We start from the raw sequence: 56,823 nt of genomic DNA, 5'->3' as shown, positions 1-56,823 counted from the left end.
TCGCCGGTCGCGGTCACCTCGGCCGTGTACGTCCGCTTCGGTTGCAGCGTGGTGCTCGGCACCCAGGCGGAGCCATCCTCGCGGGGCTCGGCCTTGATCTCCTTACCCTTGTCGTCGGTGATCCGGACCCCGGTCACCCGGCCGCCCGCCACCTGGGTGCCGACCTCGGCGCTGATCGGCACGTCCTTCGCCCGGTCGCCGGGCGTCACGGTGAGCTCCGGCGCCGCGGCGCGTTTGCCGCCCTGCCGGTCGTCGTTCTTCGAATCCGCGGTGCAGCCGACCAGGATCAGTGGAGCGGCCGCGACGGCCACCCCCAACAGCGTCAAACGCCGCCTCAGCCTCATGATGCGTCCCCCCGTTTTCCGCTTCCGTAGGCACATTCTCTCCACCCCGATACGACTACCCCCGCAATTCACGAAATAAGGTCACGACAATTACCTGTCGCATTTCGCCACGCTGCGCCGAAAGCGACGGATCGTCGGCGGCGGTCGGCATCGGGCGGGACGGGCGGGTACGGTCGCCCGGCGCGCCGACACGGCCGGGCCGTCCCGTCCGCGCCGGCCCGGCCCGATTCAACCGCCCCACCCGAGTGAGCCGGGGGTCGGCGGAGCCCGTCGACTTCAGGAATCCCGCGCCGATCACCCGTCGCGGGGCCCCGGGATGGCGGCGATCCGGCCGATCGAGAACCGAGGGACGCGAGCCTCGGGCAACTTTTGTCGGCCCCAGCGAAAGTTCGGCGCCCCAGACAGAACCTTTGCCTTCGACCGTCGGCAAGGGTACGGTGACGGGCCAGATAGATAGTTGCCCATAGGTCGATCCGCTGCCCGCCCCGCCGACAGTGGCGCGCCCCGCGTGGGCTCGTCTCCATCCGTACGCCGACCGCCACGTCCGCCGGACCCGCTCCGGCCGGTCCGGCGTGCCTGGAGACGGCGGCCGGTCGACCCACAACCGCCGGATGAGCGGCGTCCGGCAGGGAGGGACACCACCATGGAGCAGAGCAAACAGCCGGCGGAGCCGCCGGGGTCCGCCGAACCGGTCAGCCGACGCGGGCTGCTCCGCGCGGCGACCGTCTCCGCCGCCGCGGTCGGTACGGCCGGCCTCCTCGGCGCCTCCGCGGCGTCGGCCTCCGGCGGCTCGGGCCACGGCGGCGGCCGGCGCCGGGTGCCGGTCGACCGAATCAGCATCCAGCTCTACACCCTGCGCGACCAGTTGGCTGCCGACCTGCCCGGCACGCTCACCGCGCTGCGCCGGATCGGATACCGGCGGGTCGAGCACGCCGGCTTCGTCGGCCGCACGGCCGCCCAGTTCCGCGCCGCCCTCGACGAGGCCGGCCTGCGCGCGACCTCGGGCCACACCGGCATCCCGCAGCCCTTCGACGCCGACACCTGGGAACGCGCCCTGGACGAGGCGAACACGGTCGGCTGCCGGAAGATCGTGCACCCGTGGTTCGGACTGGACTCCGCGGGGCAGCCGATCCGCGACCCGCAGGTCTACCGGGCGCTCGCGCGTGACCTCAACCGCGCCGGCCGCCTGGCCGAGCGCGCCGGCCTGGAGTTCGGCTACCACAACCACCAACTCGAGTTCGTCCCGCTGACCGGCGGTGGAACCGGCTTCGCCATCCTCACCGGCGAGACCGACCCGCGGCTGGTCCACTTCGAACTGGACCTCTTCTGGGCGTGGCGCGGCGCGCAGGACCCCATCGACCTGATCCGCGCCCACCGGGGCCGGATCCGCCAGGTCCACGTCAAGGACATGGACACCGAGGCGAGCTTCGCCGACCTCGGCGACGGCCTCATCGACTTCGGCCGGATCTTCGCGCACGAGCGGGAGGCCGGTATCGAGGAGTACATCGTGGAGCGCGACGACGCCGGCACTCCGCCGCGCGCGCCCGCCGACGCGCTGGAGACCGCCCGCGTCGGCTTCGACTACCTCGCGTCTCTCCGTTACTGACCACGACCCCCGGGGGAACCACCGTGAAGAGAAGGATCGCCATCCTGTCCGCGCTGGCGCTGGTCACCGCCGGCCTGGGCGCGCCGGCCGCGTCGTCGGCCGCCGCGCCCGCACCCGCCGCGCCGCCGGACTCCAGCTTCCAGAAGGTCACGCTCAACGACTTCCCGGGCGAGCCGGTGAGTCTCGCCGTCCTGCCCGACCTGCGGGTGCTGCACACCGCGCGCACCGGCGAGGTCCGCATCCACGACCCGCGTACCGGCCTGAACACCCTCGCCGCCGACGTCCCCGTCTACGAGCACGACGAGGAGGGCCTGCAGGGCATCGCCATCGACCCGGACTTCGCCAGCAACAAGTGGGTCTACCTCTACTACTCCCCGCCCGGTGACACCCCTGCCGACGACCCGAGCACGCCGGACGTCAACGAGGGTGACGCGCCCTTCGTCGGCACCGAGGCGGACTGGCAGCGGTTCCGCGGCGCGCTGCGGCTGTCCCGGTTCAAGCTCGAGGGGATGAAGCTCAACCTCGCCACCGAGCAGAAGATCATCGACGTGCCCGTCGACCGGGGCATCTGCTGCCACGTCGGCGGCCAGATCGAGTTCGACAGCAAGGGCAACCTCTACCTCTCCACCGGTGACGACACCAACCCGTTCTTCTCCGACGGCTACACCCCGATCGACGAGCGGGCCGACCGGAACCCCGCGTTCGACGCGCAGCGCACCTCGGGCAACACGAACGACCTGCGGGGCAAGCTGCTGCGGATCAAGGTGAAGCCGGGCGGCGGCTACACGGTGCCGGCGGGCAACCTGTTCAAGCCGGGCACCGCGAAGACCCGTCCCGAGATCTACGCGATGGGGCTGCGCAACCCGTTCCGGTTCGCCGTCGACCGCCGTACCGACGACGTCTACCTGGCCGACTACTCCCCCGACGCCGGGTCGTCGAACCCGGACCGCGGGCCGGCCGGACACGGCCGCTGGATGGTCGTCGACAAGCCGGCCAACTACGGCTGGCCGTACTGCGCCACCCCGGACCTGCCGTACCGCGACTTCGACTTCGCGACCAACACCCCGGGCAGGAAGTTCGACTGCGACCGGCTCGTCAACGACTCGCCGCACAACACCGGGCAGCGCCGGCTGCCGCCGGTGGAGGCCCCGCAGGTCTGGTACCCGTCCGCCGCCTCCGGCGAGTTCCCGCAGCTCGGCACCGGCGGCATCGGCCCGATGGGCGGCCCGGCGTACGACTACGACGGGCGGAACACGTCGCGGACCCGCTGGCCCGCCTACTACGACGGCGTGCCGCTGTTCTACGAGTGGACCCGGGACTACATCAAGGAGTTCCGCCTCGACGACCGGGGCGAGGTACGCGACATCCGTCCGGTGGCCCCGTCCTTGGTCGTCGACAACCCGATGGACCTGGAGTTCGGCCCGGACGGCGCGCTCTACGTGCTGGAGTACGGCGACGGGTACTTCGCCGAGAACCCGGACGCGCAGCTCTCCCGGATCGACTTCGTCCGGGGCAACCGCACGCCGATCCCGCAGATCAGCGCCGACCCGACCGTCGGGCAGGCGCCGCTGACGGTGCGCTTCTCCAGCGCGGGCACCGTCGACCCGGACGGCGACCGGCTGCGCTACGCCTGGGACTTCAACGCCGACGGCTCGGTCGACTCCACCGACCCGAACCCGACCTGGACCTACCAGGCGAACGGCCAGTACAACCCGACGGTGAAGGTCACCGACAGCACCGGGCGTTCGGCCGCGGCCACGCTGCCGCTGCTGGTGGGGCCGCGGGCACCGATCGTCGAGTTCGTGACCCCGACCGAGGGGCAGCCCTTCGAGTTCGGCCAGACCGTCAGCTTCGAGGTGCGGGTGACCGACGACCTGCCGGTCGACTGCTCGCGGGTGCAGGTGACGTACATCCTCGGCCACGACGAGCACGGGCACCCGCTCTCGACCGCGACCGGCTGCACCGGCAGCATCACCACCTTCCTCGACCCCGGTCACGGCGGCGCCGACAACCTGCGGGCGGTCTTCGTCGCCGAGTACACCGACGCGCCCACCGACCCGGGTGTGCCGCCGCAGACGGGCAGCGCCGAGGTGGTGCTCACCCCGGGCGGTAGCGCCCGCTGATCCGCAGGTGGTGGCCCGGCACACCGGGCCACCACCGCGCAGCCCGGCGGCACGGCCACCACGACCGAAGGGCCGGCACCGCGAGGTGCCGGCCCTTCCGCGCGTACCTCAGACGGCCGCGATCAGCAGCGCGGGCTGCTCCACGCAGTCGGCGACGTGCCGCAGGAAGCCGCCCGCGACCCCGCCGTCGCAGACCCGGTGGTCGAAGGTGAGGCTGAGCTGCACGACCTTGCGGACCGCGAGCTCTCCGTCGACCACCCACGGCTTGTCCACGATCCGCCCCACCCCGAGCAGCGCCGCCTCCGGGTGGTTGATGATCGGCGTCGAGCCGTCCACACCGAACACCCCGTAGTTGTTCAAAGTGAAGGTGCCACCGGTGAGCCGCGCCGGCGCCAGCGTGCCCGCCCGTGCCGCGGCCGTCGTCTCGGCCAGCTCGACGGCGAGCTCCGCGGTGGTCAGCCGCTGGGCGTCGCGTACCACCGGGACGACGAGGCCCCGATCGGTCTGCGCGGCGATACCCAGGTGCACGCCCGCGGACTGGAGGATCCGCTGCCCCTCGGTGTCCACCCGGGCGTTCAGCTGCGGATAGCGGCGCAGACCGGAGAGGCAGATCCGGGCCAGCAGGGCGAGGACGCTGACCGGCTGCTCCGGACGGGCGGCGTTGATCGCGGCGCGCGTCTCCAGCAGGGCGGTGGCGTCCGCGTCGACCCAGATCGTCACCTCGGGGATCTCCCGCCGGCTGCGGGAGAGCTTGTCGGCGATCGCCTTGCGGATGCCCGTCAGCGGAATGACCAGGTCCTCGCCGTCGCCACCCGCCGACGGCTGCGGCACCGCGCGCGGTGCGGCCACGACCGCCGTACGGGCGGCCTCCACGTCGGCGCGGCGGACGACTCCCCCGCGGCCGCTGCCGGTCAGGGTGGCGAGGTCGATCCCGTGCTCGCGGGCCAGCCGCCGGACGATCGGCGAGATGACCAGCGGCGCGACGTCGCCCGTGGACCCGACCGCGGCCGCTGGACGCGGGGCCGCGACGGCGACCGGTTCCGGGGCCACGACGGCGGCCGGCTCCGGCGCGACCGCGAGCCGTGACCTGCGGCGGCGACGTCCCGGCCCGTGCCCGGTGCCGTAGCCGACCAGGACGTTGCCCGAGCCGGCCCGCTCCTCCTCGCGGTAGGTGGCGTGGCCGGGAGGCTCGGGGGTGCTGTCGGGCGCGGCCGCCGCGCCGTCCGACGTCGCGATCGTGATCAGCGGCTGGCCGACCGGGCGGGCCTCGCCGGGAGCACCGTGCAGCGCGACCACTCGCCCGGCGTACGGGCAGGGCACGTCGACGACGGCCTTGGCGGTCTCCACCTCGACGACGGTCTGGTCCACCGTCACCGTGTCGCCGACCGCGACCCGCCACTCGACGATCTCCGCCTCACTGAGCCCCTCGCCGAGGTCGGGCAGGAGAAAAACCCGCTCGCTCATGCCGTTGCCTCCCTCCGGTCGGCAGCGGCATGAGGCACCACCGCACTGCGCCCGACGATTCGCTCGCTCCGCTCGCTCATGCCGCCGCCTCGGGGGCGGGGAGCCAGCGCGGGTCCGGCTGGTCATCCCACTGCAGGCGGGCGACCGCGTCGAGCACCCGGTCCACGCCGGGCAGGTGGGTGTGCTCCAGCATGGGGGCCGGGTACGGGATGTCCAGGCCGGAGACGCGCAGCACCGGGGCGTGCAGGGCGTGGAAGCAGCGCTCCTGCACCCGGGCGGCGATCTCGGCGCCGACACCCGCGAAGCCCTGGGCCTCCTGGATCACCACGCACCGGCCGGTACGGCGCACCGAGGCGGTCACCGTCTCGTCGTCGAACGGGACGATGGTGCGTACGTCGACCACCTCGAGATCCCAGCCCTCCTCGCGGGCGGCCTCGGCGGCCTCCAGCGCGACCGGCACCGACGGCCCGTACGCGATCAGCGTGGCGTCCCGGCCGGGGCGGCGCACGACGGCGCGGCCGAACGGCGCGGTACGCGTCGGCAGCTCGGCCTCGCCGCTGGCGAAGTAGAGCTTCTTCGGCTCCATGAAGACGACCGGGTCGGGGTCGTCGATCGCCTCGCGGAGCAGCGAGTACGCGTCGTCGACGGTGGCCGGCGTGACCACCTTGAGCCCCGGGGTGTGCGCGTAGTAAGCCTCGCTGGAGTCGCTGTGGTGCTCGACGCCGCCGATCCCACCCGCGTACGGCACCCGGATCACGATCGGCACGCTGAGCGCGCCCCGGGTGCGGTTGCGCAGCTTCGCCACGTGCGAGGCGATCTGCTCGAAGGCCGGGTACGCGAAGGCGTCGAACTGCATCTCGACCACCGGCCGCAGCCCCGACATGGCCAGGCCGACCGCGAAGCCGACGATGCCGGCCTCTGCGAGCGGGGTGTCGAAGCAGCGCTTGTCGCCGAACCGGGCCTGGAGACCGTCGGTGATCCGGAAGACGCCGCCCAGCTGGCCGACGTCCTCACCGAAGACGAGCACCCGCTCGTCGTCGGCCAACGCGTCGGCGAGCGCGGCGTTGAGCGCCTTCGCCATGGTGGTGGCCATCAGGCGTCCCCCTCCTGCTCGGCCGCCGCCAGCTCGGCGCGGACCTGCTCGCGCTGCTCGATCAGCTGCGGCGTGGGCTGCGCGTACACGTGGTCGAAGAGGCTCAGCGGGTCGACGGTTGGCTGCGCGTTCATCCGCTCGCGCACGTCGGCCGCGTAGGCCTCGGCCTCGGCGGCCACGGCGGCGACCCCGTCGTCGTCCAGCTCGTCCCGGTCGCGCAGGTACTTCTCCAGCCGCGCGATCGGGTCCCGGTCCCGCCACGCGTCGACCTCCGCGCCGTCGCGGTAGCGGTTGGCGTCGTCGGCGTTGGTGTGCGGCTCCATCCGGTAGGTGTGCGCCTCGACCAGGAACGGCCCGTTGCCGGCGCGGGCGTGCTCCACCGCGCGGGTGAGCACGGCGAGCACGGCGACCGGGTCGTTGCCGTCGACCTGCTCGCTCGGCACGCCGTAGCCGGCCCCCTTGTACGCGAGGCTCGGCGCGGCGGTCTGCCGGGACAGCGGGACGCTGATCGCGTACTGGTTGTTCTGCACGAAGTAGACCACCGGCGCCTTGAAGACGGCGGCGAAGTTGATCCCCTCGTGGAAGTCGCCCTCGCTGGTGGCGCCGTCGCCGATGAAGGCCAGCGCCACGGTGTCGCGCCCCTGGTGCGCCTCGCCGTAGGCGAGACCGGCGGCGTGCACGCACTGGGTGGCGAGCGGGGTGCACTGCGGCGCGGTGAACCGGGCGGCCGGGTCGTAACCGCAGTGCCAGTCGCCGCGCAGCAGCGTCAGCACCTCGACGGGGTCGAGCCCGCGCGAGACGAGCGCCATCGACTCCCGGTAGGTCGGGAAGACCCAGTCGGTGTCGCGTACGGCGAGCACCGCCCCTACCTGGCAGGCCTCCTGGCCGCGGGAGGACGGGTAGACCGCGAGCCGGCCCTGCTTGGTGAGCGCGGTGGCCTGGGTGTCGAAGCGGCGACCGATGACCATCCGGCGGTAGAGCTCCCGCAGGAGGTCGCCGGGGGGCTCGGGGTAGTCGGTGCGGGCGGGCAGCGGCGCGCCGCTCGGGTCGAGCAGGCTCACCGGCTGCGCGCCGGGCAGCAGCGGACGGGCGGGATCGGCCGGGGTGGCCGGCCGACGGCGGTTGCGCGGGGATGCCCTGCGGACCGCCTGGGGTGTGGTCGTCACGGCGGGGACCTCCTGGGACGTGTGGTGGCCCTATGCTCCAGCCTTGCGGATGTTTTGCTCAAGATCCACCATGAACGTGAGACAAACGGCACGCGAGAGGAGTCTCGGTGAGCCAGACGACCGGTCCCGAAGCAACGCCGACCGCTGCCACGGGACGTTCGTCCCGTCCGCTGGACGAGGTGGACCGCCGGATCCTGGACGAACTGGTTCGTGACGGGCGCACCTCGGTGCGTACGCTCGCCGAACGGATCCACATCTCCCGCACCAACGCGTACGCCCGGGTGGAACGCCTGCTGCGCGACGGTGTGATCACCGGGTTCCGGGCGCAGGTCGCGCCGGAGGCCTCGGGGCTGGGCACCTCGGCGTACGTGGCGCTGACCATCGAGCAGAACACCTGGCGCGAGGTCTCCGCGGAGCTGGCGCAGGTGCGCTACATCGAGCACGCGGCACTGCTCGGCGGCGACCACGACGTCCTGGCGCTGGTGCGGGCGCCGGACAACGCGGCGCTGCGCGACGTGGTGCTGGGCCGGATCCAGAGCATCCCCGGGGTGCTATCCACCCGGACCTGGCTGGTCTTCGAGGAGTTCGACGGGGTCACCAGCCCCTGGGCGTAGGCCGAGCGGGGACCCGGCCGCGCCGCCGGTCAGCGCTCCGGCGGGGCCTCCAGCCCCTCCCGGTCGGCCAGCTCCAGCAGCGGCTCCAGGGAGAAGCGCCGATCGTCCAGGCCGGCGTGCGGATCGCCCCGCTCGGCGAACCGGGCCGGCACGGTGACCACGTCGAAGTCCTCCGGCCGGACGTCGTCCAGCTCCGCCCAGTGAAGCGGCGCGGAGACCAGTGCCCGGGCGGTGGGCCGGATGGAGTACGCCGAGGCCATCGTGTGGTCGCGGGACATCTGGTTGTAGTCGACGAAGATCGGACGGTCCCGCTGCTCCCGCCACCAGGTGGTGGTGACCAGGTCGGGCCGGCGACGCTGCAGCTCCCGACCGAGCGCGAGCACCGCCCGCCGGCAGTCGCCGAAGCTCCACCGCGGCTCGATCGACAGGTAGATGTGCAGCCCCCGGCCACCGGTGGTCTTCGGGTAACCGGTGAGCCCCAGCTCGGCGAGGAACGCCCGCACCTCGTGGGCCACCGGCACGACCTGGGCGAAGTCGACCCCGGGCATCGGGTCGAGGTCGATCCGGAGCTGGTCGGGACGCTCCACGTCCGCCGCGGAGACCGGCCACGGATGGAAGCGCAGGGTGCCGAGGTTGGCCGCCCAGATCACAACGGCCAGCTCGCTGGGCGCGACCTCGTCGGCGGTCCGCCCGCTCGGGAAGGTGATGTGCGCGGTGCGTACCCAGTCGGGGGCGCCGGCGGGCAGCCGCTTCTGGTAGAACGCGTCGCCGCGGTTGTCCTGCCGGGTGCCGATCTTCGCGCCTTCGAAGACGCCCCGCGGCCAGCGTTCGAGCATGGTCGGCCGGTCGCGCAACGCGCGCAGGATCCCGTCACCTACGGAGAGGAAGTAGCGGACGACGTCGAGCTTGGTCAGCCCACGCTCCGGAAAGTACGGCTTGTCCGGGCTCGAGACGCGGACCACCCGCGCACCGACCTGGATCTCCTCGGCCGTCGTCGCCACGTCCCACACGGTAGCGGTCCGCGGTCCTCGGGGTGGGTACCCGCGCCCACCCGCCGTGCCGCCGTCCACGCTCACACGGCGAAGCCGACCGGGATGGGGTCGGCGTAACTCTCCATACCGGTGGCCAGTTGTTTGAAGGACACACACGGGCATGGAGTGGGACAAATGACGCAGACAATCCGCCAGACGAAGGCGGCCGATCCTCGAGTCGGATTCCGTGGCGACGTGGAAGGGCTGCGGGCCCTTGCCGTGGTCCTGGTACTCGCCGGGCACGCCGGCCAGCAGTTGGTCCCGGGCGGCTTCGTCGGCGTCGATGTTTTCTTCGTCATCTCCGGGTTCCTCATCACCGGTCTGCTCGTAAGCGAGGTGAACAAGACCGGCCGACTCTCCCTCAGCGGCTTCTATGCCCGGCGCGCCAAGCGACTGCTGCCGGCCGCCGTGGTGGTGCTCGTCGCGACCCTCGTGCTCACGTTCGCCTTCCTGCCACGTACCCGGTGGTCCGCTACGGGCTGGGATGTGGTGTCCAGCGGGTTGTACGTGATGAATTGGCGGCTCGCCGAACAGTCCGTCGACTACCTCGCGGCCAATCGCGCGCCCAGCGTCCTCCAGCACTTCTGGTCACTCGGTGTCGAGGAGCAGTTCTACCTGGTATGGCCGCTGCTGCTGGTGGCCGCGTTGTGGCTCGGCCGACGCCGATACGCCCGCACCAGCTTCATGGTCGCCGCTCTCGCGCTGGTCGCGGTGCCCTCCTTCGCCTGGTCCGTCTGGCTGACCAGCGACAATCCCGCCCGCGCATACTTCGTCACCACGACGCGGATGTGGGAACTGGCCCTCGGTGGATTCGTGGCCCTACTCGCCGCCTACCTGCACCGTCTGCCCCGTCCGGCCGCTGCCGCGCTCGCCTGGTCCGGCCTCGTGGCGATCGTGGCGTCCGCCTTCCTGCTGAGCGAAAGCTCCGCCTTCCCGGGCTATCTGGCGCTGATCCCAACCCTCGGCACGGCGGCCGTCATCGCCGGCGGTCCCGCCGCCGGCAATGCCGGACCTGCCGTCCTGCTCGCGGTACGGCCGGTATGCGCCGTCGGTGCCATCTCGTACTCGCTCTATCTTTGGCACTGGCCGCTCCTCGTCGTCGCGGAGGCCCGGTTCGGTGAACTGACCGCGAGCGCCGGTCTCGCCGTGGTCGCCGCCTCGGTGGTTCCGGCCGCGCTCACCTACCGGTACGTCGAGAACCCCATCCGCAGGTCCGAGACGCTCGCATGGCAGCCCACTCGATCGCTCCAGCTCGGGGCGGTTTGTACCGGTGTGGCTGTGGTGGCGGGACTCAGCTTTCAACTGACGGTGTGGCCACCAGCGGCTCCGCCGGCGCCCCCATCTCTGGCTGTGCCGACAGTGGGCGTGAACGGCACCCCGGCGACCGTCAACTCGCCCACGGTCGCCGGCGCGACCGCGCTCGGCAAATCCCCGACAACCAGCGCGGCCGGAACTCCGGTAGACCGGGTAGGCGCGTTCGTACCGGACCCGCTCGTCGCCAGTCAGGACGGCCCCGACGCATGGAAGGACGGCTGCCACACCGACCAGCGCAGCAGCGAAGTGCGATCCTGCCTCTACGGCGATCCGGACGCCTCATTCACCGTCGCCCTTGCCGGCGACTCCCATGCGGCGCAGTGGCTGCCGGCCTTGCAACGGGTTTCCGTGTCGAAGCAGTGGCGCCTGAAGAGCTACACGAAGTCCTCCTGCCCGTTCATCAACGGAGTGGTCGCGCTGGACAGCCGGCCGTACCCGAGTTGCACGGAGTGGAATGAGAAGCTACGCAGGGCGCTGACAGGTGACGAACGACCTGACCTGCTGGTAGTGAGCACCTCCTTCTACGTCATGGTCCGCGACGGCGCGCCCGTCGCCAGTCAGGCACAGGCCGCGTTCGCTGACGCGCTGCGGCGCACCTGGTCGGAGATGGCCGGCGCGGGGATCCCGGTGGTCGTCCTCCGCGACACTCCCTACCACGACAAGGACATCGCCGAATGCGTCTCGGAGAATCCGCGGAAGCTCACACGCTGCGCGTCGCCCCGGGACAAGGTTCTCGCCGGCGGAGGTGGGCCGGCCCACGAGACGGCCGCGCGGCAGAACGACAAGGTGCACCTGGTAGATCTGAACGACGCCATTTGCCCACGTGAACGCTGCGCGCCGGTGATCGGCGGTGTGCTCGTCTACCGTGACAACAACCACGTCACGGCCACCTACATGGCGACGTTGGCACCACGACTGGCCACGGCTCTCGACCGCGTGCTCGCTTGAGCCGCTGCCGCGATGACGGAGCTCGCCGCACTCTGGATCGTCCGGCACGGGGAGAGCACGGGAAACGTCGCGGCCCAGCGGGCGAGGTCCTCGGGCGCCGAGGAGGTCGCCCGCACCGAGCGCGACGCCGACGTGCCGCTCTCGCCCGCTGGCGAGGAGCAGGCCCACGCCACGGGACGCTGGTTGAGGACGCTGCCGCCGGACCGGCGCCCGGAGGTGGCGGTGACGTCGCCGTACCTGCGGGCGCGGCGCACCGCCGAGCTGGCCCTGGCCGGCACCGGCGTACCGCTGAGCCGCGACGAACGGCTACGCGACCGGGATCTCGGCATCTTCGACCGGCTCACCCCGCACGGGGTACGGGTGCGCCATCCCGAGGAGCACGAGCGGCGCAACCGGCTGGGCAAGTTCTACTACCGGCCGCCGGGCGGTGAGGCGTGGACGGATGTCGCGCTGCGGCTGCGCGGGTTCCTCGCCGACCTGCGCCACGAGCACACCGACCGCCGGGTGATGCTCTTCGGCCACGACGTGCTGGTCTTCCTGCTCTCGTACCTCCTGGACGGGTTGACCGAGGAGGAGCTGATGGCGCTGGGCCGCCGGCACGTCATCGCGAACTGCTCGATCTCCAGCTGGTCCGCGGACCACTCGGACCATCTACGGATGAACGGCTTCAACGAGGTCAGCCACCTGCACCCGACCCGGAGCGGGCCGGCCGGCGGCGACCAGACGCACTACGGCATCTGACTGTTTCCGCACTTCACCGCCGGGGTACCGGACGATCAACCGACATGTCGAGGAGGTCAGCCGGTGTCCACCGATGCCATCGTCCTGCTGAAGGAAGACCACAAGGAGATGCGCCGTCTGTTCACGGCGTTCCAGGACGCCGAGGAGGGCCCGGCGAGCCGGCGGCAGAAGCTGGTCGGGCAGATCATCGAGGCGCTCACCGTGCACACCTACCTGGAGAACGAGGTGATGTACCCGGAGGTCCGCCGGCTCCTGCCGGACCTGGAGGACGACATCCTCGAGTCGTACGAGGAGCACCACGTGGCCGACGTCCTCTGCGCCGAGCTGTTCGCGATGGACGCCGAGGACGAGCACTTCACCGCCAAGACCACGGTGTTGATCGAGAACGTGCTGCACCACGTGGAGGAGGAGGAGCAGGAGTGGTTCCCCAAGGTGCGTGACCAGCTGGGGCGCAAGGAGCTCCAGGAGATCGGCGCGCGGATGATCGAGATGCGGGCGGGCGCGCCGCGCAAGCCGACGGATCCGAAGGCCGTCAAGAAGGCGGTGGACGCGGCGACGGCCTGACTCGCGGTGGCACTCCGGGCCCGGCCCTGCGCCGGGCCCGGCGCCGTTTCCCCGGCACCGGTGTGCCCCGCGCCGGCCCTGCCCGACCGCACCGGCACGCCGTCGGGCGTCGGAACGTGGCCATCCGGGCGGGACGAGGCCACCCGGGCGGGACGGGGCCGACGCCGGGACGAGGCCGCCCGGGCGGGTGACCTCCGGTTCGGTAGGATCTGGGCGGGCCGTTACTGGCGCGTGGGGATGGAGAACCATCGGGGAGCGGCCCCGTCAAGAGGACGCATGCCGAGCGCCTGGGCCTTCCGCACGTCAGTAGGAGGTCGCATGTCGTCGCCGAACGCAGAATCCACCGCTTTCCGCAGCGCGCTCGAGGTGATCCGCGCCGTCGAGCCCCGGGTCGCCGGCGCCATCGCGGCCGAGCTGACCGACCAGCGCGAATCACTCAAGTTGATCGCCAGTGAGAACTACGCCTCCCCGGCCACCCTGCTGGCGATGGGGAACTGGTTCAGCGACAAGTACGCCGAGGGGACCGTGGGTCGCCGCTTCTACGCCGGCTGCCAGAACGTCGACACGGTGGAGGCGCTCGCCGCCGAGCACGCCCGGGAGTTGTTCGGCGCCGCGCACGCGTACGTCCAGCCGCACTCCGGCATCGACGCGAACCTGGTCGCCTTCTGGGCGGTGCTGGCCGACCGGGTCGAGGCGCCCGCGCTGGAGAAGGCGCGAGCCCGCCACGTGAACGACCTCACCGAGGCGGACTGGTTCGCGCTGCGCCGGGAGCTGGGCAACCAGCGGATGCTCGGCATGTCGCTGGACGCCGGCGGTCACCTCACCCACGGGTTCCGTCCGAACATCTCCGGCAAGATGTTCGACCAGCGCAGCTACGGCACCGACCCGCGCACCGGTCTCATCGACTACGACAAGGTCGCCGAGGCGGCCCGCGAGTTCAAGCCGCTGATCCTGGTCGCCGGCTACTCGGCGTACCCCCGGCGGGTGAACTTCCGGATCATGCGGGAGATCGCCGACTCGGTCGGGGCCACCTTCATGGTCGACATGGCGCACTTCGCCGGCCTGGTCGCGGGGAAGGTGCTCACCGGCGACTTCGACCCGGTGCCCCACGCGCACATCGTCACCACCACCACCCACAAGTCGCTGCGCGGCCCCCGCGGTGGCATGGTGCTCTGCCAGCCGGAGCTGGCCGAGCAGGTCGACCGGGGCTGCCCCATGGTGCTCGGCGGCCCGCTGCCGCACGTGATGGCGGCGAAGGCGGTCGCGCTCGCCGAGGCCCGTCGCCCCGACTTCGCCGACTACGCCAACCGGATCGTGGCCAACGCCCAGGCGCTCGCCGAGGGGCTGCTGCGCCGTGGCGCGAACCTCGTCACCGGCGGCACCGACAACCACCTGGCGATCATCGACGTCACCTCGTACGGGCTGACCGGCCGGCAGGCCGAGCAGGCGCTGCTGGACTCGGGCATCGTCACGAACCGCAACTCGGTGCCGCAGGACCCGAACGGCGCCTGGTACACCTCGGGCATCCGGATCGGAACCCCGGCGCTCACCACCCGCGGCCTCGGCACCGCCGAGATGGACGTCATCGCGGAGCTGATCCACACCGTGTTGAGCCAGACGAACGCGGGCTCGAACGCGGACGGCACCGCCTCCAAGGCGAAGTACGCGCTCGACGCGGCGGTCGCCGACAAGGTCAGCCGGCAGGCCGGCGAGCTGCTGGCCGGGTTCCCCCTCTACCCCACCGTCGACCTCACCTGACCGGACCTTGTTGATCAAGAGGTTCGCGTCACGGACCGATCGATTCCTGACGCGAACCTCTTGATCAACGGCGAAGCAGGGCGCGGATCCGGCGAATGGGGGCAGCGGATCAGGCGAGTGGGCGCTTCAGGTGGTAGCGGTGCACCTCGGTGCTGCCCTGCACGTTGTTGACGTCCTCCGCGGCGGAGACCAGCTCCCAGCCCTCCCGGCCGACCCGGTTGAGGTGCGCGACCGCCGTGTCGCCGTACGCGGTGATGTCCTTACGGGACCCGTCCGGCCCGTACCAGACGAACGACACGTGGAAATTGCGGCCCTGCCCCTGATAGCGGCGGACCAGCAGAGCGTACTCCCAGGCAACCATGCGGCCCATTATGACCGTCCATCCAGGACGTCGGAACGGCAGTGGTGGCGCTTTGCCACGCGGTGAACGCGGTGTGTCAACTCGCCCGCGAACCGCCCCGACCGCCGGTGGCGCCCCTACGCTGGGGCGATGGCTACCTGGGAGGACGTCCGCCGGATCGCGGCCACCCTGCCCGAGACGAGCGAGCACGAGTCGTACGGCGGCCTGCCGGCCTGGCGGGTGCGGAACAAGGCGTTCGTGTGGGAACGTCCGCTGCGCGAGGCGGACCGGAGCGTCCTCGGCGACGACGCGCCGGACGGCCCGATCCTCGGCGCCCGGGTGCCCGACCTGGGCGCGAAGGAGGCGCTGCTCGCCGACGACCCGTCGGTCTACTTCACCATCCCCCACTTCGACGGGTATCCGGCGGTGCTCGTCCGGCTCGCCCGCATCGGGCGCTCCGAGCTGACCGAGCTGATGGTCGAGGCGTGGTACGACCGCGCTCCGAAGCGGCTCGCCGCCGCGTACCGGATGCCGGCCACGCCGTCGCCGGAGTGACCGCGGCGCAGCGGGCGGTGGCCGGGACCGGCGGCGAAGACGCTCCGCCCCGGATGTTCGCCCGGCGTTCGCCGGTGGGCCTCCCGGATGTCCGCTTCGGGCCCTAACGTGATCGCCCGGACCGGACGCCCCTGCCAGGAGGCCGCCGCGCATGAACCCGTCACCGATGGGCCGCACCACGCAAGCAACGGTCACCGCGGTACGCCGCATCGGCGACAGCGCACCGCACAACGCCTTCACCGACCTGGCCCGACACCGGGACCGGTGGTTCTGCGTGTTCCGGGAGGGCGGCTCGCACGTCTCCGGCGACGGGGCCGTCCGCGTGCTCGTCTCGGCCGACGGTCGCCACTGGACCTCCGCCGCGCTGCTGACCCGCGACGGGGCCGACCTGCGGGACCCGCGCCTCGTCACCCGCCCCGACGGCCGGCTCCAGCTGTACGCCGCCGCGGCGACGGGTGGCTCCACGAAGGCGTTCCGGACCGTCACCTGGCTCTCCGCCGACGGGCACCGCTGGGGTGACCCGATCCCGGTGGGTGAGCCGGACGTGTGGTTGTGGCGGGCGGCCTGGCACGGCGACGCCATGTGGGGCGTCGGCTACGCCACCCGGGAACCGCGCTTCGCGCGCCTCTACCGCAGCGGCGACGGGCTCGACCTGCAGCCGGTGGTGCCCACGCTCTTCGCCGACGGCTACCCCAACGAGTCGGGGCTGATCTTCGAGCCCGACGGGACCGCTCGCTGCCTGCTGCGTCGGGACCGCGACACGGCCACCGCGCAGCTCGGCAGCGCCCGCCCTCCCTACCGGGACTGGCACTGGACCGACCTGGGGGTCCAGGTGGGCGGGCCCGCTCTGCTGCGGTTGCCGGACGGCCGGCTGATCGCCGGGGTACGCCTGCTCGACGGCCGCGCCCGCACCGCGATCTGCGCGCTCGACGCCGAGCGCGGCGAGCTGACCGAGCTCGTGACGTTGCCCTCCGGCGGCGACACCAGCTACCCCGGCCTGGTCTGGCACGACGATCTGCTCTGGGTGAGCTACTACTCCTCCCACGAGGGACGCACCTGCGTCTACCTCGCCGAGGTGACGCTCGACCGCTGAGCCCGGCCGTGGAGACGGCGTGCCGCCCCGGCGGGGTCCGCACGGGACCGGCACCGCGCGGATCCGTGCTCAGACGGGTTCTGGGCGGGCACGTGGAAGCGCCGCCCGGCGCTCAGACGGGCGTCGGCGTCTGCGCGTGGACGTGGAAACGCAGCGAACGGGCGTCGGTGAAGCACTCCCGCATCGACCGGACCAGCTCCCGGTGCTCCGGGCTGCGCTCCCAGGTCTCGAAGTCGGTGAGGCTCTCCCACTCGCTGGTGATCAGCCACTGCTCCGGGTCGGCCGACGACCGGCACACCTGATCCACCAGGTGCCCGGGCACCCCGCCGGCCACCTGGTGGCGGATCGTCTCGTACGCGGCCAGGAAGGCCTCCGTGCGCTCCCCCGGCACCCGGACCAGGAAGACCACCCGCGCCCGCCGTTCACTCATCCTCGTCCTCCCTCACCGGTGCCGTCCCGCGCAGGACCAGCGCACTGTTGTAGCCGTCGAAGCCCCGCGCGCAGACCATCGCCACCCGGCTGCGCGGTCGCCGGTGCTCACGCAGGAAGTCCAGCTCACAGCCGGGAGCCACCTCGTCGGGACCGGCCGAGGCGGGCAGCGTGTCGTGCCGGAGGGCGAGCAGCGCGGTGGCCACGTCCAGCGCCGCGCCACCCTGGTGCGCCCGGCCGGTCAACGGCTTCGGCGTACTGACCGGCGGCCGTCGCGAGCCGAAGACCGCCCGCAGCGCGGTGGCCTCCGTACGGTCGTAGCGGGGCACCCCCAGCGCGTCGGGCAGCACCACGTCCACCTCCTCCGCCGAGGTTCCCGCCCGGTCGAGAGCCAGCCGCATGGCGCGGGCGTACTGGGTCGGGCTTCCGGCCGTCTCCGGGCCGGTGTGCACGGCGTCGTGGGTGGCGCCCCAGCCGGTCAGCTCGCCGTAGATCCGGGCGTCCCGGGCCAGCGCGTGCTCCAACTCCTCCACGACGAAGACCGCCCCACCCTCGGCGGGGAGGTAGCCGCTCGCCGCCGCGTCGAAGGGCCGGTAGGCCCGCTCCGGGTCGGCGACGTCGCTGAGCAGCCCGCCCGCCAGCTGACAGGCCAGGGCGTACGGGCTCAGCGGGCACTCGGTGCCGCCCGCGATCACCACCGGTGTGCCCCGGCGCACCGACCGGACCGCGTGCGCCAGGCTGTCCAGGCCACCGGCGGCCTCGCTGACCAGCACCCCGCACGGGCCCTTGAACTGGTGGTGGATGGAGAGCTGCCCGACGCTGGCCGCGTAGAACCAGGCGATCGACTGGTACGCCCCGACGGTGCGCGACGATCCGCCCCAGAGGCGCTGCAGCTCCCGCTGACCGAAGAGGTTCCCGCCGGAGGAGCTGGCGAGGGTGACCGCGTAGCCGTACGGGTCGGGCGAGCGCTCCGGCAGGCCGGCGTCGGCGAGCGCCAGCCGGGTGGCGGCGAACGCCAGGTGCGTCCACCGGTCGGTCTGTACCAGCTGCCGGCTCTCCGCGTACCCGGTCGCCTCGAAACCGGTCACCTCACCGGCGAGGCGGGTCGGGTAGCCGGCCGGGTCGAAGAGGGTGATCGGCCCGGTACGCCGGGTCCGCTCCCGCACCGTCTGCCAGTGCGCGGCCGCGCCGATGCCGCTCGGGGCGACCACCCCGATGCCGGTGACCACCGCCCGCGCGGTCACGCGGCCGCCTTCGACAGCCGCCGGAAGATCATCGCGGACTGGAAGCCGCCGAACCCGCTGCCCACCGAGAGCGCCACGTCGACCGGCAGCTCGCGGGCCTCGTTCGGCACGTAGTCCAGGTCGCACTCGGGGTCGCGGGTGGTCCAGTTCGCCGTCGGCGGCACCACGCCGAACTCGATCGCCAACGCGCAGGCCGCCATCTCGATCGAACCGATCGCGCCCAGCGAGTGCCCCACCATCGACTTGATGGAGCTGACCGGCACCCGGTACGCGGCCTCGCCGAGCGCCCGCTTGAAGGCCGCGGTCTCGTGCCGGTCGTTCTGCCGGGTGCCGGAGCCGTGCGCGCTGATGTAGGAGACCTGTTCCGGGGCGAGCCGGGCCTGGCGCAGCGCGGCCTCGATGGAGAGCGCCATCTCCACCCCGTCGGGTCGCAGCCCCGTCATGTGGTAGCCGTTGCTGTGGCTGGCGTACCCGGCGACCTCGCAGTAGACGTGCGCGCCGCGCCGCCGGGCGTGCTCGGCCTCCTCCAGCACCAGCACCGCGGCCCCCTCGGCGAGCACGAAGCCGTGCCGGTCGGCGTCGAACGGACGGGAGGCGTGCGCGGGGTCGTCGTTGTCCGGGCTGGTCGCCTTGATCGCGTCGAACGAGGCGACGGTCACCGGCGAGATCGGCGAGTCGGCGGCGCCGGTGAGCACCAGGTCCGCCTCGCCGTCGACGATCAGTTGATGGGCGTACCCGATGGCGTCGATGCCGGAGGTGCAGCCGGTGGAGATGACCTGCGCCGGGCCGTGCAGCCCGTACCGGCAGGCCACGTCGGCGGCGAGGCTGCTGGGCACCAGCGCCTGGTAGAGGAAGGGGCCGCCGCGGGCCGCGTCGACGAGCCACCGCCGGCCGCCGTCGGAGACCGTCACGTACTCCTGCTCCAGCGCCATGGTGCCGCCGACCGCCGTGCCGAGCACCACCCCGGTGCGGTCCCGCTCGGCCTCGGTGAGCTCCAGCCCGGCGTCGGCGACCGCCTCGTCGGCGCAGGCGAGCGCGAACTGCACGTACCGGTCGGCGCGGCGTCGCTCGACCTCGGTGAGCCCGGCCGCGACCGGATCGAAGTCGCACTCGGCGGCGATCCGGGACCGGAACGGCGACGGGTCGAAGAAGGTGATCCGCCGGGTCGCCGTCCGCCCCTCGGTGATCGACTTCCAGAACCGGTCCCGGGTGACCCCACCCGGGGCGATCACGCCGATCCCGGTCACCACCGTGCGGCGCCCGCTCACGACGCGCCCCGCTCTTCGGCCAGCTCGGTGTCGACGTGGCCGAGCTCCGGCCGGGGCGCCAGCGGTCCGAGGTGGAACACCACCTCGGCCGGCTCGTCGCCGGTGTTGCGCAGCCGGTGCCGTACGTTGATCGGCACGTGGAGCGCCTCGCCGGCGGCCACCGGCACCGGCCGGTCGTCGAGGTCCACGATGATCGCGCCGCGCGCGACGTAGAGGAACTCCTCGCTGTACGGGTGGTAGTGCTCGGCGATGCGCTCGCCCGGGCCCAGCCGGGCAACCCCCATGAAACCGGAGGTGCTGCCGACGGTGCGTGGCCCGAGCAGCACCCGCAGCTCACCACCGCGACGCCGGTCGGCCGCTACGTCGCGGGCCGCCACCAGGCCCACCGTCCGCTCACTCATCGCCGCCCTCTTTCACCGTGAGCTCCCCGGTCTGCACCCGGCGCTCGATCCGTTCCTTGATGACGGCGAGCTGCACCGCGCTGTTGGCGTTGATCCGGTCGGTCATCCCGGCGTTGTCCACCGGCGCGGTCGCCTTCATGGAGAAGTCCTGCGTCCAGGCCATCCGGGTGCCCGCCGGCTCCTCGGTGTAGCGCCAGTGGATCCGCATGTACTCGAACGGCCCGGTCTCCACCCGGTGCGCGTGCACCTCGCGGGTCTTCGGGTCCGCGGTACGTTCGCTGACCCAGCTCCACGAGATGCCGTTCTCGTCCGGGTGCATGGTGAGCCGGAACCGCACCGTGTCGCCGTCGCGGTGCAGGATCTCCACCACCGCGTACTCGGTGAAGAGCTCGGTCCAGTTCGCCACGTCGTTGGTGATCTCCCAGACCAGCGGCAGCGGGGCCGCGATCACGATGCTGTTCTCCGTGTGCGCGGGCCGCTCGCCGTGGTGCTGCGCGGGCACGGCGTGCGCGGTGGGCGGGCCGTCGGCGCTGCGGGCGACGAGGTCGGCCACCGCCGGGATGCTGAGCTGGGCGGCCTGTTCGGGGATCTGCACCCGGTACCGGTCGGCGACCACCGCCGACAGTTCGAGCAGGGCGAGGGAGTCCAGGCCCAGCTCCTCCAGGGAGGCGGCCGGCGCACGGGCGGCGACCTCGGGGTCCAGCCCGCAGTGGGTCACCAGGATGTCGGTGATCGCAGTGGTCAGCGGCTGGCCTTGGGTGACGGTCATCAGTCCTCCTCAGTCGGACATCGGGCGGTCGGCGGTGGTCGACGGGCGGGTCGCGGTCACCGCGGTGACCGGCGGGTCCGGGGTGTCGGCCGGCGGGGCGGTGAGCAGCCGGTCGACCAGTCCGGTGTGGTGGCGGCCCTTGCGGAACTCGGCGTCGTCGAGCACCCGCCGGGCGAACGGGATGGTGGTCCGTACGCCCGGCCCGGCGACGTCGAACTCGTCGAGCGCGCGTTCGAGCCGGTTGAGGGCGAGCTCCCGGTCGGGCGCCCAGACCGCCACCTTGGCCAGGAGCGAGTCGTAGTGCGGGCCGACCAGGTAGCCGGGGTAGCCGTGGGTGTCGACCCGGGTGAAGGGGCCGCCGGGCGGGACGAAGCGCTCCAGCCGCCCCGGGGTCGGGGCGAAGTCGCGGTCGGGGTCCTCCACGTTGACCCGGCACTCGACGGCGACTCCGTGCAGGCGGATCTCCTCCTGCCGCAGGCGCAGCGGCGTTCCCGCGGCGATGTGCAGCTGTTCGTGCACCAGGTCGATGCCGGTGATCATCTCGGTGACCGGATGCTCCACCTGGATCCGGCAGTTGATCTCCAGGAAGTGGAACCGCTCCTTGGCGTCGACCAGGAACTCCAGGGTGCCCGCGCCGGTGAAGCCGACCGCGAGCGCGCCGCGCAGCGCGGTCTCCGCGATCGTGTCGAGCGTGGCGGCGGAGAGCGCCGGCGCGGGCGCCTCCTCGATGAGCTTCTGGTGCCGCCGCTGCACGGAGCAGTCCCGGGTGCCCAGGTGCACGCCGTTGCCGTGGGCGTCGCAGAGCACCTGCACCTCGACGTGCCGGGCGTCGGTGAGGTACCGCTCGACGTAGACCCGGTCGTCGCCGAAGACCTTCTGGGCGGTGGCTCGGGTCTTCGCGTAGGCCCGGGGCAGGTCGGCCGGGGTCCAGACGACGGTCATCCCCCGTCCACCGCCCCCGGCCGCCGCCTTGACGATCACCGGGTAGCCGATCCCGGCGGCCACCTCCACCGCCGCGTCCGCTGTGGGCACCGGCTCGACACTGCCGGCCGGCAGCGGCAGACCAGCCCGGCTCATCAGGGCGCGGGCGGACGACTTGTCGCCCAGCGCGGCCATCACCTCCGGCCGCGGGCCGATGAAGGTGAGCCCGTTCTGCGCGCAGATCTCGGCGAAGTCGGCGTCCTCGGAGAGGAAGCCGTATCCGGGGTGCACCGCCTGGGCGCCCACCTGCCGGGCCGCCTCGACGATGGCGGCGGCGTTGAGGTAGCTGCGCCGGCTGGGCGCGGGCCCGATCCGGACCGCCTCGTCGGAGAGGCGTACGGCGGCGGAGTCGGCGTCCGCGGCGGAGTAGACCACCGCCGTACGCACACCGAGCTCACGGCAGGCGCGCAGCACCCGCAGCGCGATCTCGCCACGGTTGGCGATCAGGACCTTCTCGAACATCCCACACCACCTCAGGCCGGTTCCAGCGCGACCAGCGGCTGGTCGTACTCCACCGGTTGGCCGTCGTCGGCCAGCACGGCGACGACGCGGCCACCCCGCTCGGCGGCCACCTCGTTCATCAGCTTCATCGCCTCGACGATCCCGATGACCTGCCCGGGCCGTACCAGGTCACCGACGGCCACGAACGGCGCCGCCCCCGGCTCGGGCGACCGGTAGAAGGTGCCGACGATGGGCGCGCGGACCACCGCTCGGTCGGCGGGCTCGGCGGGCGCCACGGGCTCGGCCGTGGACGGCGCGGCCGGGGCCGGCCGCCGCGGCGCGACGGGCTCCACCGGGGCGGGGGTGCCGCTGCCGTGCCACTCCACCTCCAGCACCGTCTCACCGCTGCGCAGCCGCACCCGACGTACCGGCCCGGCCAGCTCGGCCACCAGTTGCCGGGCGTGCCGGCGCAGCCCCGCCAGCACGGCGTCGGTGCCGGCCCCCGCTTCGGTGCCGTCCGGGACGCTCTCGGCGGTCGCCACGGGCCGCGGCCGGGCCGCGCCGGCGGTCACCGGGCACCCGCCCGGTTGCCTGCGCGGGCCGCCCCGAAGCGGCGGAAGCGCTGGCGGCGACGGCGCACCAGGGTGGCGGGTGGCAGGTCGAGCAGCGGCGACAGGTTGGCCCGCACCGCGTCGCGCAGCGCCGTGGCGGCGGCGTCCGGATCGGCGTGCGCGGCGTCGGCGGGCTCCGGCACTATCTCGTCGACCACGCCGAGCCGGTGCAGGTCCGGCGCGGTGAGCCGCAGCGCGCGGGCGGCCTGCGGCGCCGCCGAACGGTCGGGCCAGAGGATCGCGGCACAGCCCTCCGGGCTGATCACCGAGTAGACCGCGTGCTGGAGCATCAGCACCCGGTCGGCGACCGCCAGGGCGAGCGCGCCGCCGCTGCCGCCCTCGCCGGTGATCACCGCGACGACCGGGGTGGGCAGCACGGTGAGCGCGAGGATGTTCTCCGCGATCGCCGCGGCCTGGCCCTGCTCCTCGGCGCCGACACCCGGGTCGGCGCCGGGCGTGTCCACCAGCGTGACCACGGGCAGGCCGAGTCGGGCGGCGAGGCGCATCAGCCGGAGCGCCTTGCGGTGGCCGGCCGGGCTGGCCATGCCGAAGTTGCGCGCCACCAGCTCCGCCGTGGTGTGCCCCTTCTGGTGGCCGATCACCATGAGCGGCCGGCCGTCGAGGCGGGCGAGGCCGCCGACCACCGCCGGGCAGTCGCCGCCGAGCCGGTCGCCGTGCAGCTCGACGAAGCCGTCGAAGGCGGACTCCAGGTAGTCCAGGGTGGTGGGCCGGCCGGGGTGTCGCGCCAGGCGTACGGTCGCCCAGGGGTCGGCCACCTCGGCCGGCGGGTCGACGGCGGTGGCGGTGACGGTGGCGGTGGCGTGCGGCGTCGGCTGCCGGGGCACGGGCGGGCTGGTCGCCGGCGCGGCAGCCTCGGCCGGGCGCGGACGTCCGGTGCGGCCCGCGGCGAGCAGCGCCACCAGCCGGCCCCGCAGCGCCCGGCGGGGCACCACCATGTCGACCTGGCCGTGGCGGAGCAGGAAGTCGGCGGTCTGGAAGCCGTCGGGCAACGCGCGGCCGGTGACCTGGCGGATCACCCGCGGGCCGGCGAACCCCATCCGGGCCCCGCTCTCGGCCACGACCACGTCGGTGTTGGTGGCGAACGAGGCCGCCACCCCGCCGTAGGTGGGGTCGGTGAGCACGCTGACGGTGAGCAGGCCCGCCTCGCGGAGCGCGGCGACGGCCTGGCTGACGGTGGCCATCTGCATCAGCGACAGCACGCCCTCCTGCATCCGCGCCCCGCCGGAGGCGGTGACCAGGATCAGCGGCACCCGTTCCTCCAGCGCCCGCTCGGCGGCCCGGGTGATCAACTCGCCGACGGCGCAGCCGAGGCTGCCACCGAGGAAGCGGAAGTCCATCACCGCGAGCGCGGCCGGGTGACCGCCGAGGGTCGCGGTGCCGCAGAGCACCGCCTCGGCGAGCCCGGTGCCGGTACGGGCGGCGGTGAGCCGGTGCGGGTACGGCACCACGTCGACGAAGCCGATCGGGTCGACGTCGGCGGGGTCGTCGGGCAGCGGTCGGAACGAGTCCGGGTCCACCAGTTGCCGCAGCCGGTCCGGCGCGCCGAGGCGGCTGTGCACACCGCACTCGGGACAGACGTCCAGGTTGCGCCGCAGCCGCTTGCGGTAGAGCAGGGTGGCGCAGCCGGCGCAGCGGGACCAGAGCTGCTCCTCGCGGGGCGCGGTGGCGGTCATGGCCGCCGCCCGACCGGCGCGGCGTCGAAGCGGTAGAAGCAGTGCGCCATCGCGTCGCGCGGCGAGCGCCAGGTCGGCGAGTACGGGGTGATGTACGGCCGCAGGCGCGCGCTGACCCGGTCGAACTCCGGATGGCCCCGGGCGGCCTGGACCGCGGCGTCCCCGGGGAGCTCGGTCTCGAGCAGGTGCACGTAGAGGTCGTGCAACCGGTACAGCGACCGGTGCCGCACCCCGGCCAGGTGCGGTAGCTCCGTGGCGTCGGAGTCGGCGAAGACCTCGGCGACCTGCGCCTCCGCGGTCGGGATCACCTTCGCGACGATGAGCGATCGATCCATGAACGAGCCTCCCCCCACGGCGCTCACCGGGCGTGCGCGCCGGGCGCCGGACGAGCCGGACGACTCCCGACACGATGCGGCGCGGCTCGTCACGACGGCGTCACCGCAGCGGGTACGCGAACACCCCTGGTTGGTGACGCTGCGTTGACGCAAGCTGTGTATCCGCTATGCGTCGCCTGTCCTCGATCGTCGACGACGACAAATTTCCGCAGTTCAGAGCAGGTCTCATGGATTCTCCGGGGTAACTCGCGTCGCCGTCGCGACATTGACCCAGAGTGACGGTTATTGATAATCTTCGTCACGGTCAGCCCGGCGGCCCGGCGCGACGCCGCGGCCACGGCGAAGCGACGACAGCGGTGTCACGGGGCAGCCGCGCCGGGGGACACAGCAGACAGCCGGTACGACCGTTCCGCAGGGGGTGCCGCCGTGGCCGCTGATCCGTCCGTGCCGCCGACCGGGAGCCGTCCCGGCGCGGAGGTCTCACTGCACCTGCTGGGTGGCTTCCAACTGCTGCACGGCGACACGCCGGTGGTGGTGCCGCGCGGCCTGCAACGGGTGATCGCGCTGATCGGCCTGCGCCCCGGCGCCACCCGCTGTCAACTCGCCGGCCTGCTCTGGCCCGACGCCGCCGAGGAGCGGGCGCTCTCCTCGCTGCGCACCGCGCTGTGGCGGCTGCGGCAGGACCCATGCTGTCCCCTCACGGTCAGCGCCGACACGGTACGGCTGGACCCGGCCGTCCGGCTCGACGTCGACGAGCTGGTCGGCACGGCTGGCCGGGTACGCGACGGCGACGACGCGCGCAACGCGACCGGGGCGTTCGCCGCCGGCCGCCACGACCTGCTTCCCGGCTGGTACGACGACTGGGTGTTGCTGGAGCGGGAACGGCTGCGCCAGCTCCGCCTGCACATGTTGGAGCAGGTGGCCGGCCAGCACCTGGCGGCGGGCCGGCACGGCGAGGCCCTGCAGGCCGCCTTGGAGGCGATGGCCGCCGAGCCGCTGCGCGAGACCCCGCACCGGCTGGTGGTCCGCATCCACCTGGCCGAGGGCAACGCCTTCGAGGCGGTGCACGCCTTCTACGTCTACCGGGACCTGCTCCGGCGGGAGCTGCGGCTGGAACCCTCGGCGGCGATGTGCGCGCTGCTCGACGAGACGCTCGCTCCGATCCGCCGGGCCACCCGCGACGGTGGCGGCCCGCGCCGCTCCCCCGGCCACCCGGGCCGCGCCACCGGCGGGCCGCCGCGCCCGGCGTCACCGACGCGACGCAACGTGTGACGGGCAGGTGACAGGCCGGACGGCACGGTGGGCGGCACGACAGTCCCGTGGCCTGCGACGTGGGCCACCGGTGGAAGGGGTCCGATGAGCCGTCTACTGATCGTGAGCAGGATCGCGCCCGGCGCGGAGGGCCGGGTGGCGCAGATCTTCGCCGAGTCCGACGCCACCGAGCTGCCCGAGCTCACCGGTGTCACGCACCGGTCGCTGTACTGCCTGCACGACGTCTTCGTGCATCTCATGGAGACCGCCGACGTCGCCCCGGAGGCGTTGAGCGAGGCTCGCAACCATCCGCTCTACCACCAGGTCAACGAGCGGCTCTCCGCGCACACCTCGCCCTACCTGCCCACTTGGCGCTCCCCGCGGGACGCGATCGCCGGCTGTTTCTACCGGTGGGACGCGATCACCGCGCCCGCTCCGCGCGCGGCCGGTTGAGGCCGGCGTGTCCGCCACAGCGCCGCACGTGCTCATCGTCGGCGCGGGGACCGGTGGCCTGTGCCTGGCGCACGGGCTACGCCGGGCCGGGATCAGCGTCGCCGTCTACGAGCGGTACCGCACCCGCGGCGAGGGGCTGCTCGGCTACCGGGTCGGCATCGGCCCGACCGGCAGCCGGGCGCTGCGGGAGTGTCTGCCGCCGGAGCTGTTCGACATCTACCTGGCCACCTGCGCCCGCTCCCCGCGCTGGTTCAACGTCCTCACCCAACGCCTGCGCCGGACCGCGTCGTTCGAGCTGCGCCCGGACACCCACCCGGTCGACACCGAGCGGTCCGTGGCCCGGATGACGCTGCGCCAGGTGCTGCTCACCGGCATGGAGGACGTGGTCCACTTCGACAAGACGTTCACCCACTACGAGCAGCGGGACGACGGCACGGTCACCGCGTACTTCGCCGACGGGAGCAGTGCGACCGGGGACCTGCTCGTCGCCGCGGACGGCACGCACTCCGCGGTGCGCCGGCAGTACCTTCCGCACGCGGTCACCCGGGACGCCGGGACGATCAACATCGCGACCCGGATCCCGCTCACCGAGCACACCCGGGCGCTGCTGCCGGAGCGGCTCCAGCGCGGCATCTCGTTGATCTTCGGCACCGGCGGCATGATGGGCGTGCTGCACGTGATGGACTTCAAGTGGGACGCCGAGGGTCGCCTGAAGCCCGGGGTCTCCGAGGCCGACGCGGCCCTGCTGTCCCGGTGGCCGGGGAGGGTGCACGACCCGACACGCGACAACATCAACCTCGTGGTGTGGAGCACCGCCCGCCGGTTCCCGTCCGATGTGATGCAGCGTCGCGGCGACGAACTCGTGCAGGTCGCGCTCGACCTCACCGGCAACTGGCATCCGCGCCTGCGGGAGCTGTTGATGCGCAGCGACCCGGCCAGCGCGTTGCCGATCCGGGTGAGCACCTCCGAGCCGGTGCCGCAGTGGAAGAGCAGCACGGTGACGCTGCTCGGGGACGCCATCCACACCATGACGCCGGGCCGTGGGGTGGGCGCGAACACCGCGCTGCGCGACGCCGTGCTGCTCTGCCGGCAACTGCGTCTCGCCGCCACGGGCGGGAAGACCTTGCTGCAGGCGGTCGCCGACTACGAGACGGCGATGCTGCCGTACGGGTTCGCCCGGGTCGCCGACTCGCTCAACCGCAGCGGCACGAACGGGGACGACCGGATGTACAAGCCGGTCGTCGGCCGGCTCGCGCTGCTCGGGGCGCGCGGCTACTTCGGCGTCACCAGTCGGGTGCCCCGGCTGCGCCGCAACTTCGTGGACGACTTCTACACCTATCGGGACGAGGAGGACTGAGCCCGTCCGGCACGACCCCGGCGCCGCCACGCGCCGGGGTCGTCGCCGTCCAGTCGGCACGTTCAGTCACGGCCGGCAGACCGTCGGTGCCGAACCTCTCCCCCTTCCCGGTACGACCCCGAGCCTCCCGACCGCCGCAGCCGCGCGTATGCGAAGCTGCGGCGAGTTTTTCCCACGTTATGACTCGACGAGGTGAGAGGGAGGTCTGCCGTGGCGTGGTCCTTCGGGCAGTCGCTGACAGTGATACTCGCCCTGCTGATCGGTCTGGCGGGCGGCTGGTTCCTGCGTGGTCGGCGCGACGCGCGGAAGCCCGATCCGGCCACCGTGGACGCCGCTCCGGCCGCCACGACGGCTGTGCTCGCCCCTCCGGCGCCGGCCGCGGTCACCGATGCCGAACAGCCGGTGGCGACGATCGACCCGGCGCCGACGGCGGTCGCCGACGAGACGACCGTGCCCGCCGAGCGGGGCGACGCCGGGGCGGCGTTGCCGGAGGAGGTGGCGACGACCGGCGTCCCGCCGGTGTCCGACGTCGACCCGGCGGACATGGCGCTGACCGACGGTCCCGCCCCCGTCGTCGCGCCGCGTTCCGCGCCGGAGGCCGAGCGGCTCGACGCGACCGGGTCGGCCGGCGCCGACGAGCCGGCGACGATCGCTTCCGAGCCGGAGCCGGTGGCGAGCCTTCCCGAGCCGCAGCCGGTGGCGAGCCTTCCCGAGCCGGAGCCGGCGACCGGCGAGCTTGTCGCCGCCGAACCGACCGAGGCCGTCGTCGCCGAACCGGCCGACGCCGCGACGCCGGGCGCCGAACCGGCGGTCACCGCGTCCTCCGCGGCCCTTCCGTTCGGGGCGCTCGTGCCGCCGAACCAGCCCGAGCGGGCCGCACCGGCTCCGGTCGCCACGACCGCCGAGGAGTCGACGGCCGTGGACGACGAGCGAGCCGAGCCGCCGACCCGGCCCTCCCCGGTCGCCACCCCGCCGGTCCGTCCGGTCGCCGCGACCTCGGTCGAGGTGGACGACTTCCGCCGGATCCAGGGCGTCGGACCGAAGATGGCCGCGGCGCTACAGGCCGCCGGGGTCCGGACCTACCGGCAGCTGGCCGACCTCGACGAGCCCGCGCTGCGCGAGCTGATCCGGGGTGCCGGCCTGCGGGCCGCGCCGGGCCTGGCCACCTGGCCGCAGCAGGCGCGGCTGCTCGCCACCGCACCGGACGAGGCGACGACCGCGCCGACCGGCGCGAGCGAGGCGTGACATCGTCCCGGTTCCGTGCCGGCGGGCGGCTCGTCCCGCCGGCACGGAACCGGGGCTCGGCGGCCGTCGCCCGAAGCAAGGAAAGCGAATCGGGCGTACGTCGCGGCTGACGTCGCTACGGTCAGGCGGAGGGGCCGAAGGGCCTGCCGACCCGACCTGGTAACCGGGAGCCGACCGTGCCGACCGCCACGCCGGAACCGGCGCCGCGGCGACGGCGCGCGCCGGTACGCGACCCGGAGGGCCCTCGCCGGGTCACCCTGCTCGAACTCTTCTTCGACCTGGTCTACGTGGTCGCGCTCGCCCTCATCTCCAAGGGCATGGTCGACGGGCTGGACTGGTACCGCGCGGCGCAGTCGCTCATCATGCTCGCCGCCGTGTGGTGGACCTGGTCCATCACCACCCTCGTCACCGACCTGTACGACCCCGAGCGGCCCGAGATCAAGCTGCTGATCGTGCATGTCATGTTCGGCGTCCTGCTGATGACGACCGCCATCCCCGAGGCGTTCGGCGACAGCGGCCTCGTCTTCGCCGGCACGTACGTGGCGATCCACCTCGGCCGGGGCCTCTTCCTCATACCCACCGTCCGACACGCCCCCGAGACCCGCCGGCGCGCACTGCGGATCTTCACCTGGTTCGCCGTCTCGGCCGTGCCGTGGATCATCGGCGGATACGTCGAGGATCATTGGCGTGCGGTGTGCTGGGCGGTCGCGCTCGCCATCGACTACGGCGGGTTCCGCCTCGCGTACCCGGTGCCGGGCCTCGGGGTGGTGCCGATGGCGCAGCGCAGCGTCACCTCCGAGCACCTGGCCGAGCGCTACCAGCAGTTCTTCATCATCGCGTTGGGCGACGCCGTCCTCACCATCGGGTTGATGTTCAGTCCGGCGCACGCGGGCTGGAAGAACAGCGGGTCCTTCGCGATCGCGTTCGCCACCACGCTGCTGCTCTGGCGGATCTACGTGCACAAGTCCGGCGAACTGCTCCCCGTCGCCATCGAACGGTCGCGGTCACCGAGCAAGTTCCTCTACACCGCCCCGTACACCCACCTGGTGATGATCGCCGGGGTGGTCACCACGGCGACCGGCTTCGACCTGGTGCTGCATCCGCAGGACGGCTCGGTGCCGCCGGCCTGGGTCGCGGTCATCCTCGGCGGCCCGGCGCTCTTCCTCGCCGGACGGGCGGCCTTCGAGTACGAGGTCTTCAGCCGGGTCTCCAACTCCCGCCCCGGTGGGCTGCTGGCGCTGCTCGCCATCGCGCCGATCGTGATCTTCCTGCCGCCGGTGTTCACCTCGCTCGGTGCCATGCTGGTGCTCGCCGGGGTGGCGGTCACGGACGTCCGGCGTAGCTGGGGACGGCCACCCGAGGCGCCGGCCCCGGCGCACTGACCAAGGCCGACCAGCGCCACCGTCGGTCACCGTCACGGCCCGGCGACGGCGAGCCGAGCGGCTCACCCACCCCGGCGGGTCACACCAACGCGCCGTCGTACGCCCGCACCGGCAGGCGCTGCCCGGCGGTGGCGCCGAGGCGCACCTGGAGCCCGAGCGGGGCGGCGGCCCGGCGCACCCGGTCGACGTGGAGCGAACCGTGCCGGTCCACGATGAGCACCGGCGGCTCCTCGCGCTCCCCCTCCGGCCGGTGGAACGAGAGCAGGGTTACCGAGTTGGGCAGATAGGCCGGGTACGCGGCGCGGGCGGCCGGCTCGTCACGGTGTGCGAGCAGGACGAGGTCGGGCAGGTGGGCGAAGTCGGCCGCGATGCCGTCGGCCTTCCAGTGCGCGGGCTCCTCGTCGACGCCCGTCAGGTGCCGGGACCGGTTCGCCGAGGTGATGGCGAGATGGTCCACCCCGGCCTCGGCCGCCGCCCGCTCCAGGAAGGCGTTCGACGGGCAGAGCGCCCCCGGCGCGATCACCTGCGCGGTGCGGATTCCCCGGTCGTGCCGCGTGAGGTGGTCGGGCAGCCGGTCGGCGGCCGGGCCACGGAACCCGAACGGCCCGGCCCCGTACAGGATCTCCATCAGGGCGCGTACCCGCCGCTCGGGCAGCCGGGGTGAGATCCGGGACCAGTCGAAGACGGACGGTGTCCGGTAGGCGGCCACGGTGACGCTGCCCACCTGGTCCGCCGGTCGCCCCTTGGCCAGGTTGAGCCGGCGTACGCACTCCTCGTCGGGGCGCGCGACGAGGGCGTAGAAGTTCGCGAAGGCCACCGCGACGACCACACCGTCGGCCAGCGCACGGGCCGCGAAGGCCACATCGGCGGGGTGGTCGATGTACCGGGTCGGGGTCCGGATCTGCATGGCTCCTCCTCGGCGAGCGCCGTGAGGCCAGTTCTACGTCGGCCACGGCCGGCGGCGTGGAGATCGTCCTCGATCCGATAGTGGCCACGTCCGATCCGGTGCGGCCGACCGATGCGGACTCGTACCACCGGCCCGCCCAGGACCAGCCGGACGGCCCGCAGGTGTCGCCGATCGGCGGCACCGTTAGCGAATCGAGGCGGTTGGGTACATCCGCTGCACTCACCCACCACAACCCCCTCAGGAGGCACGCCATGCGGGGCACCTCGATACTCGGAATCCTGGTCGTGATCTGGCTGATCATCGGCGCGATCGCCGCCGGGCAGCGGGGCTACTACGGCGGCGACGACACCAACTGCGCGGAGGCGGGCACCATCCTGGTGACGATCGTGGCGGGCCCGCTGAACTACATCGGCGCCAACCCGAAGATCGACTGTGAGCTGCCGGAACCGTCCAAGTAGGCCCCGGTCCGCTCCCCCACCCGGCGCGCGCCGTTACGGCGCGCGCCGGCACTGTCCCGGAACACGTCTCCAACGCCGGCCGGCTGCGCGCCCTCGGTTGAGCACGGCAGGGCGCACCCGTCCGCCCGGGACGGTCGTCGGGACCGTCGCGCGCGTCCGGGTGCGCCGTGTCGTACGCCGATCGCCGTCAGCGGAAGCAGTTGGCCACCGGCGTGGTGCTGCCCACGCAGTTGGTCTGCTCATTGCCGGTGAGGACGCTCTCGTCGTCGATGCGGACCTGCGCCCGCTCGACGAAGAGACCGCCCGGCTGCCCGGTCGCGTTGTTGCTGACGACGTTGGTGGTGTAAACGGACAACTGACCAGCGGTCGCGTAGATTCCGCCACCCTTCGAGGCGTCACCGGCCGCCTCGTTGTCGGCGACGTCGCTGCCACGCACGAGCAGGTTGGACTTCTCGGCGTAGATGCCACCGCCGTGGCCGTGGGTCGTGTTGCCGGCCACCACACTGTCGTCCAGTGGGAGCAGGCCCTGGGTCGTCGAGATGCCGCCGCCCTTGACGGTGGAGGTGTTGTCCCGGATCGTCATTCCACGCAGCACGATCACCGCGTCGGAGTTGGCGACGCCGCCGCCGATCTGGGCCGTGTTGCCGAGCACCTCGGTGTCGAGGACCTTGGTACGGGCCGAGAAGCTGGCGATGCCGCCACCCTGCACCGCGCTGTTCTGGGTGAACGTGGTGCCCTCGACGTCCGCCGCGCCACGGAAGTTGCCCAGGCCGCCGCCGTACGCGTTGGCGCTGTTGCGGTGGAACTCCGAGTTGCGCAGCGTCAGCACGCCGCCGTTGAGCAGGCCCCCGCCCTTGCCCTCGGCGCCGGCCGCGCTGTTTCCGACGAACCGGATGTCAGAGGCCACGAGGTTGCCGTCGTTGAAGATGCCGCCGCCTCCGCCGTCCTTGGAGAGCGAGGTGTTGCTGGTGACGGTGACGCGCTCGACGACGGCGGTCGCGCCGTGCACGATGTGGATGGCGCCACCCTCGATCTTGGAGCGCCCGTTGCGCAGCTCGACATCGCGGAGGAACAACTCGCCGCCGTCGCGGACGGTGAAGAAGCGGAACTCCTCGGCCTGCTTGTCACGCTCGATGATCGCTCCGGCCCCGTCGATGATGATCGGTTGGTAGATCACCGGGAGGCCGGCCTTGTCGTCCGCCAGGTTGCGCGGGGGAGCCTCCTCGTCGCCAGGAGTCTCGGCCACGTCGCCGGGAGTCTCGGCCCCAGCACCCGGGGTCTCGGCCCCAGGACCCGGGGTCTCCACCCCAGGACCCGGGCTCTGCACCACAGGACCCGGGCTCTCCGCCACACCGCTCGGGCTCTCCACCACAGGACCCGGGCTCTCAGCCACAGCAGCCGGACTCTCAGCCACAGCAGCCGGGGTCGCGGCCGCAGCAGCCGGACTCTCAGCCACAGCAGCCGGGGTCGCGGCCGCAGCAGCCGGACTCTCAGCCACAGTGGCCGGACTCTCAGCCGCAGCACCCGGGGTCGCGGCCGCGCCGCCCGCATTCTCGGCGGCGTCGGCCGCCTCCCGTGCGTCTCGGATTCCGCCGTCGTAGTCGTCGGGCTGCGCGAACGCCTGGGTCAGCGTGTACCTGCACTTCGGCGCGAGCCGCAGCGATCCGCCACCCTCCGCGTTGGCCTTCACGAGCGCCGCCACGAGCTTCTCCGCGTCGCAGGGCACCTGCACCACCGGATGACGCCCTGTCCCGGGGCCACCGGCAATCCGGGCGTCCGGCCGACCGACACGGTCACTCGCCGCGTCGATGATGGGCCGATCTGGGTCACCGGCCGCCGCCGCGACGCCACTGACCCCCACCGCGCCCACGACCAGGCTGCCCGCGAGCAGCCCTCCGGTCACTAACCAACGGGGCCGGCCGGGTCGTGCTGCCCGCCGGCTCCCTTCGTACGTCGACATCTCTTCCGCCTTCCTGGCTGCCTGACCTGGCCGCGCCAAACCGGGCGCGGGGTGAGCGACGTCCCGTCAACCACCGAAAGCCACGTTACGGACGCAATACGGACAGCTCCGCCCGAACATGAATAATCGTACTATTCGTGTTCCTGGTCGCGGTTGACCCGAAAAGGAGGCAGACGACCTGGCCACTGTGACGGCGGCACGCCGGACGCTCAGCCGCCGACGTGGATCCCGGGGCGGCGGGCGGGGTCTGGCTCGCAGCGGCGGATGATCTCCCGGACCACCGGCGGGGTGTCGCCACGCCCGAGGATCAGGTACCGCAGCAGGTGCCCGATCGGACTCCCCTCCGACCACTCGAAGTGGGCGTGCGGCCGGACGCCGGTGACGTCCCGCAGCGCCAGCAGGATCGCGGCGATCGCGTTCGGGGCCGCCGGGCTGCTGGCCCGCAGCACCCGGAACCCGCCCACCTCCACCCCGTGCACCCGCAGTACATGGCTGAACCCCGACGGGTCGATGACGTCGATCTCGAGGAAGAGCACGTCCGCCGCACCGGGCACCGGGTTCATCGCCCGCTGCGCCCGCTCCTTGAGCGTGTACTCCTTCAACGCGCCGCTGTCGCGCTTGTTGGCGATCAGGTGCAGCCGCCCGTCGTGCGCCACCGACTCGGCGACGAACCGTCGGGCCGCCTCGTCGAACTCGATGCGCTCCGCCCGCAGCTCGGTGGTCCGGGTCACCCGGGAGATCAGGGAGACCACGATGATGGCGAGGATGAAGAGGCTGGAGATGGCGATCCCGTCCGGGTGCTCGACGATGTTGTCGCCGAGGGCGTACAGCAGCACGAGGGTGAGCACCGTGAAGCCGGCAGCGGCTCTCCGCCGCTGCCGGCGCAGCGCGGCGATGCTCACCGCTGTCGCGCCGGAGACCATCATCGCCAGGATCCCCGTGGCGTACGCGCCGGCCTGCGCGTTGACGTCCGCCCGGAAGGCGAGCGTGATCGCGACGCTGACCAGGGTGTAGACGAGCACCACGGGGCGGATCGCCCGCGCCCAGTCCGGCGCCATGCCGTAGGACGGCAGGTAGCGCGGCACGATGTTGATCAGGCCAGCCATCGCCGAGGCGCCGGCGAACCAGAGGATGAGCACGCTGCTGATGTCGTACAGCGTGCCGAAGACCTCGCCCAGGTGGGCGTGGGCCAGGTAGGCCAGCGCCCGCCCGCTGGCCGGGCCGCCCGCCCGGAACGCCTCCGCCGGGATGAGCACCGTGGTGACGAACGTGGTCAGCAGCAGGTAGACCGACATGATCAACGCGGCGGTGGTGAGCAGCCGTTTCGTGTTGCGGATCCGGGCGGCCAGCCGGGCCTCGCGGTCGGCCCCCCGCCCGGCGACCAGCGGCATCATGCTCACCCCGGTCTCGAAGCCGGAGAGCCCCAGCACCAGCAGGGGGAAGGCGAGCACGGTGGTCACCAGCATGTCCCCCGGACCGGCGACGCTGGAGGTCAGCGCGTCACCCCAGTCCGCGAGGACCCCCGGCTCGCTGACGATCCGGGCCATCGCGTCCGCCACGATCACCGCATTGAGCCCCAGGAAGACGGCGACCAGCGGGATGGCCACCACCACCGCCTCCCGGAACCCGAGCAGGAACACCCCACCGAGCACGAGCAGCATCACCACGGTGACCGCGACCGCCACCCCGGTGCTGCGGAAGCCCTCCGGCAGGTACGGGTTCTCCACCAGGTGCACGGTCGCGTCGGCCGCGGAGAGCGTGATCGTGATGATCCACGACGTCGCCACGAAGCCGAGCAGGACCAGGACGAAGATCTTGCCGCGCCAGAACGGCAGCAGCCGCTCCAGCATCGCCACCGAACCCTGCCCGTGCGGGCTCTCCCGGGCCACCCGCCGATACATCGGCAGCATCCCGAAGAGGGTCAGCGCGACGATCAGCAGCGTCGCGAGCGGGGACAGGGCGCCCGCCGCCACCGCCGCGATGGCCGGCAGGTACGACAAGGTCGAGAAGTAGTCCACCCCGGTCAGACACATCACCTGCCACCAGGGGTGGGTGCGGGCCTGACCCTCCGCCGCCTCCGGGCCTACCGGCTGAACCCGGTGCCGGAAGAGCCACCGGTGCAGCCGACCGGCGGGCGGCGCGGGGCGTGACGGGCTGGACACCCGCTCGGGAACCGTCACCCGACGGCCGGCGGGCTCGGCCCGTTTCGGGTCGCGGGCGGCCCGCAGCTCAGAACCGGGTCCGGACCGCTGCCGGCGCCCGTGCGCCCGACCCGGCTTCCCCCCGTGCTCCTCAGCCATGTGCCCCGTCCCGCAGCTCGCCGGCTCCTGACCCGACCGTAGGGGGTACGCCGGCCCCCGCCCGGCGGAACCGGGGAAGCCGCTCAGCCTCCCGGGCCACCCAGCACGCGGGCCAGGTCGTCCGGGTCGGCGACGGTGATCGTCATCGCCCGGTGACGCAGCCACCGCCCCGGTGCCAGCGCGGGGACCGGCGTACGGAACCGGACGCAGAGCCCCGCCGCGGCGCTGCTGCCGAAGGTGACCCCGCCGTCGGCCAGCGACAGGTGCACACCGATCGCCCGCCACCAGCGGTACGGCCCACCCCGCTCCACCCCGGTCACGTTCTCCCGGGCGGTGGCCAACCGCCAGGGCCCGAAGCGGACGACCAGCTGCCTGTCGTCCACCTCCGCCCAGGCGGTCCCCGGCCGGACGCCGACCAGCGCCAGCAGCGGACGGAACGCCGGGTCGAAGCGGAACGGGAAGCGCCGGCTCATCGCGTACCGCCGTTGGGACACGGCGTGGGGCCACCCGGGCGCGACGGCGCCGGGCGGGCGGGGCGAGGTCTGGCGGCGGGACGCCGCCGAGTCGGCCGGGTCATGTCGCGGGCGTACCCCCTGCCGCGCGACCGACACCCCGAACCCCGGGGCGCGGGGATCAGTCCGACAGAGCCCGCTCCCAGAGCGGCACGTGCGTGGCCAGGTAGCGGGTGGTCTCCTGCCAGTACACCCCGTCCTCGGACCAGATCCGGGCCCAGGGCTGGATCTGGTCGCGGGCACCCCGCCGGAGCAACTCGACCATCGCCGCGGCCCGCCGCGGCAGCATCGCGGCCAGCGCCGGCCGGTCGGCCTCCGCCAGGCCGTACCCGTCGACCAGGGCGCGCAGTCGCCGCGCCGACTCGCCGGCCGGCCGATCGGCGCGCAGACCGGCGACGCTCTGCGCCGTGTACGCCAACTCCCAGAGCCGGGAGCCCGGACCTGCCCCGTCCCAGTCGATCAACACCCAACCCCGGGGCGAGCGGACCAGGTTCCACGGCGCGGCGTCGTGGTGGCAGAGCAGTTGCTCCCGATCGGGCGCGATGGCGGGCTGCCAGCACGCCTTCGGCGGCGGCACGAAGGCCTCGGTGGCGCGGTGCAGGTCGCTCAGGAGCGCGCCGATGCTGGCCAACTCCCCGAGCGGGTAGCTGCCGTCGACCGGGCCGCACTCGCCCGGAACGTACTCCAACACCTGCCGGCCCTGCTCGTCGCGCCCGAGCGGGCGCGGGGCACCGGTGAAACCGACGTCGTGCAGGTGCCGCAGCAGCGCGTCCACGGCGTCGGTCCACGGGCCGGCCGGGCGGCGGACGGTGTCACCGACGCGCACCAACCCACCGGTGACGTTGCCGGCCAGCGGCTGCTCGTACGCGGTCACCGGGCCATCCTGCCCGAGCCGCAGACGGCACGGCGCCGCCGGTCCCCCCGAACCGACGGCGCCTCCCCCCGCGTCTTGCCGTACGCGCCCCCGCGTTCCGCCCCCCGGACGGAACGCGGGGACCCCCCGTCCCGGCTACTGCAGGAACGCCCCGAGGGGCGACAACAGCAGCCGACCGAGCGCCGCGGCCGTCGAATCCAGCCGGTTGCGCTCACACTCGTGGGCTGCCGGGTCGTGCCGGCAGCGCCAGATCTTCTGTGCGTTGCGCCAGGCGACATCGCGGGTGTACTCGACCAGCTCCCCCTGGTACCAGTCGTCGATGTCGCCGTTGAGCATGTCGATGAGCAGCTGCCAGTGCTCCAGGTAGCCGCGACGCAGCCCCGGGATCTTCTCCGCGAAGATGTTGTTGATCTCGAGGTAGTCGCGGTGCTGGTCGCTCCCGTCGACCGGCTCGGACTCCAGGTGGTCGAACGTCGTGACCAGGGCGAACGGCAGGTCGAAGTTGATGTGCGCGTTCACCCCCGCCGCCGCCGAGGGCAACGGGCGGGCGTCCGGGCCGTGCATGCGCTCGAAGAGGCAGCTCCACGCCTTCGGCGTGCCCGCGCTGGAGTCGGTCCAGAGCCGCATCGCGTCGAAGTAGCGGGCCGCGAACTCCACGTCGAGCCGGGACAGGAAGACCGGGTCCACGAACCGGTCGTCGTAGAGGCCGTCGAGCACCGTCGTGGTGATGGTCAGGTAGAGCCCGTTGAAGTCGGCCAGCGGGCAGCTGTCCAGCAGCGGAGGCATCCGGACCAGCAGGTCCTGCAGCTTGGTGAGGTGGTCGACCACCGCCGGCACGTCGGCCGGGTGGTCGGCGAGCAGGTCGACGATGTCCCGGTGCACGGGCCCCCAGACCGGTTCCGACATCTCTCCTCCACAGTGGTGCACGGCACCTGCGCGCCGCTCGCGACAGGGCACAGCCTTTCAGCCCGGCGCTGTCCGCCGGATCAGTAGAACGACGTATCCGAAGCGCCGCGCGCGCCGCCGGTCAGCCCCGGCCGGTACGTAGGTAGATGGCGCTGGCCTGGACCCGGGTACGGACCTGGAGCTTGTCGAAGATGTGCGACACGTGCACGCCGATGGTCCGTTCGCTGATGAAGAGCCGCTGCCCGATCTCCCGGTTGGTCAGCCCCTCGGCCACGGCCGCGAGCACCTCCCGCTCGCGGGCGGTGAGCGTGGCCAGTTCGTCGTCGCCCGCCGGGTCGACCGCCGTGTCCCGCCCGCGGGACGGTTCGCGCTCCTCCAGCGTCACCCGGGCGCGGCTGGCCAGCGTCCTGATCTCCGAGGTCATCGGTACCGCGCCGAGCCCCTGGGCCGTCCGGTACGCCTCGCGCAGCAGCTTGCCGGCGGTCGCCACCCGGCTGCGCCGGGCCAGCAGCGCCTCCGCCTGCCGCAGCCGGGAGTAGGCCGCCGGGTAGGGGTGGTTGCGGCGATCCCACTCGGCCACCGACCGGGCCCACAGCTCCGGCTCGTTCTCGTCGAGCCGGCTCACCTCCGCGGCGCAGAGCGCCAGGAAACCGTCGACGACGTCACGTACCGGGCGGGCGGCCTTCTCGCTCTTGCGGGCCACCCGGTCGGCGACGTCGCGCAGCCGCCGTACCGCCGTCCGGTCGACCGGGACGGTACGCCCGGCATGCGCCTCCGCCTCGGCCCGCAGCCCGTGCCAGACGAGCGCGGCGAGGATCGCCACGTCGTCGGAGCGGCTCTCGGTCAGGCCCCGCTGCACCGCCTGGCGGGCGAGGTCGTGCCGCCCCTGCCACATGGCCAGCCCGGCGCGCAGGGTCAGCAGCGGGATCACGTGCCGGGCGCCGCCACCGGCGAGCACCGTGGCCACCGCGTCGAGGTCCCGGTCGGCCGCCTCGATGTCGCCGTAGCCGACCGAAAGCCGGCACCGGGCCAGCAGCAGCTCCACGGCGTCGGCGCCGGACGGGCGGTGCCGCAGCGCGGCGGCGACGACCTTCTCCGCCTCGGCCCACTGCCCCACCCGGAACAGACCGTTCGTGGCGATGGCGAGCAGCCGGGTCTCGTAGGTGCGGCCGAGCCCCAGCTCGGCGACCCGCTCGGCGCCCCGCCGGGCCACCACCACCCCCTCTTCGAGGATGTTCAGCGGGCCGGTGAGCAGCTCGGCCAGGTGCAGGTACGCGCAGGCCACGTCGTCCGGACGGCCCGCCTGCTCGGCGATCTCCAACGCTCGGCGCACCACCGCGAGACCGGCGTCCGGGTCCTCCAGGTACGCCTCGCTGAAGCCGAGGGCGGCGCTGGCGAGCACCACCTCGGAGGTGGCGCCGTCCACCACCGCGGTCAGCTCCAACGCCTCCCGGGCCCGCCGCCCCGCGTCGGCGTACCGACCGAGGTGCAGCAGCAGCTCGGCCAGGTAGGCGGCGGCGGTGGCCCGCTCCCGGGGCGTGCAGTCGTCGGCCTCCAACGCCCGCCGGTACTCCGCCTCGGCGAGCGCGGAGCGTCCGGCCGCCGCGAGGTAGCGGGCCCGGCGGATGTGCAGCGCGCAGGTGGACATGCCGCCCGCGCCGGCCAGCTCCTCCAGCAGCGCCAACGCCCGGGCGTGCTCGCCGCAGTGGTGCGCCGCCTCGGCGGCGTGCCCCAGCAGGTCCGCCCGGTCGACCGTACGCGCGCCGACGGTCGGCGCGTCGGCCAGTTGCAGCGCGACCGACCAGTGCCGGTGCGCCTCCGCGTAGCCGTGCAGCCGTTCCGCCTCCCGTGCGGCGGCCACGGTCGCCGGCAGGGCACGGGCGGGCTCCCCGGCCAACCGCCAGTGGTGTGCCAGCCGGGCCTGGTGCAGCTCGGCCTCCACCGACGTCAGCGCCTCGGCGTAGCGGCGGTGCAGGGCCGAACGTTCGGCCGGCAGGAGTTCGTCGGCCAGCACCTCGGCGACCAGTCGGTGCCGCAGCCGGTAACCGTCGTCCGCGCTGACCAGCAGTCGATGGGCGACGGTCGCCCGGATGGCGTCGATGAGCTCCTGCTCCGGCAGCCGTACCACCTGCGCCAGCAGCCAGTGCTCCACCGGCTCCACTCCGGCGGCGACGGCGTGCACCACGGCGTGCGCGTGCTGGGGCAGCGCGTCGACCCGGGCCAGGAAGATCTCCCGCAGGGTCTCCGAGAGGCCGGCGCGTCCGTCGCGCAGGTCCCGGGCGAGCTCCTCGATGACGAAGGGGTTGCCGCCGCTGCGCTGCCAGACCTGGTCGGCCGACTCCGCGGCCAGCGGACGGCCGACCACCGCGGCGGCGAGCTGCTCGGTGGCGCCCCGATCGAGCGGGGCGAGGTCCAGTACCCGGACGGAGCGCAGCCGGCGCAGCTCGGTGAGAACCCGGCGCAGCGGGTGCGCGCCCTGCAACGACTCGGCCCGGATGGCCGCGAGGACCGACAGCTGGAGGTCGCCGAGGCCGGCGAGCAGGTAGAGCAGGAGCTGCCGGGTGCTCCGGTCGACCCACTGGAGGTCGTCCAGGACCAGCACCAGCGGCCGGCCCTCGGCGATCAGGTGCAGCCCGCGGGAGACCCGCTCCAGCAGGGCGCCCGCACCGTCGGGTCCGGCGGTCTCGTCGGCGAACATCTGCAGCAGCGCCCGGACGGCGGACGAGGTGCGAGTGTGCGAGCTGGACAGCTCAGCGTCGAAGCGGCGCAGCGCCTGGAGCAGCGGATGCAGCGGCGAGGCGTCGCCGATGTCCAGGCACGAGCCGGTGAGCACCAGCGCGCCGGCGTCGCGCAGCTGCGCGCCGGCCTCGCGCAGCAGCCGCGTCTTGCCCACGCCGCTCTCACCGGTGAGGAAGACGGCTGCGGTGTGCCCCTGCGCCACATCGTCGAGCAGGGCCGACCGGACCGACTTCAGCAGGTCGGCCCGGCCGACGAGCGGTGCAGTGTCCACATCGCTGGCCATGGCACGCAGCCTAGTCACAGGCCCCCGCACCGTTCTACGGCCGTTTGCCCCATGTGGTGCTCCTCGCGTCGCCAATGCGACCAACCCTTGCGGGCGGCCGACATACGTCGTCCTACGGATCCGCCGCAGGGGCGCGGGTGCGAGTCTCCTGGGATCATCCGCCGTCTACGGGAGGAAGGCAGGTGGGAGGCCATGTCGACGTCCGCCGCTGGCGCGCCTCGGGTCCCGTCTGCGTGCTGGCCGGTGCCGGAGGAACGGCGCACGGTGACGGTGCTCTTCGTCGACATCGTCGGCTCGACAGCGCTGGTGGACCGGCTCGACCCGGAGGACGTCCGGGCGGTGCAGCGGGCGTACTTCGACACCGTGGCGGGAGTGCTGCGCCGCTGGAACGGGGTGGTGGAGAAGTACGTCGGTGACGCGGTCATGGCGTTGTTCGGTGCCCGCGAGTCGGACGGGTTCGACGCGTACCGGGCGCTGCGGGCGGGGCTGGAGATCCAGCCGGCGCTGGACCGGCGGCCGCTGACCGACGGCGTCGTGCTGCGGGTCCGGGTCGGCGTGGCCACCGGCGAAGCCGTGGTGGAGCTGCCCGCCGCCCGTGACGGCGCACATGGTGTGGCCAGCGGCGCGGTCATCACCACCGCGGCCCGGTTGCAGGAGTACGCCCCGCCAGGCGCGGTCGTCTGCTGCCCGACCACCCAGCGGGCCACCGCCGGCCTGCTGTCGCAGCGGCAGCTGGCCCCGATCGCGGTGCCGGGCCGGACGCCCGGGATGGGTATCTGGCGGGTGGCCGCGCCGCTCGGGCAGCCGACCGCGCGGCACGACGGCCCGCTCGTGGGTCGGCGGCGGGAACTGGCCACCGCCCGGGAGCGGATCGTCCAGGCGGTACGCGAGCGCAGTCCGGGGTGGGTGTCGGTGACGGGTCCGTCCGGCAGCGGCCGCAGCCGACTGCTGCACGAGCTGACCCGGGCGCTCGACGTGGTCGACGGCGTGCCGGTGCGCTGGTGTGTCGCGTCCTGCCCGCCGCACCCGCACGAGTCGCTGGCCCCGGTGGCCAACCTGCTGCGCGATCTGGTCGGTCTGCGCCCGACGGATCCGCCGTCGGTGCTCCGCGGGCGGCTTTCCGCCGCGCTGACCGGGCTGCTCCCACCGGCCCGGCTGGCGACGGCGCTGCCCGCGCTGGAGCGGCTGCTCGCCGTGCCGGACGCCACCGCCGCCGCGTCGGCGGCCTGGCTCCACGAGGTGCTGCTACGCCTGGCCGCTCGCCGGCCGCTGGTGCTGGGGGTGGACGACCTGGACCGGGCCGCCCCGGCGGTCGACCGCTTCCTGCACGCCTTGTTCACCGCGGCCAGCGCCCGGAAGCTGCCGCTCGCCGTGGTGACCCTGCACGGAACGGATCGGGCCGACGTGCTGCCCGTGGCGCGGGGGCGACGCTGCCACGTGCCGCTGCGCCCGCTGGCCGCGGTGCAGACCGGCCGCCTGCTGCGGCAGCTGCTGGTCCGCGCGGGCCAGCCGGTGGACCGGGTCGCCGGGCTGCTGCCGCTGGTCGGGGACACGCCCGGTCACGCCGTCGCGTACGTCCACTCGCTGGCCGACGGCGCGGACCCGGCCGAACCGCCGTTGCCGGAGGCGCTGGGGCGTGCGGTCGGCGCCGAGGTGGACCGGCTGGACGGCACCCGGCGGGCCGCGCTGATGGCCGGCGCGACCCTGCCCGACGGGTTCACCGCCGGCGCCGTGGAGCGGCTGCTCGACTGGGCGCCCGGGCAGGCCCGGCCCGCACTGGCCGCCCTGCGCGCCGCCGACCTGCTGGTCGCCCGCCCGGAGGGCCGGTACGCCCTGGCGACGCCGGCGCTGCGCCGGGTGGCCGCCGACCGACTGCCTCGACGGCTGCGGGCCGTCTTCGCCTCGCGCGCCACCGGCCAACCGGAATCGGCACACCCGGGTCACGTCGTCCGGGACGCGGTCGGGCCGGCACCGTGCCGGGTCGGCACCCGGCCCGAGACGCAGCCCGCCCGCTCGGGCCGGAGCAACCCGTCGTCGACCGGGTCGTTCCCGGTCAACCCGGCCCCGCCGGCACCACGACTGGACGCTACGACCCGGCGATCCAACTCCCGTTCGGCGGCGGACGCGCGGCCGAGCGAACCCGCCGGCGATCGTCGGTTCCCGGCCGAGCGCCCGGTCAGCCCCGACCGGCCCGCCTGGTGGCAGCCGATCCCTACGTCACGGGAGGGCCGGGCGGGCATCTGGCCGGATCGCAGCGACCCGGCGGCGGAGGCGGTGGCGCCGCCCGCCCGTTCCGACACGGCCGCCGCCGGTGATTCCTCCACCGTCACGGCCGAGACCGCCGCCGTCTGAGCGCTCCAGGACCGTGCCGCTCCGGGGCGATATTCGATGGACCTCACGTCCACGATCTGATTGCGTGAGCCGGCGTGACACCAGAGCGAACCGCGGTACGGGTCAGACGCGCCCTGCCGGGCGACCTGGCCGGTCTTCAGCGGATCCAGGTGAGCACGGGGGCGCTGTTCCGCGAGGTCGGCATGGCCGACGTCGCAGACAATCCCCCGCTCTCCATCGATGCTCTGACCGGGTACCAGCAGGACGGGCAGGCGTGGGTGGCCGTGGATGACAGCGGTCCTCCGATCGCCTTCGTAGTGGTCGAGGTGATCGACGGCAGCGCCCACGTCGAGCAGATAAGCGTCCACCCGGACCACTCCCGCCGGGGCGTCGGCCGGGTCCTGCTCGATCACGTCGGCGCCTGGGCCGTCGAGCTCGGCTTGCCCGCGTTGACGCTCACGACCTTCCGGCACGTGCCGTGGAACGCGCCCTACTACGCGCGTTGCGGATTCGTCGAACTGACACCGGCGGAGGTCACACCCGGCCTGAGCAGGGTGCTGGAGTCGGAGATCGCGTTCGGGCTCGATCCAGCCACCCGGGTGTGCATGCGACGCGGGGTCGGCTGAGCCCCGTCGAGGGTCGAGTGCCGAGGGTCAACGGCCGTCGAGGAAGGCCTCGACCCGGCTCCAGGTGGTCTCCGTGGCGGCGGCGTCGTGGTCGGACACGTCCGGATCGGTGAAGAGGTGCCCGACGCCGGGATAGCGGAACACCTCGAGCTGCGCCCCGGCGACGGTCATCGCCGTGCCCCACTCGTCGACCTCCTCGGGCGGCTCGTACGAGTCGGGGTCGGCGAGGTGCAGCTGCACCGGCAGCCCCGGCCGGACCGCCGCCGGCGAGCCGCCGGTGCCGTGCAGAAGCAGCAGCCCAGCCGTGGCGGGCCGCTCGGCGAGCAGGGCCCCGGCCACCCCGGCACCCATCGAGAAGCCGGCCAGCACCGTGTCCGGCGGCAGCTGCGCGACGGCCTCGGCGGCCCGGCCGAGCACGACGTCCTGGCCGATCTTCTCCAGCAGGGCGAAGCCCGCCTCGACGGTCTCCGCCGCCGGTACGCCGTAGAGGTCGGGTGTGGACACCTGATGCCCGGCGGCACGCAGGCGCTCGGCCGCCGCCAGGACCGCCGGGCGCAGTCCGTAGACGGAGTGGAAGAGCACGACGTGTCCCATCGGGCCATCCTGCCGCATCCCGAGCGGCGCGCCGGGCAGCCCGCGCCGGCCTTCCCGGCCCGGCGGCGACGTGCGGATCAGCACGCGGGCACCGGCGGTACGAATCGGCGCTCGCGCGCCAGCTTTGCGGATCAGACCTCGGGCGCCCTGGCGTCGGCGGGCGCGGGCCGATCGACGATGGTGCGGCTACGCCCGCGGAACTCGGCGACCACCGCGCCGTCCTCCCGCGTGACGGTGACGTCGTAGATGCCGCTACGGCCGTAGCGGGTGCGTTCGGTGGCGGTCGCGGTCAGCAGGTCACCCAGGCGCGCCGGCCGGACGAAGGTGATCTCCCCTCCGGCCGCCACGGTGGCCGGACCCCAGCTGTTGCAGGCCAGCGCGAACGCGGTGTCGGCCAGCAGGAAGACGAAGCCGCCGTGGGCGATGGCGTGCCCGTTGATCATCGTGTCGGTCACCCGCATCCGGGCCACCGCCGCGCCGTCGGCCGCCTCGACCAGCTCGACCCCGAGCCCCCGGGAGGCCGGATCGGCGTCGAACATGTCGTACGCGGCGTTGCGCTCGCCCCCCACGTCAGACCGCCGGGCGCTGGTCGACGATGCGCCGCATCTTGCCCATCGAACGCTCCACCCCGTCCGGTGCGATCACCTCGACCGACACGCTCACCCCGATCGTGTTCTTGACCAGGCCCACCAGGGCCTCGCCGGCCCGCTCGGCGGCGTCGACGGCCACGCCGGGCCGGCGTTCCACCTTCACGGTCAGCGTGTCCATCCGCCCCTGCCGACCCAGTACGCACTGGAAGTGCGGGGACAGCTCGGGCGTACGCAGGATCAGCTCCTCGATCTGGGTCGGGAAGATGTTCACCCCGCGCACGATCATCATGTCGTCGGTGCGTCCGGCGATCTTCTCGATCCGGCGCATCGGGCGGGCGGTGCCCGGCAGCAGCCGGGTCAGGTCCCGGGTGCGGTACCGGACGACCGGCATCGCCTCCTTGGTGAGCGAGGTGAGCACGAGCTCGCCGCGCTCCCCGTCGGGCAGCACCGCACCGGTGACCGGATCGATGATCTCCGGGTAGAAGTGGTCCTCCCAGAGGTGCAGCCCGTCCTTGGTCTCCACACACTCGTTGGCCACGCCGGGACCCATCACCTCGGAGAGCCCGTAGATGTCCACGGCGTGCAGGTCGAGCCGTTGCTCCATCTCCCGGCGCATGTCCTCGGTCCACGGCTCCGCGCCGAAGATGCCGACCTGCAACGAGGTGGTACGCGGGTCGATCCCCTGCCGCTGCATCTCGTCCACGATGGCCAGCAGGTAGCTGGGGGTGACCATGATGATCTCGGGTTCGAAGTCGCGGATCAGCATCACCTGACGCTCGGTCATCCCACCGGAGACCGGGATGACGGTGCAGCCCAGCTCCTCGGCCCCGTAGTGCGCGCCCAGGCCGCCGGTGAAGAGGCCGTAGCCGTACGCGACGTGCACCCGGTCGCCCGGACGACCGCCGGAGGCCCGGATCGACCGGGCCATGAGGCGGGCCCAGGTGCGCAGGTCCTCACGCGTGTAGCCGACCACGGTGGGTCGGCCGGTCGTGCCGGACGAGGCGTGCAGCCGGGCGATCCGCTCGCGGGGCACCGCGAACATGCCGAACGGGTAGTTCTCCCGCAGCTCCGCCTTGCCGGTGAACGGGAACCGGGCCAGGTCGGCCAGCTCACGGCAGTCGTCGGGGTGCACGTCGGCGGCCTCGAAGGCCCGCCGGTAGTGCGGGACGTTGTCGTACGCGTGCCGCAGCGACCAGCGCAGCCGCTCCAGCTGCACCGCCCGCAGCTCGTCCACGCCGGCCCGTTCGATCGGCTCCAGGTCCTCGGGGCGAGGGGTGCGGTCCTGCATCGTTCCTCCTGCGCGACGACGGCGGCGCCATCGACGTCCGCGTCGCCGCCCTCGCGCCGGCACGTCGCCGCACGGGGCGTTCGCACCGGCGCCCGGTGGTTCCCGGGCCCGCCGATGGCGGAAACCGTACGCCGACTCGGGCCGTCCGCCGACTCGGGGTACCCGCGGCAGCCGACCCGCCGCCGGCCGGACCGGCCGGTGCCGCCACAGCAGCGCCTCGCGAACCGGGCGGACCGGTGTCGTCCGGGTCAGACGGTCAGCAGGGTCTTGCCGATCGCCGACCGGTCCTCGATGGCGCGGTGCGCATCGGCGGCCCGGTGCAGCGGGAACGTCTGGCCGATCAGCGGCTTGATCCGCCCGGCCGCGGCGGCGTCGAGCGCGGCCCGCAGGTGGCGGCGTCGCCGCTCAACGTCGAACTGCACGTCGGCGATGCTCAGGACGGTGATGCCCTGGGCCGCGGCGGCGTCCGCGTCGGGCACCGCGAACTCCCCCGCCGGGGTGCCGTGGGCGGAGAACCAGCCGCCGGCCCGCAGCAGGTCGAAGGCGGCCCGTCCGTATCCGCCGCCGGCGCCGTCGAGGACCACGTCCAGCCCGCCGGTCGCCGCTCGGACGAGGCCCGTCCAGCCCGGCTCGGTGTAGTCCACCGCGAGGTCCGCCCCGAGCTCGTACGCGGCGGCGCGTTTGGCCGAACCCCGGCAGGCCGCGACGACGTATCCGCCGGCCGCCCGCGCCTCCTGCACCAGCAGCGCGCCCAGCCCGCCGGTGGCGGCGGTGACCAGCACCCGGTCGCCGGGGCGCAGCGGCACCTGGTCGAGCAGGCCCATGGCGGTCACCCCGTCGTGCAGCAGCGCGGCGGCGTCGGGCAGGGAGACTCCGTCGGGGACCGGCAGCAGGTTGTCGGCCGGCACCACCGCCCGTTCCAGGTAGCCACCGCGCTCGTCGGTGCGGGTGACGACCCGCCGCCCGGTCCAGGCGGGGTCGACGCCCTCGCCCACCGCGCTCACGATGCCGGCCACCCCGACTCCCGGCCGGTACGGCGCCCGGACCGGGAAGTGCGTGCCGCCCGCGCCGCGGCGAATCGCCGTCTCGACCCAGAGCACGTCGGCGGCGGCCACCTCGACCCGCACCTCGCCGGGCCGGGGCGCGGGCTCCGGCACCTCGGTCACCGTCAGCACCTCCGGGCCGCCGAACGCGGCCACCTCGATCACCCGCACAGCGTCCTCCGCCTGGCTCGTCGGTACGACCAGCCTCGACGGTGAAGTGGGGTTGAGGTCAAGCGGCCGGCGGTGTGACGCTCCCGGGCAGGTCAGCGGAGCGCCGGCAGGCGGTGCAGGGCGTCGACCAGCGGGGCCAGTTCCGGGGTCTGCTCGGCCTCGGCCAGTGCGCTCGCGAGCACCCGGTCGTGGGTGGGCCGGGCCTGGGCGAGCAGGTCGGAGCCGGCCGGGGTGAGTTCGGTGTAGATGCCGCGCCGGTCGTCGGCGCAGAGGATCCGGGCCAGCAGGCCGCGCTCCTCCAGGCGGGTGACCAGCCGAGTCGTGGCGCTGCCGGAGAGGGCGGCGGCGCGGGCCAGTTGACGCATCCGCATGTGCCAGCCGTCCTGCCGGGAGAGGGCGTCGAGCACCGTGTACTCGACGACCGACAGCTCGTGGTCGGCCTGCAGTGCCCGCTCCAGGGCGGTCTCGATCTGTCCGTGCAGCGCGGCGAGGATTCGCCAGCCCTGCGCGCGGACCTCGACCGCGTCGTCGCCGATGCCCATGCCGCTTCCCTCCAGTGGTGCGGACCACTGAGAGGCTATCACGCTTGCGCCGGTATAGCGCGCGTGCAACTATCTGGTTGTCGGCGCGTGTAGTTGCATACGCGCGCAATCACTCCTCCAGCCCGACCGGAAGGTCTCATGTCCGCACGTTCCCAGTCCCTGCCCGCCGGCCTGATCGCGCTGGCCATCGGCGCGTTCGGCATCGGGCTCACCGAGTTCGTGATCATGGGCTTGCTGCCCGAGGTGGCCGCGGACTTCGCGGTCACCGAGCCGGTCGCCGGCTGGCTGATCTCCGGTTACGCGTTGAGCGTCGCCATCGGCGGGGTCGCCCTGACCGCCGCTGTCACCCGGCTGCCCCGCAAGCAGGTGCTGCTCGGCCTGATGGTGCTCTTCATCGTCGGCAACCTGCTCTCGGCCGTCGCCGACAGCTACTCGATGATGATGGTCGGCCGGGTCGTCGCCGCGCTCTGCCACGGCGCCTTCTTCGGCATCGGCGCGGTGGTCGCCGCCGGGCTCGTCGCCCCGGCCCGCCGGGCCGGCGCCATCGCGATGATGTTCGCCGGGCTGACCATCGCCAACGTGCTCGGCGTACCGTTCGGCACCCTGCTCGGTCAGCACCTGGGCTGGCGCTCGACGTTCTGGGCAATCACCGCCATCGGCGTCGTCGCGCTGATCGGCCTGGTCCTGCTCGTCCCCGGTCGTCCCGCGGGGGCGGCGGACGCCCCGACCGGAGGGCTCCGCGGCGAGCTGCGGGCCTTCACCCACCCACAGGTCTGGCTCTCGCTGGCGATCACCATCCTGGGCTTCGGCGGGATGTTCGGCGCCTTCACCTACATCGCCTACACCCTCACCGAGGTGAGCGGCTTCGCATCCAGCTCGGTGCCGTGGCTGCTGGTGCTCTTCGGGGTGGGCCTCTTCGCCGGCAACCTGCTCGCCGGCCGGGCCGCGGACACCTCACTGTCGCGGACGCTGGTCGTCGTGCTGACCGCGCTCACCGTGGTGCTCGCGGCCTTCGCGCTGACCGCCGGGAACAAGGCGTCGACCATCGCCGCGCTGGTGCTGATGGGCGGCTTCGGCTTCGCGACCGTGCCACCACTGCAGATGCGGATCATGCACTACGCCCAAGAGGCGCCGACGCTGGCCTCGGGCGCGAACATCGCGGCGTTCAACGTCGGCAACGCGCTCGGCGCCTGGGTCGGCGGGCTGACCATCGCCGCCGGGCTCGGGTACACCTCGCCGATCTGGGCGGGCGCCGCGCTCACCCTGGCCGGCCTGGCCGTGCTGCTCCTCTCGCTGCGACTGGCCGCCCGGCGGCCGGAGCAGCCGACCGCGCAGGAGCTGCGGGAACCGGCCGGCGTGGCCTGAGGGCCCAGCCGGCGGCGAGGCGTGTTCGACGCCCCGCCGCCGGTGGGTCCGACCCGCCGGGCAAGGACGGAACGACCCGGCGAGGGATCATCGCCCGATCATCATCCCCTTGTTGCATATTGTTGGCAACAAGGTCTGGACAGGCGACCCATGATGTAACTAGCCTCATGGGACATGAGCCCTTACATCAGTGACGTCGCGGCCTGGCAGGAGAGCTGGGACCGGCAGCAGGAGGCGTACCTGCCGGACCGCGAGCACCGGTTCGCCGCGATGCTCGACGCGGTCGACGCGGTCACCGACGGCGTACCGCCACGACTGCTCGACCTCGCCGGCGGCACCGGCACCATCTCGCTGCGGGCGCTGGCCCGCTTCCCCGACGCCGAGATCACCGTCCTCGACCTCGACCCGGCGCTGCTGGCCATCGCCGAGTCCTCGCTGGCCGGCCGGGCCACCGTGATCAGCGCCGACCTGGGCCGCGCCGACTGGGTGGCCGCGCTCCCCCACCGGGCGTACGACGCGGTGCTCACCGCCACCGCCCTGCACTGGCTGCCGGCCGAGCGGCTCACCCGGCTCTACGCCGAGATCCGCGAGGTGCTGCGGCCGGACGGGATCCTCGTCAACGCCGACCACATGCCCGACGACGCCCTGCCGCAGCTCACCAAGCGGCTCGCCGCCCGGGCCCACACCCATCGCGCCGCCCGGTACGCCGCCGGCGCCGCGCTCCCCTGGTCCCAGTGGTGGGAGCGGGCGGGTGATGACCCGGTCCTCGCGCCACTGGTCGAGCGCCGACACGCCATCTACCCGACCGGTCACAGCCCCGAGTGGACGCCGCCCGTCTCGTGGCATCTGGCGGCGCTGACGGACGCCGGCTACAGCGAGGTGGGCACCCTCTGGCGCGGCGGTGCGGACGCCGCCGTCGTCGGCCTCCGCTGACGCGCCCCGCCCCTGCGGGCGTATCCTGAGGCTCGGTGATCTTGCGCGCGGCTCCCGCCGCCGCGGTCTCGGCAGGATGGCCCCCTGTCGCCGCCCTCGGCCCTTCAGGGGAGCCACTCGACACCTGCGGTGGGCACGGCCGGCGCCCTGCCGAGCAGCGACGTGCGCCGGGGGGGGGGCGGGTCGGCCTCGCCGGGGCATCGCCTGTCGGCGTCGGCGCACATCGGCGTGCCGGCGAGCGAGGTGGACACGTCCGGCAACGGGAGGGGTGGCGGGTGACGCAGCGGCCGCGGCAGCGGATCGACCCCGACGTCGACCTGCGCTCACCGCGCGACCGGCGGGAGGTGATCCGGCACCCCGCGGCGGTGCTCGGCGCGGTCGCCGCCGGTGGGGTGCTCGGCTCGCTGGCCCGCGCCGGCCTCCAGGCGGCCTTCCCGCACGGCCCGGCCGCCTTCGCGTGGGCGACCTTCGGAATCAACCTCGGCGGCTGCCTGCTCATCGGCGTGCTGATGGCGGTGCTGCGAGCGGCCGGCGGCGGTCCACCACTGGCCCGGCCGTTCCTCGGCGTCGGCGTGCTGGGCGGCTTCACCACCTTCTCCACCTACGTGGTGGACGTGCACCAGGCGCTCGTCGTGGGGGCGCCGGGCACCGCCCTCGCCTACCTGGTGGGCACCGTCGTCGGGGCGCTGCTCGCGGTCTGGACCGGTGACACCCTCACCGGCCGGCTGCTGCAATGGAGGGGCCGGTGAGCGTGCTCCTCGTCGCGCTCGGCGCGGCCGTCGGCGCCCCGCTGCGTTACCTCGCCGACCGGGCCGTGCAGGCCCGGTTCGGCTCGGCCTTTCCGTGGGGCACCCTGACCGTCAACGTGGTGGGTTCGCTGGTGCTCGGCGTCCTGGTCGCGCTTCCGGTCACGCCCGCGATCAACGCGCTGCTGGGCACCGGCTTCTGCGGCGCGTTCACCACCTGGTCCACGCTGAGCTACGAGACGCTGCGGCTGGCCCAGGCCGGCCGCCGACTGCCCGCCCTGACCAACACGCTGGGCAGCGTCGCCGCAGGCCTGGCCGCCGCCAGCGCCGGCTACGCCCTCACCCAAGCCCTGACCCCCTAACCCCACCCACTCCCTCCCTCCCACCGCCCCCCGGCCCCCCGCCCCCGGTCCGCCCCGGTGATCATGAGGTTGACGGAGTCTTCGATCTCCGATTCCGCCGTCAACCTCATGATCGACGCGGGCGAGGCAGGCGCGCGGGGGCCGGGTGGGTGGGCGTCGGGTGGGGGTCGGGTGGGGTGAGGGTGGGTCAGGGGGTTGCGGCTTGGATCAGGCGGCGGGCGGTCTCGGGGTGGCCTGCCCAGTGGGTGTGCAGGTAGGAGGCGTGCACACGGTCGTCGACGAAGCCGTGCGCCGCGCCGTCCCAGCGCCACGCCGGCCGGTCGCCGTGCCCCGGGTCGGTGACCGTGCGGTGGAACTCGTGCCCGTGCACCGCTTCGCCGGCCGCGGCGAGCGGCGAGTCGGTGGCGGCCACCGCCGCGCGGTAGCCGAGGGTGAGCCGGCCGGTCATCCGCGCGGTGAGGTCGAGCCGCCCGCACATCGGCACCCTGTCCAGGGCGCGCCCGAGGTAGAGCAGCCCGGCGCACTCGGCGACCACCGGGCCGGAGAAGTCGGCCAGCTCGGCGCGGAGCGACGTGTTCGCGGCGAGACGCTCCGCGTACGCCTCGGGGAAGCCGCCGCCGATCACCACCGCGCGGGTACCGGCGGGCAGCGCCGGGTCGTGCAGCGGATCGAAGACGGCGACGCGAGCCCCCGCCGCGACGAGCAGCTCGGTGGTCTCGGCGTACGAGAAGGTGAAGGCGGGACCACCGGCGACCGCGACCACCGGACGCAGCCCGGTCGGGCCACCGACGGCGACGGCCGGATCCCAGGCGGGTGCGGTCAGCGGCGGGGCGGTACCGGCCAGCTCCAGTACCGCGTCGAGGTCGACTGTGGCCGCCACCAGCTCGGCCAACGCGTCGACGACGGCCACGGACTCCGGTGCCCGCTCGGCGACCGGCACCAGCCCGAGGTGCCGCGACGGGGCGGCGACCTCGGTGGCCCGGGCGACCGCCCCGAGCACCGGTACGCCCACCTCGGCGAGCGCGTCGCGCAGCAGCCGCTCGTGCCGGGGCGAGCCGACCCGGTTGAGGATCACCCCGCCGATGCGCACGGCCGGGTCGAAGGCGGCCATGCCCAGCGTCAGCGCGGCGGCCGAGCGGCCCTGGGCGGTGGTGTCCAGCACCAGCAGCACCGGGGCCTCGATCAGCCGGGCGACGTGCGCGGTGGAGGCGAAACCGCGCCGGCCGACCGCGCCGTCGTGCAGCCCCATAACGCCCTCCACCACGGCGACGTCGGCCGGCGTCGGCGTGCTCGCCCCGTGCCGTAGCAGCGGCGCGATCCGCTCCTCGCCGACCAGCCAGGGGTCGAGGTTGCGGCCCGGCCGGCCGGCCGCGAGCGCGTGGTAACCGGGGTCGATGTAGTCCGGACCGACCTTGTGCGGGCTCACCACCAGGCCGCGGCGGCGCAGCGCGGCGAGCAGCCCGGTGGCGACGGTGGTCTTGCCGTGCCCGCTGCCCGGTGCGGCGACCACCACCCGGGGCAGCGCCCACGGCGTCGCAGGCTGCCCCGTCGGGCTGCCCGGTCGGCCCGGTCCCGGCTTCGGGGCGGCCGGGTCGGGCATCACCACTCGATGCCCTTCTGGCCCTTCTGGCCGGCGTCCATCGGGTGCTTGATCTTGGTCAGCTCGGCGACCAGGTCGGCCGCCTCGACGAGCCGCGGGTGGGCGTCCCGGCCGGTGATCACGACGTGCTGGAAGCCCGGGCGGCCGGCGAGCGTGTCGACCACCTCGTCGACGTCCACCCAGCCCCACTTCATCGGGTAGGTGAACTCGTCGAGCACGTAGAACTTGTACCGCTCCTCGGCGAGGTCGCGCTGGATCTGCCGCCAGCCCTCCAGGGCGTCGGCGGCGTGGTCGGCCTGGTCGCCGCGCTGGATCCAGGACCAGCCCTCGCCCATCTTGTGCCAGGTCACCGGCGCTCCCTGGCCGGTACGCTCGTGCAGCTCGCCGAGTGCGCGCAGGGCGTTCTCCTCCCCCACCCGCCACTTGGCGCTCTTGACGAACTGGAACACCCCGATCGGCATACCGGCGGTCCACGCCCGCAGCGCCAGGCCGAACGCGGCCGTCGACTTGCCCTTCATCTGTCCGGTGTGGACGAGCAGCAGCGGACGGTTACGGCGCTGCCGGGTGGTGAGCCCGTCGGCGGGCACGTGGGTCGGCTTTCCCTGCGGCATCAGGCGACGCTCCTTGCACGGCTGGTGTTCGACGTGTGGGCGTACGGCGCGGCGGGACGGGTGGCGGCGAGGCCGACGAGCGGGTCGGTGGCCACCCGGTCCAGCGGATGGTGGTCGGCGCCCAGCTGGGCGGCGAGGCGCTGGGCGAGGCCGAGGCGCACGGAACCGGACTCACAGTCCACGACGACGCAGGGCGCGCCGGTCGCCGCGAGCACCGCCGCCGCCCGGGCCGACCGCTCCAGCGGGCGCGTACCGCTGGTCGCCCGTCCGTCGGTGAGCACCAGCACCAGCGGGCGGCGACGCGGGTCACGCAGCCGCTCCACCCGCAGCAGCTCGGCGGCGGAGAGCAGCCCCTCGGCGAGCGGCGTACGCCCGCCGGTGGGCAGGTCGGCGAGGCGCGCCGAGGCGGCGAGCACCGACGAGGTGGCGGGCAGCAGGGTCTGCGCGCCGGCGCCCCGGAACGTGACCACGGCGACCTTGTCGCGCCGCTGGTAGGCGTCGGTCAGCAGCGCGAGCACCGCCCCCTTGACGGCGGACATCCGCTGCCGGGCCCCCATCGACCCGCTGGCGTCGACGACGAAGAGCACCAGGTTGCCCTCACGCCCCTCGCGGACGGCCTCCCGCAGGTCGGCCGGGCGCAGCCGGAGCGGTCCGTCCCGGCGGCCCCGCTCGACCTGGTGCGGGGCGGCGGCGCGCAGGGTCGCCGGCAGGTGCAGGGCGCCCGGTCGACCGGCCGGCAGCCGCGCCCCGGTGGTGCGCCCGCGTCCGGTGCGGGCCCGCGAGCGCCGGCCGGGAACACCGTCGCCGACACCGGGCGCGGTGAGCAGCCGGGCCTTGAGCCCCGGAACGGGTACGGCCACCGGCTGGCCGCCGGCAGCCGGGCCGCCCCCCGAGGGTTCCACGAACTCGTCGGCTCCGCCGCCCTCGCCGCCGTCGGCCGGGCCGGGGCCCGCCGCCGGGGCCCGCTGCGGCGCCGACGGGTCGTTCCCGCCGTCGGGGCGGGCATCGGTCTCCGGCGCCGCGTCGGACGGGCCGGGCACGTCCCTGCCGGTCGGGCCGTTCGCGTCGCCCGACGGGCCGCTGTCCGGCCCCCCGTCGGAGCCACCGCCGTTCGGGCCACCGCCGTTCGGACCATCGCCGTTCGGGCCGCCGTCGTTCGGGCCGGAGCCGTCCGGGCCGCCGTCGGACGGACCGCCCGGCGGGTCGTCGTCGGGATCGTCCGCACCGGCGCGGTCGAGCGCCTCGTCGAGCCGCTTCTCATCCAGGCCCGGCGTGTCGAACGGATCCCGGCGTCGCCGGTGCGGCAGCGCCAGCCGCGCGGCCACCCGTACGTCCTCGACACCGACCTGGTCCCGGCCGTGCCAGGCGGCGTGGGCGATGGCGGTGCGCGCGGTGACGATGTCGGCCCGCATGCCGTCCACGTCGAACGCGGCGCAGACCTCGGCGATCTGCCGCAGCGCGGCGTCCGGAAGGCGCACCCCGGCGACCCGCTGCCGCGCCCCGGCCACCCGGCGGGCGACCTCGGCGTCCGCGTCGGCCCAGCGGGCGGCGAAGCCGGCCGGGTCGGCGTCGGCGGCCAACCGGCGGCGGACGACCTCGGCGCGGACCGCCGGCTCCCGGCTCGCGCCGACCTCGACGGTGAGCCCGAACCGGTCGAGCAGCTGCGGACGCAGCTCCCCCTCCTCCGGGTTCATCGTGCCGACCAGCAGGAACCGGGCGGCGTGACTGACCGAGACGCCCTCCCGCTCCACGTGGCTGCGGCCCATCGCGGCGGCGTCGAGCAGCAGGTCGACCAGGTGGTCGTGGAGCAGGTTGACCTCGTCGACGTAGAGCACCCCGCGGTGCGCGGCGGCGAGCAGACCCGGCTCGAAGGCGCGTACGCCCTCGCCGAGCGCCTTCTCCAGGTCCAGTGACCCGACCACCCGGTCCTCAGCCGCGCCGACGGGCAGCTCGACCAGCCGCGCCGGGCGCCGCTCGGCCACGGCGCGCGCCGGGTGCGGGCCGTCCGGGCAGGCCGGATCCGGGTTCGCCGGGTCACAGCCGAACCGGCAGCCGGCCACCTGGTCGACCGGGGGCAGCAGGGCGGCGAGCGCCCGTACCGCCGTCGACTTGGCGGTGCCCTTCTCGCCGCGCACCAGCACCCCGCCGATGGCCGGGCTGACCGCGTTGAGCAGCAGGGCGAGCCGCATGTCGTCCATGCCGAGCACCGCGCTGAACGGGAAGATGGTCACGCCCGGTCCTCCAGGTCACCCTCGCTGATCAGGTACGTCTCCCGCAGCCGCTCCAGGGTCGTCGGATCCGGCTCCGCCCAGAGACCCCGGTCGGCGGCCTCCAGCAGCCGCTCGGTGATGCCCCGCAGCGCCCACGGATTCGACTCGGCGAGGAAGTCCCGCGTGGTCGGGTCGAAGACGTACTCGGCCGCGAGCTTCTCGTACATCCAGTCGTCGACCACCCCGGCGGTGGCGTC

Annotated in this window: 52 protein-coding genes, 2 pseudogenes and 1 riboswitch (2 of these 55 only partly in view); of the genes and pseudogenes, 22 read left to right on the top strand and 32 right to left on the bottom strand. The window is 73.7% G+C overall.

What is annotated here, in order from left to right:
- Positions 1-344, bottom strand: the 5' portion of a protein-coding gene (locus D7044_RS19900; protein ID WP_120682157.1) for a L,D-transpeptidase. Its footprint begins 922 nt before the window's first position; only the first 344 of its 1,266 coding nucleotides appear in the window; the start codon lies at positions 342-344; its stop codon lies beyond the left edge, outside the window.
- Between the two features lie 643 nt (positions 345-987).
- Between D7044_RS19900 and D7044_RS19895 the strand changes: the two genes are divergently transcribed.
- The gene (locus D7044_RS19895; protein ID WP_120682155.1) at positions 988-1,950 is read left to right on the top strand and encodes a sugar phosphate isomerase/epimerase family protein; all 963 of its coding nucleotides are present in this window, start codon (positions 988-990) and stop codon (positions 1,948-1,950) included.
- Positions 1,951-1,973: 23 nt separating this feature from the next.
- Positions 1,974-4,073 carry a PQQ-dependent sugar dehydrogenase gene (locus D7044_RS19890; RefSeq protein ID WP_120682153.1) on the top strand — a complete coding sequence of 700 codons (2,100 nt, stop codon included), beginning with the start codon at positions 1,974-1,976 and terminating at the stop codon, positions 4,071-4,073.
- Between the two features lie 108 nt (positions 4,074-4,181).
- Here D7044_RS19890 and D7044_RS19885 read toward each other — a convergent pair whose 3' ends face one another.
- From D7044_RS19885 to pdhA, 3 genes are all read right to left on the bottom strand, one after another.
- Positions 4,182-5,537, bottom strand: coding sequence for a dihydrolipoamide acetyltransferase family protein (locus D7044_RS19885; protein ID WP_120689813.1), 1,356 nt, complete (start codon positions 5,535-5,537; stop codon positions 4,182-4,184).
- 76 nt (positions 5,538-5,613) lie between these two features.
- The gene (locus tag D7044_RS19880) at positions 5,614-6,633 is read right to left on the bottom strand and encodes an alpha-ketoacid dehydrogenase subunit beta (protein ID WP_199716705.1); all 1,020 of its coding nucleotides are present in this window, start codon (positions 6,631-6,633) and stop codon (positions 5,614-5,616) included.
- The gene (pdhA, locus tag D7044_RS19875) at positions 6,630-7,796 is read right to left on the bottom strand and encodes a pyruvate dehydrogenase (acetyl-transferring) E1 component subunit alpha (RefSeq protein ID WP_120689811.1); all 1,167 of its coding nucleotides are present in this window, start codon (positions 7,794-7,796) and stop codon (positions 6,630-6,632) included. The genes D7044_RS19880 and pdhA overlap by 4 nt, the downstream gene beginning before the upstream one ends.
- A 107-nt stretch (positions 7,797-7,903) precedes the next feature.
- Here pdhA and D7044_RS19870 point away from each other — a divergent pair, with 107 nt between their 5' ends.
- Complete coding sequence (locus tag D7044_RS19870) at positions 7,904-8,410, top strand: Lrp/AsnC family transcriptional regulator (protein WP_120682145.1); 507 nt, start codon at positions 7,904-7,906, stop codon at positions 8,408-8,410.
- A gap of 29 nt (positions 8,411-8,439) precedes the next feature.
- Here the strand turns inward: D7044_RS19870 and D7044_RS19865 are convergent, their stop codons facing one another.
- Positions 8,440-9,411, bottom strand: coding sequence for a DNA polymerase domain-containing protein (locus D7044_RS19865; RefSeq protein WP_120689869.1), 972 nt, complete (start codon positions 9,409-9,411; stop codon positions 8,440-8,442).
- A 165-nt stretch (positions 9,412-9,576) separates the two neighbouring features.
- Here D7044_RS19865 and D7044_RS19860 point away from each other — a divergent pair, with 165 nt between their 5' ends.
- The 4 genes from D7044_RS19860 (at position 9,577) to D7044_RS19845 (ending at position 14,766) form a co-directional block, all read left to right on the top strand.
- The gene (locus D7044_RS19860) at positions 9,577-11,703 is read left to right on the top strand and encodes an acyltransferase family protein (RefSeq protein WP_120689810.1); all 2,127 of its coding nucleotides are present in this window, start codon (positions 9,577-9,579) and stop codon (positions 11,701-11,703) included.
- A 12-nt stretch (positions 11,704-11,715) separates the two neighbouring features.
- Positions 11,716-12,444 (top strand): histidine phosphatase family protein, encoded by a 729-nt coding sequence (locus D7044_RS19855; protein WP_120689809.1) that lies wholly within the window; start codon positions 11,716-11,718, stop codon positions 12,442-12,444.
- A gap of 63 nt (positions 12,445-12,507) precedes the next feature.
- The gene (locus D7044_RS19850; RefSeq protein WP_120689808.1) at positions 12,508-13,008 is read left to right on the top strand and encodes a hemerythrin domain-containing protein; all 501 of its coding nucleotides are present in this window, start codon (positions 12,508-12,510) and stop codon (positions 13,006-13,008) included.
- Positions 13,009-13,218: 210 nt separating this feature from the next.
- Positions 13,219-13,308: riboswitch (ZMP/ZTP riboswitch) on the top strand.
- 18 nt (positions 13,309-13,326) lie between these two features.
- Positions 13,327-14,766 (top strand): glycine hydroxymethyltransferase, encoded by a 1,440-nt coding sequence (locus D7044_RS19845; RefSeq protein WP_120682137.1) that lies wholly within the window; start codon positions 13,327-13,329, stop codon positions 14,764-14,766.
- A gap of 109 nt (positions 14,767-14,875) precedes the next feature.
- On the opposite strand, the gene D7044_RS19840 is transcribed toward D7044_RS19845, so the two are convergent.
- On the bottom strand, positions 14,876-15,136 hold the full coding sequence (locus tag D7044_RS19840; RefSeq protein WP_120682135.1) for a hypothetical protein: 261 nt from the start codon (positions 15,134-15,136) through the stop codon (positions 14,876-14,878).
- Between the two features lie 120 nt (positions 15,137-15,256).
- On the opposite strand from D7044_RS19840, the gene D7044_RS19835 reads away from it, so the two are divergent.
- Complete coding sequence (locus D7044_RS19835; protein WP_120682133.1) at positions 15,257-15,661, top strand: MmcQ/YjbR family DNA-binding protein; 405 nt, start codon at positions 15,257-15,259, stop codon at positions 15,659-15,661.
- Between the two features lie 151 nt (positions 15,662-15,812).
- Positions 15,813-16,754 (top strand): exo-alpha-sialidase, encoded by a 942-nt coding sequence (locus D7044_RS19830; RefSeq protein WP_120689807.1) that lies wholly within the window; start codon positions 15,813-15,815, stop codon positions 16,752-16,754.
- A gap of 112 nt (positions 16,755-16,866) precedes the next feature.
- Here D7044_RS19830 and D7044_RS19825 read toward each other — a convergent pair whose 3' ends face one another.
- The 9 genes from D7044_RS19825 to D7044_RS19785 are packed head-to-tail and all read right to left on the bottom strand — an operon-like array spanning position 16,867 to position 24,927.
- Positions 16,867-17,184, bottom strand: coding sequence for an antibiotic biosynthesis monooxygenase family protein (locus D7044_RS19825; RefSeq protein WP_120689806.1), 318 nt, complete (start codon positions 17,182-17,184; stop codon positions 16,867-16,869).
- A complete protein-coding gene (locus D7044_RS19820) occupies positions 17,177-18,427 on the bottom strand; it encodes a beta-ketoacyl synthase N-terminal-like domain-containing protein (protein WP_120689805.1) in 1,251 nt (416 codons plus the stop codon). Before D7044_RS19820 ends, D7044_RS19825 begins: the two co-directional genes overlap by 8 nt.
- Positions 18,424-19,695, bottom strand: a complete 1,272-nt coding sequence (locus D7044_RS19815; protein WP_120689804.1) for a beta-ketoacyl-[acyl-carrier-protein] synthase family protein — start codon at positions 19,693-19,695, stop codon at positions 18,424-18,426. The genes D7044_RS19820 and D7044_RS19815 overlap by 4 nt, the downstream gene beginning before the upstream one ends.
- Entirely contained in the window at positions 19,692-20,096 is a 405-nt protein-coding gene (locus D7044_RS19810) for a cupin domain-containing protein (protein ID WP_120689803.1), read from the bottom strand. Before D7044_RS19810 ends, D7044_RS19815 begins: the two co-directional genes overlap by 4 nt.
- Positions 20,089-20,865, bottom strand: coding sequence for an SRPBCC family protein (locus D7044_RS19805; protein ID WP_120689802.1), 777 nt, complete (start codon positions 20,863-20,865; stop codon positions 20,089-20,091). The genes D7044_RS19810 and D7044_RS19805 overlap by 8 nt, the downstream gene beginning before the upstream one ends.
- A gap of 9 nt (positions 20,866-20,874) precedes the next feature.
- Positions 20,875-22,308: an acetyl-CoA carboxylase biotin carboxylase subunit gene (locus D7044_RS19800; protein WP_120689801.1), complete on the bottom strand. Its 1,434-nt coding sequence runs from the start codon at positions 22,306-22,308 to the stop codon at positions 20,875-20,877.
- Positions 22,309-22,319: 11 nt separating this feature from the next.
- Positions 22,320-22,859 (bottom strand): acetyl-CoA carboxylase biotin carboxyl carrier protein, encoded by a 540-nt coding sequence (gene accB / locus D7044_RS19795; protein WP_120689800.1) that lies wholly within the window; start codon positions 22,857-22,859, stop codon positions 22,320-22,322.
- Positions 22,856-24,592, bottom strand: a complete 1,737-nt coding sequence (locus D7044_RS19790) for an acetyl-CoA carboxylase carboxyltransferase subunit alpha (RefSeq protein ID WP_120689799.1) — start codon at positions 24,590-24,592, stop codon at positions 22,856-22,858. Before D7044_RS19790 ends, accB begins: the two co-directional genes overlap by 4 nt.
- Entirely contained in the window at positions 24,589-24,927 is a 339-nt protein-coding gene (locus D7044_RS19785; RefSeq protein WP_120682114.1) for a TcmI family type II polyketide cyclase, read from the bottom strand. Before D7044_RS19785 ends, D7044_RS19790 begins: the two co-directional genes overlap by 4 nt.
- Between D7044_RS19785 and D7044_RS32440 the strand changes: the two genes are divergently transcribed.
- The 6 genes from D7044_RS32440 to D7044_RS19760 all read left to right on the top strand — a co-directional run bounded on the left by D7044_RS32440 (position 24,926) and on the right by D7044_RS19760 (position 30,615).
- A complete protein-coding gene (locus D7044_RS32440) occupies positions 24,926-25,075 on the top strand; it encodes a hypothetical protein (protein ID WP_158609394.1) in 150 nt (49 codons plus the stop codon). The two genes, D7044_RS19785 and D7044_RS32440, sit on opposite strands and share 2 nt — an antisense overlap.
- Positions 25,076-25,353: 278 nt before the next feature.
- The gene (locus D7044_RS19780; RefSeq protein WP_120689798.1) at positions 25,354-26,199 is read left to right on the top strand and encodes an AfsR/SARP family transcriptional regulator; all 846 of its coding nucleotides are present in this window, start codon (positions 25,354-25,356) and stop codon (positions 26,197-26,199) included.
- 84 nt (positions 26,200-26,283) lie between these two features.
- Positions 26,284-26,631 carry a TcmI family type II polyketide cyclase gene (locus D7044_RS19775; protein WP_120682110.1) on the top strand — a complete coding sequence of 116 codons (348 nt, stop codon included), beginning with the start codon at positions 26,284-26,286 and terminating at the stop codon, positions 26,629-26,631.
- A gap of 7 nt (positions 26,632-26,638) precedes the next feature.
- A complete protein-coding gene (locus D7044_RS19770) occupies positions 26,639-27,988 on the top strand; it encodes an FAD-dependent oxidoreductase (RefSeq protein WP_120689797.1) in 1,350 nt (449 codons plus the stop codon).
- A gap of 210 nt (positions 27,989-28,198) precedes the next feature.
- On the top strand, positions 28,199-29,233 hold the full coding sequence (locus tag D7044_RS19765) for a hypothetical protein (protein WP_120682106.1): 1,035 nt from the start codon (positions 28,199-28,201) through the stop codon (positions 29,231-29,233).
- Between the two features lie 176 nt (positions 29,234-29,409).
- On the top strand, positions 29,410-30,615 hold the full coding sequence (locus D7044_RS19760) for a low temperature requirement protein A (RefSeq protein WP_120682104.1): 1,206 nt from the start codon (positions 29,410-29,412) through the stop codon (positions 30,613-30,615).
- 79 nt (positions 30,616-30,694) lie between these two features.
- Here the strand turns inward: D7044_RS19760 and D7044_RS19755 are convergent, their stop codons facing one another.
- Complete coding sequence (locus D7044_RS19755; RefSeq protein ID WP_120689796.1) at positions 30,695-31,522, bottom strand: L-threonylcarbamoyladenylate synthase; 828 nt, start codon at positions 31,520-31,522, stop codon at positions 30,695-30,697.
- Positions 31,523-31,773: 251 nt separating this feature from the next.
- On the opposite strand from D7044_RS19755, the gene D7044_RS19750 reads away from it, so the two are divergent.
- Positions 31,774-31,980, top strand: coding sequence for a hypothetical protein (locus tag D7044_RS19750; protein ID WP_120682100.1), 207 nt, complete (start codon positions 31,774-31,776; stop codon positions 31,978-31,980).
- Between the two features lie 187 nt (positions 31,981-32,167).
- Here the strand turns inward: D7044_RS19750 and D7044_RS19745 are convergent.
- The 7 genes and pseudogenes from D7044_RS19745 to D7044_RS19715 form a co-directional block, all read right to left on the bottom strand.
- Positions 32,168-33,244 (bottom strand): annotated as a pseudogene (locus tag D7044_RS19745) (hypothetical protein); the annotation flags it as partial.
- Between the two features lie 285 nt (positions 33,245-33,529).
- Positions 33,530-33,940: pseudogene (locus D7044_RS33040) on the bottom strand (hypothetical protein); the annotation flags it as partial.
- A gap of 209 nt (positions 33,941-34,149) precedes the next feature.
- Positions 34,150-36,240 carry an APC family permease gene (locus tag D7044_RS19735; RefSeq protein WP_233563461.1) on the bottom strand — a complete coding sequence of 697 codons (2,091 nt, stop codon included), beginning with the start codon at positions 36,238-36,240 and terminating at the stop codon, positions 34,150-34,152.
- Between the two features lie 83 nt (positions 36,241-36,323).
- Positions 36,324-36,734, bottom strand: coding sequence for a hypothetical protein (locus D7044_RS19730; RefSeq protein ID WP_233563458.1), 411 nt, complete (start codon positions 36,732-36,734; stop codon positions 36,324-36,326).
- Positions 36,735-36,873: 139 nt separating this feature from the next.
- Positions 36,874-37,626 (bottom strand): phosphotransferase, encoded by a 753-nt coding sequence (locus tag D7044_RS19725; RefSeq protein WP_199716689.1) that lies wholly within the window; start codon positions 37,624-37,626, stop codon positions 36,874-36,876.
- A gap of 135 nt (positions 37,627-37,761) precedes the next feature.
- Positions 37,762-38,532, bottom strand: a complete 771-nt coding sequence (locus D7044_RS19720; RefSeq protein WP_120682096.1) for a DUF5995 family protein — start codon at positions 38,530-38,532, stop codon at positions 37,762-37,764.
- Between the two features lie 121 nt (positions 38,533-38,653).
- The gene (locus D7044_RS19715; protein ID WP_120682094.1) at positions 38,654-41,554 is read right to left on the bottom strand and encodes a helix-turn-helix transcriptional regulator; all 2,901 of its coding nucleotides are present in this window, start codon (positions 41,552-41,554) and stop codon (positions 38,654-38,656) included.
- A gap of 243 nt (positions 41,555-41,797) precedes the next feature.
- Between D7044_RS19715 and D7044_RS19710 the strand changes: the two genes are divergently transcribed.
- Entirely contained in the window at positions 41,798-43,906 is a 2,109-nt protein-coding gene (locus D7044_RS19710) for an adenylate/guanylate cyclase domain-containing protein (protein ID WP_233563456.1), read from the top strand.
- Between the two features lie 74 nt (positions 43,907-43,980).
- The gene (locus D7044_RS19705) at positions 43,981-44,511 is read left to right on the top strand and encodes a GNAT family N-acetyltransferase (RefSeq protein ID WP_233565052.1); all 531 of its coding nucleotides are present in this window, start codon (positions 43,981-43,983) and stop codon (positions 44,509-44,511) included.
- 27 nt (positions 44,512-44,538) lie between these two features.
- On the opposite strand, the gene D7044_RS19700 is transcribed toward D7044_RS19705, so the two are convergent.
- The 5 genes from D7044_RS19700 to D7044_RS19680 all read right to left on the bottom strand — a co-directional run bounded on the left by D7044_RS19700 (position 44,539) and on the right by D7044_RS19680 (position 48,739).
- Complete coding sequence (locus D7044_RS19700) at positions 44,539-45,105, bottom strand: dienelactone hydrolase family protein (protein WP_233565051.1); 567 nt, start codon at positions 45,103-45,105, stop codon at positions 44,539-44,541.
- A gap of 131 nt (positions 45,106-45,236) precedes the next feature.
- Complete coding sequence (gene paaI / locus D7044_RS19695; RefSeq protein ID WP_120689865.1) at positions 45,237-45,644, bottom strand: hydroxyphenylacetyl-CoA thioesterase PaaI; 408 nt, start codon at positions 45,642-45,644, stop codon at positions 45,237-45,239.
- Positions 45,645-45,675: 31 nt separating this feature from the next.
- Positions 45,676-46,983 carry a phenylacetate--CoA ligase PaaK gene (gene paaK / locus D7044_RS19690; RefSeq protein ID WP_120689795.1) on the bottom strand — a complete coding sequence of 436 codons (1,308 nt, stop codon included), beginning with the start codon at positions 46,981-46,983 and terminating at the stop codon, positions 45,676-45,678.
- 248 nt (positions 46,984-47,231) lie between these two features.
- On the bottom strand, positions 47,232-48,197 hold the full coding sequence (locus D7044_RS19685) for a zinc-binding dehydrogenase (RefSeq protein WP_120682088.1): 966 nt from the start codon (positions 48,195-48,197) through the stop codon (positions 47,232-47,234).
- A gap of 92 nt (positions 48,198-48,289) precedes the next feature.
- Positions 48,290-48,739 (bottom strand): MarR family winged helix-turn-helix transcriptional regulator, encoded by a 450-nt coding sequence (locus D7044_RS19680; protein ID WP_120689794.1) that lies wholly within the window; start codon positions 48,737-48,739, stop codon positions 48,290-48,292.
- Between the two features lie 138 nt (positions 48,740-48,877).
- Between D7044_RS19680 and D7044_RS19675 the strand changes: the two genes are divergently transcribed.
- The 4 genes from D7044_RS19675 (at position 48,878) to crcB (ending at position 52,145) form a co-directional block, all read left to right on the top strand.
- Entirely contained in the window at positions 48,878-50,104 is a 1,227-nt protein-coding gene (locus tag D7044_RS19675) for an MFS transporter (protein ID WP_233565050.1), read from the top strand.
- 174 nt (positions 50,105-50,278) lie between these two features.
- Positions 50,279-51,037, top strand: a complete 759-nt coding sequence (locus tag D7044_RS19670; RefSeq protein ID WP_120689793.1) for a class I SAM-dependent methyltransferase — start codon at positions 50,279-50,281, stop codon at positions 51,035-51,037.
- Positions 51,038-51,312: 275 nt separating this feature from the next.
- The gene (locus D7044_RS19665; RefSeq protein WP_120689792.1) at positions 51,313-51,786 is read left to right on the top strand and encodes a fluoride efflux transporter FluC; all 474 of its coding nucleotides are present in this window, start codon (positions 51,313-51,315) and stop codon (positions 51,784-51,786) included.
- Positions 51,783-52,145 (top strand): fluoride efflux transporter CrcB, encoded by a 363-nt coding sequence (gene crcB / locus D7044_RS19660; RefSeq protein ID WP_120682440.1) that lies wholly within the window; start codon positions 51,783-51,785, stop codon positions 52,143-52,145. The genes D7044_RS19665 and crcB overlap by 4 nt, the downstream gene beginning before the upstream one ends.
- Positions 52,146-52,332: 187 nt before the next feature.
- Here crcB and D7044_RS19655 read toward each other — a convergent pair whose 3' ends face one another.
- The 4 genes in view from D7044_RS19655 to cobN are tightly spaced (at most 29 nt apart) and all read right to left on the bottom strand, a layout consistent with a single transcriptional unit that may run on beyond the window.
- Positions 52,333-53,745: a cobyrinate a,c-diamide synthase gene (locus D7044_RS19655; RefSeq protein ID WP_120682438.1), complete on the bottom strand. Its 1,413-nt coding sequence runs from the start codon at positions 53,743-53,745 to the stop codon at positions 52,333-52,335.
- Positions 53,745-54,356, bottom strand: a complete 612-nt coding sequence (gene cobO, locus D7044_RS19650; RefSeq protein WP_120682080.1) for a cob(I)yrinic acid a,c-diamide adenosyltransferase — start codon at positions 54,354-54,356, stop codon at positions 53,745-53,747. Before cobO ends, D7044_RS19655 begins: the two co-directional genes overlap by 1 nt.
- Positions 54,356-56,554, bottom strand: coding sequence for a VWA domain-containing protein (locus D7044_RS19645; protein ID WP_120689863.1), 2,199 nt, complete (start codon positions 56,552-56,554; stop codon positions 54,356-54,358). The genes cobO and D7044_RS19645 overlap by 1 nt, the downstream gene beginning before the upstream one ends.
- Positions 56,555-56,583: 29 nt before the next feature.
- Positions 56,584-56,823: the end of a cobaltochelatase subunit CobN gene (gene cobN / locus D7044_RS19640; RefSeq protein ID WP_120689791.1), read on the bottom strand. The gene runs 3,429 nt beyond the window's last position; 240 of the gene's 3,669 nt are visible here — the last part of the coding sequence; its start codon lies beyond the right edge, outside the window — the gene reads right to left on this strand; its stop codon occupies positions 56,584-56,586.

Source organism: Micromonospora musae (genome assembly GCF_003626635.1).
GTDB classification, from domain to species: domain Bacteria; phylum Actinomycetota; class Actinomycetes; order Mycobacteriales; family Micromonosporaceae; genus Micromonospora; species Micromonospora musae.
Note: the sequence above shows the minus strand (reverse complement) of the source record. Positions and strands in the feature narration are given on the sequence as shown.

Coding starts and splice junctions, on each gene's coding strand:
- D7044_RS19645 (WP_120689863.1), bottom strand. CDS start 56,554: ATGGACGACATGCGGCTCGCCCTGCTGCTCAACGCGGTCAGCCCGGCC.
- D7044_RS19810 (WP_120689803.1), bottom strand. CDS start 20,096: ATGAGTGAGCGGACGGTGGGCCTGGTGGCGGCCCGCGACGTAGCGGCC.
- D7044_RS19785 (WP_120682114.1), bottom strand. CDS start 24,927: ATGGATCGATCGCTCATCGTCGCGAAGGTGATCCCGACCGCGGAGGCG.
- D7044_RS19825 (WP_120689806.1), bottom strand. CDS start 17,184: ATGAGTGAACGGCGGGCGCGGGTGGTCTTCCTGGTCCGGGTGCCGGGG.
- D7044_RS19750 (WP_120682100.1), top strand. CDS start 31,774: ATGCGGGGCACCTCGATACTCGGAATCCTGGTCGTGATCTGGCTGATC.
- D7044_RS19700 (WP_233565051.1), bottom strand. CDS start 45,105: ATGGGACACGTCGTGCTCTTCCACTCCGTCTACGGACTGCGCCCGGCG.
- D7044_RS19840 (WP_120682135.1), bottom strand. CDS start 15,136: ATGGGCCGCATGGTTGCCTGGGAGTACGCTCTGCTGGTCCGCCGCTAT.
- D7044_RS19885 (WP_120689813.1), bottom strand. CDS start 5,537: ATGAGCGAGCGGGTTTTTCTCCTGCCCGACCTCGGCGAGGGGCTCAGT.
- D7044_RS19790 (WP_120689799.1), bottom strand. CDS start 24,592: ATGACCGCCACCGCGCCCCGCGAGGAGCAGCTCTGGTCCCGCTGCGCC.
- paaK (WP_120689795.1), bottom strand. CDS start 46,983: ATGCAGGACCGCACCCCTCGCCCCGAGGACCTGGAGCCGATCGAACGG.
- D7044_RS19805 (WP_120689802.1), bottom strand. CDS start 20,865: ATGACCGTCACCCAAGGCCAGCCGCTGACCACTGCGATCACCGACATC.
- D7044_RS19895 (WP_120682155.1), top strand. CDS start 988: ATGGAGCAGAGCAAACAGCCGGCGGAGCCGCCGGGGTCCGCCGAACCG.
- D7044_RS19830 (WP_120689807.1), top strand. CDS start 15,813: ATGAACCCGTCACCGATGGGCCGCACCACGCAAGCAACGGTCACCGCG.
- D7044_RS19860 (WP_120689810.1), top strand. CDS start 9,577: ATGACGCAGACAATCCGCCAGACGAAGGCGGCCGATCCTCGAGTCGGA.
- D7044_RS19855 (WP_120689809.1), top strand. CDS start 11,716: ATGACGGAGCTCGCCGCACTCTGGATCGTCCGGCACGGGGAGAGCACG.
- D7044_RS19655 (WP_120682438.1), bottom strand. CDS start 53,745: ATGCCCGACCCGGCCGCCCCGAAGCCGGGACCGGGCCGACCGGGCAGC.
- paaI (WP_120689865.1), bottom strand. CDS start 45,644: ATGTTCGACGCCGATCCGGCCTCCCGGGGGCTCGGGGTCGAGCTGGTC.
- D7044_RS19775 (WP_120682110.1), top strand. CDS start 26,284: ATGAGCCGTCTACTGATCGTGAGCAGGATCGCGCCCGGCGCGGAGGGC.
- D7044_RS19675 (WP_233565050.1), top strand. CDS start 48,878: ATGTCCGCACGTTCCCAGTCCCTGCCCGCCGGCCTGATCGCGCTGGCC.
- D7044_RS19715 (WP_120682094.1), bottom strand. CDS start 41,554: ATGGCCAGCGATGTGGACACTGCACCGCTCGTCGGCCGGGCCGACCTG.
- D7044_RS19835 (WP_120682133.1), top strand. CDS start 15,257: ATGGCTACCTGGGAGGACGTCCGCCGGATCGCGGCCACCCTGCCCGAG.
- D7044_RS19670 (WP_120689793.1), top strand. CDS start 50,279: ATGAGCCCTTACATCAGTGACGTCGCGGCCTGGCAGGAGAGCTGGGAC.
- D7044_RS19720 (WP_120682096.1), bottom strand. CDS start 38,532: ATGTCGGAACCGGTCTGGGGGCCCGTGCACCGGGACATCGTCGACCTG.
- D7044_RS19800 (WP_120689801.1), bottom strand. CDS start 22,308: ATGTTCGAGAAGGTCCTGATCGCCAACCGTGGCGAGATCGCGCTGCGG.
- D7044_RS19845 (WP_120682137.1), top strand. CDS start 13,327: ATGTCGTCGCCGAACGCAGAATCCACCGCTTTCCGCAGCGCGCTCGAG.
- D7044_RS32440 (WP_158609394.1), top strand. CDS start 24,926: ATGAACGAGCCTCCCCCCACGGCGCTCACCGGGCGTGCGCGCCGGGCG.
- D7044_RS19735 (WP_233563461.1), bottom strand. CDS start 36,240: ATGGCTGAGGAGCACGGGGGGAAGCCGGGTCGGGCGCACGGGCGCCGG.
- D7044_RS19755 (WP_120689796.1), bottom strand. CDS start 31,522: ATGCAGATCCGGACCCCGACCCGGTACATCGACCACCCCGCCGATGTG.
- D7044_RS19680 (WP_120689794.1), bottom strand. CDS start 48,739: ATGGGCATCGGCGACGACGCGGTCGAGGTCCGCGCGCAGGGCTGGCGA.
- cobO (WP_120682080.1), bottom strand. CDS start 54,356: ATGCCGCAGGGAAAGCCGACCCACGTGCCCGCCGACGGGCTCACCACC.